The sequence below is a fragment of the Stenotrophomonas sp. 93052_Sma genome (assembly GCF_056481145.1).
This window is the reverse complement of record NZ_CM151134.1, coordinates 287,437-343,903: the sequence shown is the minus strand read 5'-3', so window position 1 is coordinate 343,903 and position 56,467 is coordinate 287,437. Positions and strand designations below refer to the sequence as shown.

The window sequence follows — 56,467 nt, the reverse complement described above, 5'->3', positions numbered from 1 at the left end:
TGGCATTCCAGCAGCAGGCGCGCCGATGCCAGCTCGCCAGCAAGGTCGCTGGCGCGGATGCCGGTCACTGCACTGCGCACCTGTGCCAGCGCTTCGCGTGCAATGTCCTCGGCCTCGCCGATCTCCTGCCGTGCACGCGCGTCATCGCGATCGTAGAGCTTGCGTGCCAGCTCCAGCTTCAGCGTGATCAGCGACAGCGTGTGCCCCAGCAGGTCGTGCAGGTCGCGGCCGATACGCTCGCGCTCGGCGGTGGTGGCCAGTCGCCGCACCTCGTCCTGGGACAGCTGCAGGGCAACGTCGCGCTGCTGGCTCAGGGCCTCCACGTTCACCACCAGCCCGACGATGAACGACACCGCCGGCATCCACACCATGGCCTGCCACGGATAGCCGAAGTACAGCGCGGTGCCGCAGAACAGCAGGTTCAGCGCGGTCAGCTGCAGCAGGTACGCCCACCAGCTGCTGCGCCCGCTCATGCGGATCATCACGCAGCCGAACACGAAGTAGCTCAGTCCCGAGGGGTACCAGGGCAGCAGTACCAGGGCCAGCACGATCATGCCCAGCGCATAGCGCCACCCATGGTGCCGTGGCGACAGCATCACCCTGGCATAGAGCAGCAGGAACAACGGATAGCTGAGCAGGGTCAGCAGCAGCCAGCGCAGCGTGAAGCCATTGCCCAGCACCGGGGTGAGGAAGATCCATACCGACCACAGCAGGTGGATCGCTCCGCTCCAGGGCGACTTGCCACGTCGCAGCAGTTCGGCCACGGCCGAATCCGGCGCAGGGCGCAGCAGGGACGCAAGCCAGCTCGACGACACGAGAGAATCCAGGCGGGGACGATCGCTGCCGATCATGCCAGTTCAGCCGATCCGGCGCAGGCGGCGGCGCGCCAGCAGCAGCGCGACCACGGTGACCGCCAGCAGCACCAGCAGGTGGCCGGCCACGCTGCCCACTGCCGGCAGCCCGACCACCGGCAGCGCCAGCTGCGCCAGATGCCAGGTCGGCCACAGTGGGGCCATCGTCGAGAACAGCGTGGGCAGCGCCGACAGCGGCAGCCACAGGCCCGACAGCAGGGCCAGCGGCAGGTAGACCAGGTTGACCATCGCCGGTGCCGCGCTGGCACTGACATGGCTGCCGATCAGCAGGCCAATCGCCCCCAGCGGCAGCGCCGCCAGGCCCGCCACCGCCAGCAGCTGCACCATCTGCAACGCCTGCAGCTGCACGCCACCGAGCACGCGCGCGACGCCGATCAGCAGCAACGCCACCAGCAGCGCGAACATCACCGCCATCGCCAGCCGTGCCAGCAGCGGTGCCGCCGCCGGCATCGGCAGCGCGCTTGAGAGTCAGCAGGCCGCCTTCACGATCCAGCGCCAACTGCACGCCGAAGCCGAACAGGGCCGGGGCCATCGCGCCGAACACGCAGTAGGTGGCCAACAGGTACAACGGCGCATGACCGCGCCCCAGCAGCACGCCGAACAGCAGATAGAACAGCACCGGGAACAGCAGCGAGGGCACCGCGAACGCCGGCGTGCGCCAGGCCCGGCGCAGTTCGGCCTGCAGCTCGGCGCGGTAGGGGCGCAGTACGCGGCGCCATGAGGCTGCTGGCGCGCTGGCGGTACGGATCAGGGTGTTCATGCGGCCTCCCGGGTCAGATCGAGGAAGGCGTCGGCCAGCGCCGCGCCCTGTACTTCCAGTTCGCGCAGCTGCGCATCGGCGGCCAGCAGGCGCGCCACCACAGGCTCGGCCGGGCTCGCCAGCAGCTGCAGGTGCTCGGCGTCGCGCTGCACCTCCTGCACGCCCGGCCACTGCTGCACGTCCGCAATGGGCAACCCGCTGCGGCAGCGGATGCGGCGCGGCCGATCGGCCAGGCGCAGCTCGCTCAGCGGCGCGTCGGCCAGCACCCGGCCCTGCTCCAGCACCACCACCTGCAGCGCCAGCGCTTCGGCTTCCTCCAGGTAATGGGTGGTCAGCAGCACACCACAGCCTTCGGCCACCAGCTGCCGGATCGCCTGCCACATCGCCTGCCGCGCCTGGATGTCCAGGCCGGTGGTGGGCTCGTCCAGGAACAGCACTCGCGGGCGGCCACACAGCGCGATGGCGAACTGCACGGCGCGCTGCTGGCCACCTGACAGCTGGCCGTAGCGGCGGCGCGCGAGCGCCTGCAGGCCAGCACGCTGCAGCACCTCCTGCAACGGCATCGGGTCGGGATAGCAGGCGCTGGCCTGCGCCACCAGTTCGTCCACCTGCAGCATCGGCGGCAGGCTGGTGCTCTGCAGCATCACGCCCAGGCCGATACGGCTGGCGCGCTGCTGCGGGTCAGCGCCAAGCAGCTCGACCTGTCCGGCGTCGGCGCGGCGCAGGCCCAACAACACGCTGATCGCGGTACTCTTGCCGGCACCGTTGCGGCCCAGCAGCGCCAGCACTTGGCCAGCGCGTACCTGCAGGTCGATGCCATGCAGGGCGGTACGGTCGCGGTAACGCACCTGTACCTGCTGCAGGCGGGCCAGCGACGGGGCGATCGGATCCATGGGCGGTACCGGTAGCGGGGACGTTGCCATCCTGTGCCGCCGTGGTCACATTTCGCAGTTGCCGCCGTCAGTGTCATCGGGTGACAGCTGTCACTGCCGTCATCGCTGTGCCTGCCTTCATGCTGTGCCGCACGCTCCACCGCCGGAACCGCCGCCGTCCGCTCTTCCGGCCACACCCGCCCGAACGTCTGTGATGGAACGAATGAACGCTTCTGCCGAGCTGTTGAAGGAACTCCGTATCGACCGCAAGTCCCCGCCGCCCGCCTCCGGAGGGAGTGGCAGTGGTGGTGGCCGCCGCTGGCTGTGGATCGCGATCATCGTGGTCGTGCTGCTGGTCGCCGCCGTCGTCGCCTTCCTGTTCGGGCGTGCGCCGGTGGTGGAGGTGGAAACCGCACCCGCCGTGGCCATCCAGCAGGGCAGCGCCAGCAGTTCGGTGCTCGATGCCAGCGGCTACGTGGTCGCCCGGCGCATGGCCACGGTCTCGGCCAAGATCACCGGCAAGGTGCGCGAGGTGATGATCGAGGAAGGCATGCGCGTGGAGCAGGGCCAGATCATGGCCACGCTGGACCCGATCGATGCCGACGCGCAGCGTAGCCTGTATGCCTCGCAGCTGCAGGCCGCACGCAGCCAGGTGGCCGGTCTGGAGGCACAGCAGAAGCAGGCCGCCGCCGAAGCCAGCCGCCTGCAGGCACTGGTCGGCCAGCAGCTGGTGTCGCGCTCGCAGTACGACCAGGCGGTGGCCCAGCGCGACAGCCTGCGGGCACAGCTGGACACCGCACAGCGCAACGTCAAGGTGGCCAACGACCAGCTGGCCATCGCCGACCTGGGCGTGGACAACAACATCGTGCGCGCCGTTCTCCGGCGTGGTCACCGCCAAGGCTGCGCAGCCCGGCGAAATCGTTTCGCCGCTGTCGGCCGGCGGCGGCTTCACCCGCACCGGCATCGGCACCATCGTCGACATGGACTCGCTGGAGATCGAAGTCGAGGTCGGCGAAGCCTTCATCGGCCGCGTGCAGCCGAAGATGCCGGTGGAAGCCACGCTCAATGCCTACCCGGAATGGAAGATTCCCGGCGAGGTCATCGCCATCATCCCCACCGCCGACCGCGGCAAGGCCACGGTGAAGGTGCGCGTGGCGCTGAAGGTGAAGGACCCGCGCATCGTGCCGGAGATGGGCGTGCGGGTCAGCTTCCTGGAGCAGGCGCAGCCGCAGGCGGCCGCCAAGCCGCAGGGCGTGCGCGTGCCGGCGGGCGCCGTGGTGCAGCGCGAGAGCGTCTCGGTGGCCTTCGTGCTGGGTGATGAGAACCGCGTACAGCAGCGCACGGTCGAGGCCGGCCAGGCGATGGGCAAAGACCGCCAGATCCTCAAGGGCGTGAGCGCGGGTGAATCGGTGGTGGTCAACCCGCCGGACACCCTGCGCGACGGCGCCAAGGTGCAACAGAAACAAGCGCAGTAACGGCCTGGCGCCTGCGGGCGCCGCCGGCAACACCGCTCGACGCATGCCTGCGGCCACCGCCGTGGTGCTTCCCCGTTTCCCGCCTTCCGTGGAGAACCACCCATGTCGACCCTGGTTTCATTGCGCAACATCACCAAGACCTACCAGCGCGGCCCCGAAAAGGTGCAGGTGCTGCACGGCATCGACCTGGACATCGCCAGCGGCGACTTCGTCGCACTGATGGGTCCGTCCGGCTCAGGCAAGACCACCCTGCTCAACCTGATCGGCGGCCTGGACAACCCCAGCGGCGGCGAGATCAGCATCGAAGGCGAGCGCATCGACCAGATGAGCGGCGGCCAGCTGTCGACCTGGCGCAGCCACCACGTCGGCTTCGTGTTCCAGTTCTACAACCTGATGCCGATGCTGACCGCGCAGAAGAACGTGGAGCTGCCGCTGCTGCTGACCCATCTCAATGCCGCGCAGCGCCGCCGCAATGCCGAGATCGCGCTGACCCTGGTCGGCCTGGCCGACCGCCGCAACCACCGACCGAATGAGCTGTCCGGCGGCCAGCAGCAGCGCGTGGCGATCGCGCGGGCGATCGTCTCCGACCCGACCTTCCTGATCTGCGACGAGCCCACCGGCGACCTCGACCGCCAGTCCGCCGAGGAGATCCTCGGCCTGCTGCAGCAGCTCAACCGCGAGCATGGCAAGACCATCATCATGGTCACCCATGACCCGAAGGCCGCCGAGTACGCCACGCACACGGTGCACCTGGACAAGGGCGAGCTGGCCGACGCGCCGCTGGCCCACTGACGGAGGCCACGGCGATGAAATACTTCTCGTTGGTGTGGGCGCAGCTGTTCCGCAGCCGCACCCGTACATTGCTGACCCTGCTTTCGGTGGTGGCCGCCTTTCTGCTGTTCGGCATGCTCGATTCGGTCCGCGTGGCGTTCAATTCCGGCGGCAGCGTGGAGGGCGCCAATCGGCTGGTGGTGGCCTCACGACTGTCGATCACCCAATCGCTGCCGATCCGCCTGGAAGCGCAGGTGCGGCAGGTGGCCGGCGTGCGCGACGTGGCCTACGGCATGTGGTTCGGCGGCATCTACCAGGACCCGAAGAACTTCTTCCCGAACTTCTCGGTGTCACCCAACTACTTCGACGTCTACCGTGAACTGCAGATCGATCCGGCGCAGCTGGAAGACTGGAAGCAGACCCGCACCGGCGCCATCGTCGGCGAAACGCTGGCCAAGCAGTTCGGCTGGAAGATCGGCGACACCATCCCGCTGCAGGCAACCATCTTCCCGCGTGGCGGCAGCAATGACTGGCCGTTGGAACTGAAGGGCATCTTCCGCTCGAAGGACCGCACACAAGCGGGCAACGAAGAACGCCAGTTGATGATGAACTGGAAGTACTTCGATGAATCCAACGACTACATCAAGAACCAGGTGAGCTACTACACGATCACCCTGGACAACCCTGACCAGTCCTCGCGGGTGGCGCAGGCCATCGATGCGATTTCTGCCAACTCCGACCACGAGACCAAGACACAGACCGAATCGGCGTTCCAGCAGGCCTTCGTCAAGCAGTTCGCGGACATCGGCATGATCGTTACGTCGATCATGGGTGCGGTGTTCTTCACCCTGCTGCTGTTGACCGGCAACACCATGGCGCAGGCGGTGCGCGAGCGCGTGCCCGAACTGGCCACGCTGAAGACGCTGGGCTTCAAGGATGGCACCGTGCTGTCGCTGGTGATGATCGAGTCGGTGCTGCTGGTGGGCCTTGGCGGCCTGCTCGGCATGGTGCTGGCCTCGCTGGTGCTGCCGGTGGTGGCCGCGAACTTCGGCGGCGTGCTGCCCGCGCATGTGCCGTGGAATACTTGGCTGCTGGGCGTCGCCCTGGTGCTGCTGATCGGCACCATTGTCGGCCTGCTGCCCGCGCTGCGTGCCAAGCGCCTGAAGATCGTCGACGCACTGGCCGGCCGCTGAGGAGAACGCAGACATGTTCAAGAGCAAACTCAAGAAGTGGCTGGGCAACGGCGTGACGGTGCTGCTGCTGGTGATCGGCCTGGTGCTGTGGATCAGCCTGCCGTGGATCGGCGTGCTGGCCGTGGCCGTGCTGGTGGCACTGTGGCTGCTGCTGACCCGCGGTGGGCGACTTGCACTGGCCGCCACCCGCATCGGCGTGGCCAGCCTGCCGCAGCGCTGGGGCGCGTCCTCGGTGATCGTGGTCGGCATCGCTGGCGTGGTCGGCGTGCTGGTGGCGATGCTGGCGATGGGCGAAGGCTTCCAGGCCACGCTCAACAACACCGGCGATGACACCACCGCCATCGTGCTGCGCGGCGGCTCGCAGGCCGAAATCAACTCGGTCATCACCCGCGAACAGGTGCCGACGCTGTCCACCCTGCCCGGCATCAGCCGCGATGCCGAAGGCCGGCCGCTGCTGTCACCGGAGCTGTCGCAGGTGGTCAACCTGGTATCGAAGTCTGATGGCACCGACGTCAACGCGCAGTTCCGCGGCGTCGGCCCGCAGGCGTGGGCGTTGCATGACAAGGTCAAGATCGTCGAAGGCCGCACGTTCGCCACCGGCCTGCGCGAGATCGTGGTCGGCCAGGGCGCCAAGGGCCAGTTCCGCGATCTGGACGTTGGCAAGACGCTGACGCTGGGCAACCAGACCTGGACCGTGGTGGGTGTGTTCGCCACCGGCGATGCGCATGATTCGGAACTGTGGACCGACGCCGATACGCTGGCCACCACCTACCAGCGCAGTGCGTGGCAGTCGATCAGCGTGCGCACCGATGGCAAGGCCGGCTTCGAGCAGTTCAAGGCCGCCGTCGCCGCCGACCCGCGCCTGAAACTGGACGTGGAAACCACCCGCGTCTACTACAGCAAGCAGGGCGGCGGGCTGACCAAGCTGATCGACATCCTCGGCAAGGTGATCGGCACCATCATGGCGGTCGGTGCGGTGTTCGGCGCGCTCAACACCATGTACGCGGCGGTCGCCACGCGTGCGCGCGAGATCGCCACCATGCGCGCGATCGGCTTCCGCGGCCTGCCGGTGGTGACGGCGGTAATGCTGGAGACGATGCTGCTGGCACTGCTCGGCGGCCTGCTGGGGTGTGCGGTGGCATGGCTGCTGTTCAATGGCTACAGCGTGTCCACCATCGGCAGCAACTTCAGCGCAGTGGTGTTCAAGTTCCATGTGTCGCCGGAACTGCTGTGGACCGGCCTGAAATGGGCGCTGGGCATCGGCCTGGTCGGCGGCCTGTTCCCGGCGCTGCGCGCGGCGCGTTTGCCGATCACCACGGCGTTGCGCGAAACCTGAGCATCACGCAGCGACAGACTGCGCATCCTGCAGAGGGACGGAGCGAAAGCTCCGTCCCTTTTTCGTTGCCGAACTCAGAAATCCGCCGCCGCGGCATCAGACGGCAGGGCGCGCAGTGCCAGATGCTGACGCAGGGCTTCTTCAGGCGCATATGCCGTGCCCAGCGCGTGCTGCTCGCCCGTCTGCCTGTCGAAGAAGATCGGCCCATTGCCGGCCAGCGCGTCTGAGATCTCGCCGGATTGCAGGTAGCGCAACGACTGGAAGCAGAACAGCCAGCCTTCGACCACCTCATGCTCGTTCGTGATGACAACCGGTTCTTCGTCGTCGACAAGTGCAGCCTCCACGCGACGGCGTGCCTCTTCAAGATGAATCACTCCTTCATCTCCTTCGTTCGGTGACAACGAGACGAGCATTCCATGCAGGTGGGCGCGTCGCAACTGAAGAGCGCCTGGGCATGGTTGTGCACTGCGACGTGTTGTCGCAACCGCTCAAGCATGCCGGGTTTGTGCCGCTATCGATGCCTCTGCCCATCGCAAACGCAGCGCGCGTGACGCAGCGCACAGCGCATCTGTGGATTGTTGGTTGCGATTCATTTTCGCGCACTTCTATCGGCGTCGAGACAAACAGTTACGAATGGAAACATTCTAGAATCGCGCCCCCCACGTTGGTTTGCAGCACCCCACGCGCCCATAGAACGGGCGCATGTTTTTCCTGAAACACGAGATTTCACGGATGTCCCTGAAAACCACTCCGCTGCGCAACGCGATCGTCATCGCGCTGGCCGCCAGCTGCACCACCCCCGCCTTCGCACAGAGCACCGGCGACGCCACCACCACTCTCGACCGCATCGAAATCACCGGCTCGCGCATCCGCCAGGCCAGTGTCGAGACCGCACAGCCGGTGATCGCGCTCAACCGCGCCGAGATCGAGAAGAAGGGCTACGTCAACGTCGCCGACATCCTGCAGGACATTCCCGCCGCAGGTTCGCCGAGCATGGGCCGCGCGTCTTCGCTGACCTCCTCGCGCGACTTCGGCGGCATGTACGTCAGCCTGCGCAACCTCGGCCCGGAACGCAGCCTGGTGCTGATCGACGGCCGCCGCATGGGCGTCAGCGCCGGAGGCTACTCCGACCTGGCCTCGATTCCGTCGGCCATCGTCGAGCGCGTGGAAGTGCTGACCGATGGCGCGTCCGCGCTGTACGGCTCGGACGCCATCGCCGGCGTGGTCAACATCATCACCCGCAAGAACTTCGACGGTGGCCAAGCCAGCGTCTATGTCGGCCAGTACGGCCAGGGTGACGGCCAGAAGCGCTCCTACAGCGCCACCTTCGGCAAGACCTTCGACCGCGGCTGGTTCACCGTGGGTGCTGAGCGCACCAAGGAAGACGAAGTGCTGGGCAAGGATCGCGAGTTCAGCCGCTATCCCAACGGCCCGCGCCACCCGACCGACAACCTGAACGGCAACACCCCGTGGGGCTACGTCACCGTCGGTGGCAAGAACCTGACCGTGGGCCCGGGCGGCGATCCGAGCCAGAAGGGCAACTTCCACGCGCCGGATCCGGCCGATGGTGCCAACAGCAAGACCAACATGAGCCTGCTGACCGGCCTGGAGCGCACCTCGGTGTTCGCCAACGGCGGCTTCTCGATCACCGACGACCTGCGCATCGTCGCCGACGCGCTGTACAGCAAGCGCGAATCGACCAAGCAGCTGGCCGGCTACCCGTACTCGGTCAGCGCCGCCCAGGCGCGCAACGGCAGCCGTGCCGCCCTGTCCAAGGACAGCACGTTCAACCTGTGGGGCCAGGATGTGCTGTTCGCGCACCGCTCCGAGGAGCTGCCGCGCGGCACCGAGAACAATCTGGAGACCAAGCGCGCCAGCATCGGCCTGGAAGGCAGCTTCGAAACCGGTTCGCGGTACTGGGACTGGAACGTCAGCTACATGTACAACCGCAATGAAGGCGAGCGCATCGGTACCGGCAGCATGTACCAGCCGCACGTCAACCAGGCCGTCGGCCCGTCCTTCATGGATGGCAACGTGGCCCGCTGCGGCTCACCGGGTGCGGTGATCGCCGGCTGCGTGCCGTGGAACCCGGCTGCGCCGATGGGTTATACCGGCCCTGGCTCGCTGAGCAACCAGGACGTACAGGACTACCTGTTCGCCCGCTTCGTCGACAAGATGAAGAGCACCACCAAGGTGGCCAGCGCCAACATCTCCGGTTCGCTGTTCACCCTGCCGGCCGGCGACATCATGGGCGCGATGGGCTTCGAGCACCGCAGCGAAGAAGCCAGCTACACCCCGGACATGCGGGTGCAGAAGGGTGAGATTACCGGCACCACCGGCCAGCCGACCCGTGGCGACTACTCGCTCAACGAGGTCTACCTGGAGCTGCAGGTGCCACTGCTGGCCGATCTGCCGTTCGCGCGCGAACTGTCGCTGGACGTGGCCGGTCGCTACTCGGATTACAACAACTTCGGCTCGACCACCAACAGCAAGTTCGGCCTGAAGTGGAAGCCGATCGACAGCCTGCTGGTACGCGCCACCTACGGCACCGGCTTCCGTGCACCGACCGTGGATGACCTGTACGGTGGCACCGTCAGTACCCGCGATTCGTTCACCGATCCGTGCGATACCTCGTTCGGTACCGCGGCCACCAGCCCGACCGTTGCTGCCCGTTGCCAGGCGCTGAAGGTGCCGGCCAACTTCCGCCAGCTCAACAGCGATGGCACCGTTGCCACCAAGCCGGGCCAGCAGTCGACCGTCGACTTCAACTCGGGTTCCAACGCGGCGCTGAAGCCGGAAACCGCCAAGACCTGGACCGTGGGCCTGGTGTACAGCCCGGACTTCGTGGCCGGCCTGGATGTCAGCCTCGACTGGTGGAAGATCCGCATCAACAACGCCATCGTCTCCGAGACCACCAACAGCATTCTCGAGCAGTGCTATGTGCAGGGTTCGGACGCCGCCTGTGGCCGCTTCACCCGTGGCAGCAACGGCCAGGTCAACAGCCTGGACCGCTCGCTGGTCAATGCCGGTTTCCGCGAAACCGCCGGCTATGACATCAACGTGCGTTACCGCCTGCCGGAAACCACGTTCGGCCAGTTCGCCGTCAACTGGAACACCACCTACACCGACTACCTGAAGCAGCGCAACGACAACGCCGCGACCACGCCGGTGGAGCAGCGCACCAGCTGGGGCGGCGACTTCCGCGTCCGCTCGACCTTCAACCTGGATTGGCAGTACGGCGACCTCGGCATCGGCTGGACCGCGCGCTACTACTCCAGCATGAAGGAGAAGTGCTCGTACATGGACGAGTGCAACCTGCCGGGCTTCAGTTCGTCGTACACCAGTGCATCGCCGACCAACAAGGTGGGCTCCAACACCTTCCACGACCTGCAGGTGCGCTACAGCCTGCCGTGGGACGGCACCGTGTCGCTGGGCGTGAACAACGTCTTCGACCACCAGGGTCCGATCATGTACAGCCAGCCGAACAGCAGCTTCACCTACTACGGTGGCTTCGACATCGGCCGCTTCATGTACATGAAGTACCAGCAGCGCTTCTAAGCCTGCAACCGCGTTCCCGTCACAGCCAACTCTCTCCTGGCTGTGGATGGAAGCAGAGCGGCGCCCCTCGGGGCGCCGCTCTTTTTTGTGCACACGTGTCAGCCGAGCGGACGCGGCGCTAGCGCTTGGCGCGCATCGTGCGGATGTTGTCGCCGACGAACAGCACCAGGCCGGCCCAGATCGCGGCAAAGCCGATCGCCTTGGCGGTGTCGAACGCTTCGTGGAAGAAGAACACACCCAGCAGCAGCTGCAGGCTCGGCGCGATGTACTGCAGGATGCCGACCAGCGACAGCGGAATGCGCTTCACGCCGTAGGCGAAGCCGATCAGCGGCACGGCGGTGACTGCGCCGCCGAAGATCAGCAGCAGGTCGTTGCGCCAGCCCCAGCCATGGAAGAACGCGCCGCCATGGCCGTTCTCGGCCCAGATCGCGAAGGCCAGCGCCGGCAGGAACAGGTACATGCTTTCCACGCCCAGGCCGGCCACCGGGTCGACCGAAACCAGCTTGCGCAACAGGCCATACAGGCCGAACGAACAGGCCAGGCCCAGCGCGATCCACGGCGGTGTACCGGCGTCGATGGTCAGCCAGGCCACGCCCACCGCCGCCATTGCCACCGCCACCCACTGCAGGCGGCGCAGGCGTTCCTTCAGCACCAGCACGCCCAGCAGCACGTTCACCAGCGGGTTGATGAAGTAGCCCAGGCTGGTCTCGATGACATGGCCGGCGTTGACCGCCCAGATGTACAGGCCCCAGTTGAAGGCGATGGTCAGGCTCGACACCAGCAGGATCGGCAGCGCACGCGGCTGCGCGGCGATCTTCTGCCACCAGCCCAGGCGCGAGCTGATCAGCAGCCAGCCCAGCACCAGCACGGTGCTCCAGATGATGCGGTGGGCGATGATCTGGAACGAGGGCACCTCGTTGAGCAGGTGCCAGTACACCGGCACCAGGCCCCAGATCACGAAGGTGGACGCGGTGACCAGCAGGCCCCGGCGTTGTTCTTTCTCATCCATGCTCATTTCTTTCTCGTCCTTGCCATCGTCAGCACCACCACACCCAGAAGAATCACCACCATCGCCAACAGGTCGCGCCAGCCGAAACGCTCACCGTTGAGCAGTGCGCCCAGCAGCACCGCGATCACCGGATTGACGTACGCGTAGCTGCCCGCCAGCGCGGGGCGCACGTTCTGCAGCAGCCACACGTAGGCGGTGAACGCGACGATGGAGCCGAACACGCACAGGTAGGCCATCGCCAGCAGGCCACCGGTATCGGGCAGCGTGGTCGGGCGCTCGCCTACCGCCAGGCCGATCAGCACCAGCAGCACGCCGCCGCAGAGCATCTGCCCGGCAGCGGTCATGAACGGGCCCGGCAGGTCCAGCCCACGCGCCCACACCGAACCGAAGGCCCAGCCGATCGGCGCGATCAGCAGCAGCACCAGCCCGGTCGGCGAGGCCGTCAGGCTGCTGCCGGCGTTGAGCCAGACCACGCCCAGGAAGCCGATGGCGATGCCCAGCCATTCGCCACGGCTGGCGTGCTGGCCGCGCAGCGCCGAGAACAGCGCCATCCACAGCGGCACCGAGGCCACTGCGGTGGCGGCCAGGCCCGAGGACACCTCACGCTCGGCCAGCACCACCATGCCGTTGCCCAGCACCAGCATGGTCACGCCCATGATGACCAGGTTGCGCCACTGCCGCAGGGTCGGGTTCGGCATCTTCCAGAACAGGCGCAAGGCCAGGAACATCAGGCCACCGGCAATGATGAAGCGGCTGCCGGAGACCATCGTCAGCGGTAGCGCGCCGCCGTGCAGGGCCTTGGCGATGCCCAGGTAGGTCGAGCCCCAGACCACGTAGACCAGCAGCAGAGCCAGCGCGACAAGGCCACCCCGGGGGGCAGCCGCAGACGAAGAGGGGGGAGCCGACATGACACACCAGGGAGCCGGGGGAAGGCGGATTCTAGGACGTTTTGAGTATGGTCCGGGACCCCATACGGTGGCACGCTGTCATCCATCCATGCACCCTGCTCTGGTCTGCTACCCCGTGTTGACGGCCGATGCAGTACCAAGAGGGCTGCCCGGCCGCGCCGCCCCAAGGCCGTGCGCCGTTTTCCCTGCGCACGGACGCGCCGCATCGAGGATTCCCACCCAGATGAGCACCACGTCCCAACCTGCCGTACCCGCGAACGACCGCGCTGCCCTGCGCAGGTCGATCTCCAACACCCTCAAAGGCTCCGCCGGCAACCTGGTGGAGTGGTATGACGTCTACGTGTACTCGGTGTTCGCCGTGTACTTCGAATCGCAGTTCTTCTCGCCGGACGACAAGAACTCCACGATGTACGTGTGGGCGATCTTCGCCGCCACGTTCCTGATGCGCCCGATCGGTGCCTGGTTCTTCGGCCGCTTCGCCGACCGCCATGGCCGCCGCCTGGCACTGACCGTCTCGGTCACGCTGATGGCGCTGTGCTCGTTCCTGATCGCCATCACCCCCACCGCCGCCAGCATCGGCATCTGGGCCGCAGTCATCCTGCTGTTCGCGCGCCTGCTGCAGGGCTTTGCCACCGGCGGCGAGTACGGCGCCAGCGCCACCTACATGTCCGAGGCCGCCATTCCCGGCCGTCGCGGCTTCCTGTCCTCCTTCCACTACGTCACCCTGGTCGGCGGCCACGTGCTGGCCCAGCTGACCCTGCTGCTGATGCTGACCTTCTGGGGCAAGCCGGAGATCTCCGAGTGGGGCTGGCGCATCGCCTTCGGCATCGGCGGCATCGCCGCGGTGGTGGTGTTCTGGCTGCGCCGTGGCATGGACGAGTCGCTGTCGGAGTCGTCCATCGAGGCCGCGCGCGAGGGCAAGGCAAAGAAGTCCGGTTCGATGTACGAGTTGTTCGTGCACCAGTGGCGGCCGCTGCTGCTCTGTTTCTTATCACCGCTGGCGGCACCGTGGCCTTCTACACCTACTCGGTGAACGGCCCGAAGATGATCCAGAGCGCCTTCGCCGGCAACGATCCGATGACCGGCACGCTGATCAACCTGGGCGTGCTGGCGTTCCTGATGGTGCTGCAGCCGGTCGGCGGCTGGCTGTCGGACATCATCGGCCGCAAGACCCTGCTGGTGTTCTTCGGCGTCGGCGGCGTGCTGTACAGCTGGTACCTGATCACCCAGCTGCCGCACCAGCATGACGCCACCCTGGCCTTCCTGACCCTGGCGCTGGCGTTCGTCATCCTCACCGGCTACACCTCGATCAACGCGGTGGTGAAGGCCGAGCTGTTCCCCACCCACGTGCGTGCACTGGGCGTGGGCCTGGGCTATGCGCTGGCCAACTCGCTGTTCGGCGGCACCGCCCCGCTGCTGTACCAGGGCGCGCTGAAGACCGGCCACGTCGACTGGTTCGCCATCTACGTGACCGCGACGATCGCGGTATCGTTGGTGGTCTATGTGTTCTTCCTTACCAACAAGGGCCCGAACTGGCTCGACGGCACCCGCAAGTAAGCGCGTTGCCCTGATCGCGGCCACCGGTGCACTGCCGGTGGCCGCTGCGTCTCCCGCCACGCCATTGATGTGGATCGCGGCGACGCTGGCCGCAGCCACGGCATTGGCCTGGCTGCTGCGCCGCCCCAACGCGCAGGCCGCGTGGCCGCGCATCGGATTCGGGATTGCCCTGCTGGTGTTCTGCGCCGCGCTGGCGCTGCAGCTGGCGGTGGACCTGGGCAGCGGCCACAGCTCGCTGCAACTGCGCCTGCATCGCGGCATCAATGCAGGGTCGCCGGTTGGACTGCGCACGATGGTGGCGTGCTATCTGGCAGCGCTCGCCGCCAGTGGCTGGGGCGCGTGGAAGCTGCTGCGCCGGCGCAGGTAGTGCCGGCCGCTGGCCGGCAACGCCACCTCTTTCGGTAGTGCCGGCCGCTGGCCGGCAACCTCATGAACCTCCGGAAAGAGCAGGGAGTTGCCGGCCAGCGGCCGGCACTACCTCAACGGCGGGCCGCTTCGCTCTTGTCGCGCGCCGCGGAACTCCGATTCCTTTTCCCACGTCGGCCAGCGGCGGCTGTTGGCCAGCTCGGCGCCCAGGTCGTAGACCAGCAGGGTGTCGGCGGCATGGCCGCTCGGGTCCCAGCTCGGGGTCCACGCATCGCAGGCCTGGTGGTAGCAGTCGGCGAAGTACTTCTCGCGCAGCGCGGCCGGCTTCAACGCCGCCGTCCAGCTTGTCCAGGCCCGGGCCGATGGTGATCGCCGGCACGCCCAGGCGGGCGAAGGCGAAGTGGTCGGCACGGTAGAAGAAGCCGGCTTCCAGATTCGGGTCCGGGCTGTAGCTGCGGCCGCGGGCCTTGGCCACGCGTTCCAGGTCACCTTCCAGCGAGACCCGGCCCTTGCCCCACGACGCGATGTCACGGGTCGCACCATCCGGGCTGAACATCTCGATGTTCAGTACTGCGGCGGTCTTGTCCAGTGGCGCCAGCGGGTGCGCGGCGTAGTAGCTGGCACCCAGCAGGCCCTTCTCTTCGGCGGTGAGAGCCACGAAGTACAGCGTGCGCTGCGGCTGCGGGCCGGCGGCGAACACCCGGCCCAGTTCCAGCACGGTGGCCACACCGGTGGCGTTGTCGATCGCACCGCGGCGGATGCGGTCACCCTTGGCGTCGGCCTGGCCGATACCAAAGGCATCCCAGTGCGCCGAGAAGATCACCGCCTCGTCGGCATGCTCGCCACCGGGCAGCTTGGCCACCACGTTGCGGGTCACCACCTGCTCGCGCTTGAGCGCGAAATCAACGCTCAGCTTCGCGTTGTCCAGCGCCACCGGACGGAAGTCGGCGCGCATCGACTTGCGCTTCTCGGCATCGAAGTCGAGGCCGGCGTCGGCGAAGATCGCCTCGGCCAGTTCGCGCTGCATCCAGCCACGCAGCGGGGTGTGCTGGGCCATCGCCTCGGCCTGGCCGCGCTCGATGTCGAACAGCGGCGAAGTGCCCGAGCTCTTCACCGTGGCCCAGCCATAGGCGGCCGGTGCGGTCTCGTGCACGATCAACACGCCCTCGGCGCCACGGCGCGCGGCTTCCTCGAACTTGTAGGTCCAGCGGCCGTAGTAGGTCACCGCCTTGCCGTCGAACGCGCCCGGCGCATCGGCTTCGAAATCGGCGTCGTTGATCAGCACGACGGCGATCTTGCCGTGCAGGTCCACGTCCTTGTAGTCGTTCCACTGGCGTTCCGGCGCGTCGATGCCGTAGCCGACGAACACCAGCGGCGCATCCTTGATCTGCACGCGCTTACGCGGCTGCAGGCTCTGCAGGGTCACGTCCACGCCGTTGGCCAGCGCGCTTGCCCTGCTTCAGCGACAGGCTGGCCTTGGCCGCGCCCTCCAGCTGTGCGCGCACCAGCGGCACCGGCTGCACCCAGCTGCCATCCACGCCACCCGGCTGCAGGCCGTAGCTGCGGAACTGCTCGATCAGGTACTGCACCGTGCGCTCTTCGCCCTCGGTGGCCGGCGCGCGGCCCTCGAATTCATCCGATGCCAGCACATGCACGTGGCGCGATAGTGCCTGCGGATCGATACCGCCGCCGGGCAGGTCGTTGGCCGCATGGGCCAGGCCACCGACAAACAGGCAGGACGACAGCAGCAACACGCGCATCGGATTCACGGCAGTACCACGGCTAGCTTGGAAGTCACCAGAGTGTAACGTGGTCGTGACATCACGGCGCAGCCTGGGTCCACGTCATCCACGCATGACGTGGATCTACCTGCTGATGCGGTCCAGCCAGCAGGCCAGGCCCTGCGCGTTGAGTTCGATGTCCATCGCCAGCACCGCAGTCACCGCCGCATCGTCCAGCGCACAGCCATGCAGCTGTGCACGTTCCAGGTACAGCGCCTGCAGTGCGGCCAGCAGGCAGCGGTGGCGGTCCGGTCGGCCATCGCACTGGCGGCCGATGGCGGCCATCGCATCGATCTGCTCGAACAGGTCATCGGCCAGTTTCTCCACCTGTTCCACACGACCGTAGTGGGTCAGGTACATCGCCTGCGGCGCGTAATCGAGCATGCGCCGGATCGAGGCCTTCATCGCCTCCGGATCGAACTGCACCGGCGATGAGGTGGGGAAGATGAAAGCACCCTGCGCACTATCCAGCTCGCGGTAGGAGATGCCGAACGTATCGCCGGTGAACCAGCTGCGGCTGCGCGCATCCCACACGCAGTAGTGGTGCAGCGCGTGGCCCGGGGTATGTAGCAGCACCAGCTCGCGGCCGGCCAGATCGATGCGGTGGCCGTCTTCGGCCGCCACCACACGGTGCTCCGGAATCGCCTCGATGCGACCATAGCTGCGCGCGATCTCTTCGGCGCCATACACCGCCGTGGCACCCGCGATCAGGCGGGTCGGATCGATCATGTGCGGCGCACCGCGCGGGTGCAGCACCGCCTTCGCATTCGGCAACTGCTGCATCAGCAGGCCTGCACCGCCTGCATGATCCAGATGCACGTGGGTGAGCAGCAGCCAGTCCACCGCCTCCACGCCCAGGCCGGCATCCGCCAGCGCCTGCAGCATCGCCGGCACCGACAGGCCGGTGCCGCAGTCGACGAACGCAGCGCGGCCGTTCTCAACGATCAGGTAAGCCGCGTCGAAATCCGGGCGCTGGAAACCGGTATCGATGGTGTGGATGCTGGGGTCGGCGGTCATCGGCACGCACCTGGCAGGATCGGGAACAGACCCCCATGGTAGGCGCGCAGGCGGCCCGGGTTCGATGCGGCTTTGGTCGGGTAGTGCCGGCCGCTGGCCGGCAACCTCGGGATAGCCAGGAGAATGCATGTGCCGGCCAGCGGCCGGCACTACCGATCAGCCGGAGCGCAATGCGAACCGCGGCCGCAGCAACAGGGCCAACACCAGCACCGCCAGGAACGCGCCGTAGGCGTACAGCACCGCCAGCACCTGCGGCCAGATCGGGCCCGCGCCCGGCTGCACCACGCCAATGCGGTAGCCCCACAGCATCGACACGATGCTCAGCGCGAATGCGAGCACCAGGGTGGTGCTGTCGAACAGGCGCCGCCGCGCGGTGCGCGGCTGGCGCGGGAACAGCCAGTACAGGCTGCCCAGCAGCAGGAACCAGGGCAGGAACAGCAGCAGCGACAACCAGGCCATCGCAGACTCCATGTCATCGCGCCGGAGGCGCGCGGACATCATGCCATGACCTTCGTTCACGGGTAGTGCCGGCCGCTGGCCGGCATTTCCGGGAGCCTGGGGAACGTGCAGTTGCCGGCCAGCGGCCGGCACTACCCTACGCTTCGCGCAGCACGGCCAGGGCAGCCAGCACGGCGTCTACCTCGGCGTCCAGCTTGAACAGCTCGCTCTGCAGCTGGTCGCCCTGCTCGGCCTGCTTGATCACCGCGATCAGCTGGCCCGCATCGCGCGGCGAATCGAAGCCTTCGCTCTGGATCAGCAGCGTGCCGTCACCAGCGGTCAGCTTGAAGTAGAAGCGGCCATCCTTTTCACGGTACTGCTTGAACAGCGGCGGTGCCACGCGGGCCACGCCGGCATCCTCGCTGGCGATATCGCCCGCGCTGGACAGATCACGCAGGCCGACCGCATGGCGCAGCTCGTCCAGCAGCGGTGCCGCCAGCTGCTCGCGCAGCTGCTGGCCACGGCGCTTGAGCAGCGCCTCGATCTTCTCCGGCTCGGCCATCAGCGCGTTGTAGCGCTCGCGCAGCGGCGACAGCTCGCTGTCGATGCGCTCGAACAGCTGCTGCTTGGCATCGCCCCAGCTGATGCCCGCGGCGAACGCGTTGGCGAATTCCGCGGTCTGTTCCGGGGTGGCGAACGCCTGGTACATCTGGAACAGCGCCGAGCCCTCGGTGTCCTTCGGCTCGCCTGGTGCACGCGAGTCGGTCAGGATCGAGAACACCAGCTTCTTCAGCTCCTCGCGCGGCACGAACAGCGGAATGGTGTTGTGGTAGCTCTTGCTCATCTTGCGGCCATCCAGGCCCGCCAGCGTCGCCACCTGCTCGTCGATCACCACGTCCGGCAGCGGGAAGTACTCCTTGCCGTACACGTGGTTGAAGCGCTGGGCGAAATCACGCGCCATCTCGATGTGCTGGATCTGGTCACGGCCCACCGGCACCTGGTTGGCCTTGAAGATCAGGATGTCGGCGGCCATCAGCACCGGGTACATGAACAGGCCGGCGCTGACGCCTGCGTCCTCGTCCACGCCTTCCTCGCGGTTCTTGTCCACGGCCGCCTTGTAGGCGTGCGCGCGGTTGAGGATGCCCTTGCTGGCGATGGCGGTCAGGAACCACATCAGCTCGGTGGTCTCGCGGATGTCGCTCTGGCGGTAGAACCACACGTGTTCCGGGTCCAGGCCGCAGGCCAGCCAGCTGGCCGCGATCTCCAGGGTCGCGCGCTGGGTGCGCTGCGGGTCCTGCGACTTGATCAGGCTGTGCAGGTCGGCCAGGAAGAAGAAGCTCTCGATCCCCGGCGCGCGGCTGGCCGCGATGGCCGGACGGATGGCGCCAACGTAGTTGCCCAGGTGGGGCGTGCCGGAGGGGGTGATGCCGGTAAGGACTCGGGTCGTCATGACTGCGTGGGGTAACCTTCGATGAACGGGGCCAGTTTACCTTGCACGCCACCAACCCCGTCAGGGCCTGCGGCGCGTTCATTCACGCAACCCCGCTGGAGACGCCCGATGAAACGCCTGCTGCCCCTGCTGCTGATCCTGCCCTTGGCCGGCTTCCGCCCGGCCCCGATGCCGCCGCCGGTGTACGACGGCGGCCCCGTGCGCATGGCCCTGGTCGACCGCGACCGCGGCACCGAACTGCGCAGCTACCCCGCCGAGGGCCAGCGCTGGGTGGCCGGCGAGCGCGGCCACCGCTACGCCGTGCGCCTGTACAACGACAGCCCGCGCCGGGTGCTGGTGGTGCTGTCGGTAGACGGCGTCAACGCCATCTCCGGCGAAGATGCCGATCCTTCGCAGACCGGCTACGTGCTCAATCCCGGCCAGCGCGCCGACATCACCGGCTGGCGCAAGAGCCAGGACGAAGTGGCGCAGTTCGTGTTCAGCAGCCCCAGCGGCAGTTATGCCAGCCGCACCGGCCGCCCGGACAACATCGGCGTGGTGGGCGTAGCGGTGTTCGAGGAAGCGCGCCGCTGGCGTCCGGATCCGATCCTGCGCCGTGGCCTGCCGCTGCCAGCCCCGGCGGCGGAAGCATCGGCCGATGCCAGCGCCAGCAGCAGCCGCATCGAGGGCTACGCCAGCAAGTCGCAGGCGCCAGCGCTGGGCACCGGCCACGGTGCACGCGAGCAGTCTTCGGTGCGCGATACCGACTTCGAACGCGCCAGCCGCAGCCCCGCACAGGTACTGCAGCTGCGTTACGACAGCGCCCGCAACCTGCGCGCACGCGGCATCCTGGTGGATTCGCCGTCGCGCCTGCCGCGCGAACCACAGGCCTTCCCCAACCGCTACGTGCCGGACCCGCCGGCGAGCTGATCGTCCCGCCCAGACAACACAACGCCCGCAACCTCTCGGTGCGGGCGTTGTGTTGTGGGGGAAACCGAAGTGCTTACTTGTAGTCCGGGTAGTCCTTGCTCACGGCGTCCTGGAACTCACGCACTTCCTTCTCCGCGCGGTCCTTGGCCCAGCCATAACGTTCCTGCAGGCGACCGGCCAGATACTCGGCATTGCCCTCGGCCACATCGAAATCGTCGTTGGTCAGATCGCCCCACTTGGCCTGGGCCTTGCCCTTCAGCTGCGACCACTTGCCGGAAATGATGTCTTTGTTCATTGCTGGGAGTCCTTGGTTGCAACGGCGTTCTTACCGTGGCTCCAGCTTCGCGCAGCAGCTGTTGAATACCGGTCAACCGGCAATGAAATAGATGCTCACCTGCTTGAATGGTTCACTCCGCTTCGACAGCACGCAGCGAAAAGCACGCGCAAAAAAAGGCCGGGGAAATCCCCGGCCTTTTCTCTTTCCGTTGACCCGTCCTGAATTGGGTTGACACCTTTTCCCTCTGGAAAAGGAATGTTCAATGAAATCAACAATCAGGCGCAGTCAGCGGGATTACTCGCTGGCCTTCAAGTTGTCCGTGGTCGATCAGGTCGAGCGTGGAGAACTGACCTATAAGAAGGCTCAGGAGCGATACGGTATCCAAGGTAGCAGCACGGTTCTGAAGTGGCTTCGCCGCCATGGTCGGCAGGATTGGTCAGGTGGTGCATCATCTGCCCCCATGACGACTTCTCCCAAAAGTGGACCGGCCACGCCGCTGACGCCGGAACAACAGATCAAGGCCCTGCAGGTCCAGTTGCGGGAGGCCAACGAGAAAGCACAGCTTTTCGAAGCCATCGTGGATGTCCTCAAAGAGGATTACGGGGTGCGCATCGTAAAAAAGCCTTCAGGCAAGTCCTCACGCAAGGGCGCCTCAAAGGCGTAAGCGTGGCAAGGGCTTGCCGCCATTTCGGCATCAGTCGACAGGCGTTCTATCAAGCGGGGTGCCGGCATCAACGACGACGCGCCAGCGAGACCAAAGCACTGGCGCTGGTGAGCGATTGCCGCGTGCGGCAGCCACGGATCGGGACGCGCAAGTTGCACCATTTGATCGGACCGAAGCTGCAGGCGGCGGGAATCACCATGGGACGTGACCGGTTGTTTGACGTACTTCGGGAAGCGCGCCTGCTGGTACCGAAACGTCGGGCTTATCACAAGACTACCGACAGCCATCATCGCTTTCGCAGGCATCCGAATCTGCTCAAACCTGGCCAAGGATGCGTAATACCAACCGGTAGCGAGCAGGTGTGGGTGGCGGACATCACCTATCTGCCGACGCAGGGGAAGTTCGTGTATCTGAGCCTGGTCACCGATGCCTGGTCGCGCAAGATCGTGGGCTGGAGCGTGCATGAAACGCTACAGACAGAGCAGGTAGCTCAGGCGCTGGAGATGGCGCTGAAAGGGAGAAAGACACCGCAGAAGCTGATCCATCACTCTGATCGTGGAATCCAGTACTGCTCGGATTACTACCAGAAGATCCATGCGCGGCACGGCCTGACCTGCTCGATGACCGACGGCTACGACTGCTATCAGAACGCTCTGGCAGAGCGAGTCAACGGGATCCTCAAGTGCGAGTTCCTGCTTCATCGCCCACGGGACCTGGGGCAAGCCCGCCAGATGGTGGCTGAGGCCGTAGACATCTACAACGCTGAGCGCCCCCACCTGTCCCTTAAAATGCAGACGCCCGATGCGATGCATCGGGCGTCTTTGGCCGCCTGACGGCGGCCGGACCATCCACCCATCGGTGTCAACCTATGGCAGGACGAGTCACGTTCCGTGCAGGGCTCAACGGCCCTTCGCGGTGTCCTCGACCTTCTCGCCCGCCTTCTGCACGTCCTTGCCGGCACCGGCAATGGTGTTGCAGCCGGCCAGCAGGGCCACCGAGAACATCGACAACAGCATCAGGGCAACTACGCGCTTCATGGGCTTCTCCTTGGGTTTGCCGCTACACCGCTTCATTCGCGGATGGGATTCTTTCGCTCGGCGGGAGAAGGCCAATGCCCACCACCGCCGCGTGAAGTGCAATCTGGCGGCAGTGGCGTGGAGCGGGCGTGAACGGATCACAGATCCGTTCAGGCGGCGCCGTCAGTCACGCATCAGGGTGGACTTGCCGAACAGGCTTTCGACCAGGTCCACGGCCAGTTCGGCGGTGGCATTCTGCTTGTCCAGCAAGGGGTTGAGCTCGACGATGTCCAGCGAACCCATGCGCCCGGTGTCGGCGATCATCTCCATCACCAGCTGCGCCTCGCGGTAGTTCACCCCGCCCGGCACAGTGGTGCCCACGCCCGGCGCGATGCTGGGGTCGAGGAAGTCCACATCGAAGCTGACATGCAGATGGGTGTTCTCGTCGATGCCTGCCAGCGCTGCTTCTACGGTGCGCTTCATGCCGTTCTCGTCGATGTAGCGCATGTCATAGACATCCACCTTGTGGGTCTTGATCAGGCGCTTCTCGTCCGGGTCCACCGAACGGATGCCGATCTGGTGCATCTGCGCCGGGGTGATCGCCGGCACGGTGCCGCCGAGGCGGGTCAACGCATCCGGGCCGAGGCCGCACAGGCAGGCCACCGGCATGCCGTGGATGTTGCCCGACGGGGTCACGTCGCTGGTGTTGAAATCCGAATGGGCATCCAGCCACAGCACGCGCAGGGTCTTGCCCTGCTCGCGGCACCAGCGGGCAACGGCGGTGATCGAACCGATGCCCAGGCAGTGGTCGCCGCCGAGCATGATCGGCATGCGGCCGGCCTGCAGTTCGGCATAGCTGGCTTCCATCAGCGCATGGTTCCACGCCACCACTTCATCCAGGTGGCGGTAGCCTTCCACCGGCGCGGTCCACGGGTTGCGCGGGCCATCCAGGTTGCCCAGGTCGCGCACGTCTACGCCGCGCGCCTCCAGCGCCTCCGGCAGGCCCGCCACGCGCAGCGCTTCCGGGCCAAGCCGGGCACCACGATGGCCCGCACCCACATCGGTGGGAACGCCAATCAGGGATACGGAAATGGGATGGGCCATGGGTGCCTCCTGCGGGGGAAAAAGAAGCACAGTCTAGCCAGAGCTGTGTGACACCACTCGCGGCGGTGCAGCAGTCGGTGATCCAGAACACCGGGGCCACGCTGACGTTCCTGGTCAGGCATCCCGGCACTTGTTCGTAAGGAATCCGGCCTTCCTTGACACGCCTCACATCCAGGTCGGTATCGCCTCTTATCCAAGGCCGCCATTGCCTGCACCCTGCATCGGCACCCCAAACGGTGCCTCTTCAATTCCCCGATAAAGGAAATCGACGCGTATGAAACATGTACTGAATGGATTGGCGGTGCTGGCAATTGCCCTGGGCGGACTGGTTGCGGCAGATGCCAGCGCGTCCTCGCAGCGCATCACCCATACGGTGACCTCCGATGCGTTTGCAATGCACACGCAAGGCGCACGCCAGGTGCTCGACTGGGTGGCGCAGCGTGTAAAGCCGACGTTCGCCCCGCAGGGCTACGGCAACGTACACGTGGAACGGCGGGCGTTCTCCGTCGGGGGCGCATCTGCACGCTCGGACGGATCGATTCCCGGCAAGCTGCCGGAGCAGGGCATTCCCGGTGAGATCTACCGGGTGGAAAACCTGCTTCCCGATGGCTCCCTGCAGACATGGGAGTTCACCTGGGTGGAACCCTCCTCCGGCCATGGCGGCAGCTGGGAAGTCACTGGGTACACCTACAAGAAGGGCAATGACCCGGTAAACCAGCAGTAACGAAACAGGGGCAACGCACGCCGCATTGCCCCCTTCGAACACGCGGCCGACGGCGGGTTCGTCCCCGCGGCATCTCAACCGCCGCGGCGGCGAACCGGCGTCAGGCTCTGCACCTGGCCGTTGTTGCGCATCATGCACAGGAAACGACCATCGGGATAATCAATGATCAGTTCCTGGTAATCGCTGCCTACCGGCATCTGTGTCACCAGCGTGCCCTGCGCGCCCTTGCGCATATTGCAGGAGCCCAGTGCGGTATCACCCGCCGGTGCGCTGTACGCCACCTTGGACACATTGCGGAACACCGCACGGCACCCGCCGTTCACCCATACCGAGTGCCGCGACAGGCCCCAGTTCCTGCCCTCTTCGCAGCGGGTGTGGCTCAGCTGGCGCACCACCTCCACGTTGCCGCGCGTATCCATGTCGCACGACACCTGCTGCTGGTCGGTGGATTCGCAGGTCACCTCGCGCGGCAACGCCGCATCGTTGTCGTCATCGTGGCGACGGCGGTCGCGATGCTCTTCCCGCGCGGGCGTTCCGCTGGCACTGACCTGGCAGATGCCATTGGCGCCGCCACGGCCGGTGTAGCTGATCTGCGGCGTGCCGTCGTCGCTGCTGCTGATCGACAATGTGATGCCACTGTTGGCATCGCGTGCTTCGAAATAGCGGTCGTTGAAACGTTTCAGCGTGGCCTCGCGGCCCTGCACGTAGACCGGGCCGCCTTCGTCGGCGTGCACGTCGATGCCGCCCGGGCAGCTGGCGTTGAAGAACGGCACCGCGGCCATGGCCGGGGCCACGAAAACGGTGGACAACAGTGCGGCGGTGAGCGGCAGGGCGTGGCGACGCATGATCGGATCCCGAAGGGGCCCGGGGTGGGCCTGTGGTGGCAGTATGCGATGGGGCGTGGGGGGCTTTCCGTGAGGAATATCAAGAACCGGGTGCCGCGCATGGGGATTCAGGTCTGGTAGGGTGGTCCTGAAGCGCCGCCGGGCTGGTTAAGCCAGCTTTACACCGTGGCCCGCCATGGCCAGTGCGAGAGCGATGGCACGGCCTGATTTATCGTGGATCACGGCAATGCGCGATATGTCGCCTCTGGCATTGCGCTGCTCGAAACGGGCCAAACGCGATAATTCATTTTTCCTCTCAGATCATCCGATGTCATCGAAACAAACGACTGGCAGGCGGTGATTTCGCGTGCACATGATGAATTGCCACCTTCAGCGGGGTGGCCGGGATTTCCAACCCGAAGACTGAAAGCTGTATACGCTTGCCAGCCGGCGCCGTCTTCTCAAGAGCGGCGCCGGCTGGCAATCCGTTCGCCGATCGACGGCGGGCGGTGCGTGGGGGCCTCGTGCCCACCGGCTCATTCAGTCCCGGGATTGGAAACCACGTATCGCCCGCCACCCTTCTCCGGTGGCACCTCTGTTCCGCACGAGGATGCCCGCATGCCCAAGCCCCACCACCCATACCTGACCGCCACACTGGGCGAGGCCGCCCTGCGCCTGCCGCCCGAACTGGCGCAGCCGTTGGAAGCCGCTTTCGCCGCTGCAAACGAGGCACCCGCGCCGATCAATCTTCCCGGCTGCCTGCAGCGTATCCGCGCCGGTGATGCCGCCGACGGACAGCCGTGGCAAGGGCCGGCCAGCACACCCGGCCAGGCCGTGGCCGCCGCTCGCCGGGATCGCGCCGCGGTGGGCCTGGTGTCGCTGCTGGAGCTGTATCACGCCGCCGAGCGTGTGCGCGTGGACGGGGAAGAGAAAGACGACATCGGCGATGGCTCGCGCGAAGGGCTGATGCTGGCCTGCCGGGGGCTGGCGGAGTATGTGGCGTTGCAGGTGGGCGGGGCTCAGTAAATGCGGAACGTTGAGATCCCCAGCGTGCAGCCTTATAACGCCACGCCCCCAGCCATCGAATCAGGCAGACCCACTGCTGGGTAGTAAACAGCAGAGGATGCGGGTGCGCTTTGAGCACCCGCACTTTTGGGAGAAGCGATGAAAGGCGAGCTATTACCTCGAGTGTGAGGTGCGCGATCGCGTCAATCACTCAGCGCCACACTTGCGCATGCCAATTTGCTACTGGTTAACTCACCGGAGCGGGGGCATCCATCCCGCTTCTACACGGGGGCGGGATGTACAGAGTCGCGATGTTCCTTTTCGGTGTCTGCACCGTTTTGCTTTCAGGCTGCACTACTACTGCCGTTCCCAAAGGGGTTGCCTCAGCTGGATACACCGAAGTTGTTTCTGTTCCTCTGGGCCCTCTCCGCTACTTCCACACTGCTTCCCTGCTTCCCGGGCGAACCGCCGTAGGCACCACGCACGTCCACCGCTGTGCAAACACTGAGCGGAGTATCAGCCTGCAGATCGCGGATGGGCTTGTGATCGTTGCTGAAGATGTCTGTTCACGGATCGATGCGGCGGCGGACCTGGCCGAGTCATGGATACCGGCAGCATCCAACAGCTATCGGATCCTGCTAGTGCCGGAAGGCACTGCGGGGGCAATACGGACAAGATCGCTTGGCCGCTTTGCGACAGGCAGGACGCTTGCACTTGCATCGCACGTCTACGGCGATCAACGACAAGCCTTCGCGGATCTCGTTGACCTGGTTGCGCACGAGAGCCTTCACGCATTAGGGCACGCTACCAGGCATCCGCGAGCGCGCGACGAAAGAAGCGCCTACTACGCAGGGCTGTGTGCCCAGCTCAAGATCAACGGGCTCATCAAGGAAGATAGCTTGCCCGGAGCCCCGCTTGCTTCAGGTGATCGGGCAGTACGCATCTCGTCCCAGCAGGCCTATCGTGTGCGGCTTGAGACCTATCCGTTGCTGGTGGACGGCACCATCCGGCTTGGAACGCCATCCGGCGAGTCGATGCTGCAACGGTGCCAGCAGATTGGAAACGAGTTGATTCGTCTGCAGTAGGCCTGAACGCGAAAAGGTCAGCGCACTGCGCTGGCCTTTCTCGCTGAACCCCTGGCTCCGGGGCGTAGCGGAGATCCCAAGTGGTGCCGCTTATCCGAATCGAACGGATGACCTACTGTTTACAAGACAGTTGCTCTACCAACTGAGCTAAAGCGGCATGGGTGGATCACCGGCGGCAATGCCGCGGTCCGGGGATTCTAGCGCAACCGCGCGCATTCCAGCGACCGGCTCTGTGCCGCCCCGCTGCGCTGCTGGGCCTGGGCCGGCTGCCTGCCCGCCGCCAGCTGCCCTTCCAGCCACCACTGGCCGGCGTCGCCGCTGGCGACCAGGCGCGGCTGGAAGCCGGCGGCCTGCACCGCCGCCATGCGCCGCTCGGCGCCTTCGCGGTTGCGGTACTGGCCCAGCGCCACGGCGTTGGCTTCCTCGCCCTGGCTGATGATGTAGTAGTCGCTCAGGCCGGCGGCGACGATGCGCTTCACGGTGGCCTGCGCTTCGTCGCGGTTGGCGGCGGCCGGCAGCATCACCCGGTAACGGGCACTGCCGCTGGCAGCGGGTTGTTCGCGCAGGCGCACCTGGCTGATCAGCGTGCCGGCCTTGCCCTGCGCGCTGCTCGCGGCGGCGCGGTCGGCGAACGGGCCCAGTGCGACGCAGCGCGGCGGCTCGCTGGCCGCAGGCGGGGTTACGGGTTTTTCCGGTGCCGGTACGGGTGCTGGCGGTGCTACCGGCTTGGCAGCGGCAGCAACCGCCGCAGCGTCAGCCGTCTGCGGCTTGGGAATTTCCGGCTTGGCTGGCACGGCCGGCGCCGGCGCAGGCGTCGCAGCCACGGCCGTCTTCGCGGCCGGTTCGCGCTCCACCAGCGGTGCGGTCGGGGCAGCGGCAGTCGCTTCGGCTGCGGCATTGGCATCCACACCACCGGGCACCCAGCGCAGCTCGGCCACACCGGCCGGTTGCGGCGGCGGCGCGGGCGGTTGCGGTGCATCGCGCAGCAGCCACCAGCAGGCGACGCCAAGATTGAGGATGGCCAGTACGACGATCAGGGCACGGGTCAGCATGCGCGGATACTAGCCTGCCGGCTGGTGCACCGCCCAGCGGGCGAGGCCATCCAGCACCAGCGAGGGGTGGTAGTCGGCGCCGGGCAGCAACGGCATCAGCGCCGGTGCGCCGCCACCGTGCACCAGCAGCGACGGTGCCACGCCCAGCAGCGCATGCGCCTGCTGCGCGCTGCGTTCGATCAGCGCCACGGCGGCGCCATCGCAGCCGGAGGCCAGCGCATCGGCGGTGTCGTTGGCGAACTCGCTGTAGTCACCCCCGGTTGCCGGCAACTGCACGGCACGCGCGTGCAGCGCTTCGCGCATGGTGGTGGGCGATGCGGAAATGCGCCCGCCGTGATGCTGGCCATTGGCGTCGAGCAGATCAATCGTCAGTGCGGTGCCCACGCCAACCACCAGCACCGGGCGCTGCGCCTTGGCAGCGGCCAGCAGGGCCAGGAAGCGATCGACACCGAATTTTTCCGGCTTGGCATAGGCAATGCGCACGCCCGCGCATTCGGCGCTGGTGCGCACCACATGCACGTGTTCGAAGCGGCGCTGCAGCTGGTCCAGCATGGCGCTGGTCAGCGACGGTGCGGCCACGCTGGCCACGAACGCGGTGGTGCCGCTGGGCAGGCTGTGCGGCGGCTGTCCGGCCATGCCTTCGGCGCCGTGCGCCCAGGCCTGCACGTCGCCGGCACGGTCACCCTGCAACGGCGCGAACTTGAAGCGCGAGTTGCCGAGGTCGAACAACCAATCGCTCATGCCGCCCTCACGCTGACTTCGCCGGCGTGCAGCAGGCGTTCCTGGCCATCAATGCGCACGCGCAATGCGCCGTCATCGGCCAGGCCAAGTGCGGTGCCGTGCTGCCACTGCCCGTCCAGTTCCACGCGCACTTCGCGGCCGGCCAGCATGTCGAACGCGGCGTAGCGCGGCAGGAACGGCGCCAGACCTTCGCGATCGAATTCTTCCAGCGCCGGCAGCAGGCGTGCCAGCACCGCGGCGACAACCACGTTGCGGTCCACCGGCTTGCCAGCCAGCGTATCCAGGTCTACCCACGGCTGGGTGATCTGCTCGGCGAACGACGGCGGCATGTGCGTGTTGATGCCGATGCCGATCACCGCGCGCCGGGCCGGCGTACTCGCCACCGCCTTCTGCGAGCAGGCCGACCAGCTTGCGCTTGCCGTCGACGATCAGGTCATTCGGCCACTTCAGCTGGGCCTGGGTGTAGCCCAGGTCGTGCAGCGCTTCGGCGACGGCGATGCCGGCTACCAGGCTCAGCCCGGCGAGGCGGCCGAGGCCACCGGAGTACAGGCGCAGCACCGACAGGTAGATGTGCGCGGCCAGCGGCGAGGCCCAGGCACGCCCACGACGGCCACGGCCACCGGTCTGGCGTTCGGCCAGCAGGACGCTGACCCCGCGCTGGGGCGCGCTGCAACGCAGCAATTCAGCGTTGGTCGAGTCCACCGTCCAGGCCACCTGCAGGTCGTGCAGCAGGGCCTGGACGTCGGCAGGCAGGCCGGCGCGGATCGCGTCCGGGTCCAGCAGGTCGACCGGGCGGGTCAGGCCATAGCCTTCGCCAGCACGGCCCTCGATGTCCACACCGGCGGCCCTAAGTCCTTGAATACGCTTCCAAATGGCCGCCCGGGTCTGACCCAGCTCACGGGCCAGGGCGTCGCCGGACAGGCGACCGGCAGCGAGTTTGGCCAGCAATTGGCGATCGTCCACGGCAGCTTCCACGAAGTCAGGAAGGAATTATGCGGGAAAGCCGCCAGCGACGCCCGCCACGCTGGGTTTCGCGGGGGCTTCCAACGGGGCGCCGGGTTCGGGCTAGAATCGGGAACTCACCCTCCCTTAACGTGGATGTCGTCAATGCGCCGTTATGCCCATTGCCTGATCCTGCTGCTGATGCCCTTCGCGGCGTCTGCGACGGCAGCGCTGGACGACAGCCGTGGGGCCTGCGTGTCCTCCAATGGCGATGCCGCCTCACAGCGCCGCCCACCGCCAGCGCATCGGCCGCCAGCACCAAGGCGGCACCGGTACGCCCGGCGGCCAGCACCACCACCGGTGGCGGTGGCAGCGACGACGACATGCTGCAGCGCATCCGCGCGCCGAAGTGGCACAGCTACCTGCCGGGAATGTTCCGCTGATCAAGTCGTTGCTGCAGTGGCTGCGGCCTGCGCCGCGGCCGATCGACGATGCACTTTGGGAAGACGCCTGCCGCCGCGCGGCGTGGCTGCACGGACTGGACGACGAACGCCGCGCGCCTGCGTGTGCTGACCACGCGCTTCCTGCATGAGAAGACCATTACCCCGATTGGCGAGCTGCAGCTGCAGGCCGGCGATGGCGTGCTGCTGGCCGCGCTGTGCTGCCTGCCGCTGCTGGAATTCGGCGAGGTGGGACTGGAAGGCTGGTCGCAGCTGATCATCTACCCCGACGCATTCCGCGTGCACCGCAGCCACATGGATGCGGCCGGGGTGCTGCATGAGTGGGATGACGAACTGATTGGCGAATCGTGGGACAGCGGTCCGTTGATCCTGTCCTGGGCCGACGTGCAGGCCGACCTGGCGGCGCCGCACGAGGGCTACTGCGTGGCGGTGCACGAGATGGTGCACAAGCTGGATGCACTGGATGGTGCGATGGACGGCACGCCGCCGCTGCCGCGCGCATGGCAGCGCGAGTGGGCGGCCACGTTCCAGCGCGCCTACGACGCCTTCTGTGCCCAGGTCGATGCGGGCGAAGAAACGCTGATCGATCCGTATGCGGCCGAGGCACCGGAAGAGTTCTTCGCGGTGACCAGCGAGTACCACTTCTCCGCGCCGGATCTGCTGCAGCAGGCGTTGCCGGACGTCGCTGCGCAGCTGCGGCGGTTCTATGGCGAGCCGCCGGCGATCGAAACACGTTAGTGCCGGCCGCTGGCCGGCACCTTGGCAATGCCACCGAAGTTCATGAGGTTGCCGGCCAGCGGCCGGCACTACCGGAACACCACGCGTTGTTGCGCCAGGCGATGCCAGGCGGACGGGAGCGCGCAGCTGCGGCGGTTCTATGGCAAGCCGCCGGCGATCGAAATACGGTAGTGCCGGCCGCTGGCCGGCACCTTGGCAATGCCACCGAAGATCATGGGGTTGCCGGCCAGCGGCCGGCACTACCGGAGCACTACGCGCTGTTGCGCCAGGCGATGCCCGGCGGACGGGAACGCGCAACTGCGGCGGTTCTATGGCGAGCCGCCTGCGATCGAAGTACGGTAGTGCCGGCCGCTGGCCGGCACCTTGGCAATGCCACCGAAGTTCATGAGGTTGCCGGCCAGCGGCCGGCACTACCGGAACACCACGCGCTGTTGCGCCAGGCGATGCCCGGCGGACGGGAACGCGCAGCTGCCGCGGTTCTATGGCGAGCCGCCGGCGATCGAAGTACGGTACTGCCGGCCGCTGGCCGGCAACCTGGCAATGCCACCGAAGCTCATGGGGTTGCCGGCCAGCGGCCGGCACTACCGGAACACCACGCGCTGTTGCGCCAGGCGATGCCCGGCGGACGGGAACGCGCAGCTGCGGCGGTTCTATGGCAAGCCGCCGGCGATCGAAATACGGTAGTGCCGGCCGCTGGCCGGCACCTTGGCAATGCCACCGAATATCATGAGGTTGCCGGCCAGCGGCCGGCACTACCGGAACACCCGCGCTGTTACGCCAGGCGATGCCCGGCGGACGGGAACGCGCAACTGCGGCGGTTCTATGGCGAGCCGCCGACGATCGAAACACGGTAGTGCCGGCCGCTGGCCGGCACCTTGGCAATGCCACCGAAGTTCATGAGGTTGCCGGCCAGCGGCCGGCACTACCGGAACACCACGCGTTGTTGCGCCAGGCGATGCCAGGCGGACGGGAGCGCACGGATTACGGCCCCGGCGGCAGGCGCACTTCGAAGCGGGCGCCGCCCAGTTCCTCGGAGCGGCCTACAGCCAGTTCACCGCGATAATCCTTGATCAGGTCCTGCACGATCGACAGGCCGATGCCGTGGCCCTGCACGCGCTCGTCGCCACGCACGCCACGCTGCAACACCTTGCCGATGTCGTCCGGGGCGATGCCCGGGCCATCGTCGTCCACCGCCAGCAGCAGGCCGGCGCGGCGCGCGTTCGGTGCCGGCAGCGGCTGTGCGGTCAGCAGCACGCGGCGGTTGGCCCACTTGAAGGCATTCTCCAGCAGGTTGCCCAGCAGTTCCTGCAGGTCACCCGGTTCGCCGTGGAAGCGCGCGGCCGGGTCGATATCGAATTCGCACAGCACGCCCTTCGAGGCATAGACCTTTTCCAGGCCACGCACGATTTCCTCGGCGTTGGATTCGATCGGCAGCGGCGCGGAGAACAGCTTGTGGCCCGACGACGCAGCACGTGCCAGCTGGTAGGAGACCAGGTTGTTCATGCGCTGCAGCTGCACGTCCAGCTCCTCGCGCAGCGCACCATCGCCCGCCCCGCTGTCCATCTGCGTGCGCAGCACTGCGATCGGTGTCTTCAGGCTGTGCGCCAGGTCGGCCAGGGTATTGCGCTGACGCTCGAGGTTCTCGCGCTCGCTTTCAATGAAGGCGTTGATGCTGTCGGTCAGCGGTTCCAGCTCGCGCGGGTGGCGCTCGCTCATGCGCTCGGTTTCGCCGCGCTGCACCTTGGTCAGCTCGGTAATCACGCGACGCAGGGGCCGCAGGCTCCACTGCAGAATGACGGTCTGCAGCAGCAGCAGGATCAGGCCGATGCCACCGAGGTAGAACCAGACCCGGCTGCGGAACACCCGCAGCTGTGCACCCAGCGCGCGAGTCTTCCATCACATAGATGGTGTACGGGAATTCGGTGGCGGGGTCGGCGTCGGCATCCCACACCAGGCCCAGGCCATAGCGGTACACCGAGCCCTGGCTGCCGTCGATCTGGATCATCGGCAGCGGGCCTTCGAACACTTCCTGGCGAGGTGCCAGCAGGCCGCCGCCGACGGTGGGCAGCATCGGGCCTTCGGCGGACATCGAATTGCCCTTGCCGTGCGGCATCACCACCTGCAGGTACAGGCCGCTGCCGGGCACGTCGAAGCGCGAATCTGGCGGCTGCTCGCGGATGTACAGCGAGCGGTCGCGGGTGAAGTCGATGCCGGCCGCATAGGCGGTGGCGTAGTTCTTCAGGCGCTCACGCAGGTTCGCCTTCGCCGTATCGGCGAAGGCGGCGTCGAGCGCGTAACCGGCCAGCGCCAGGAACGCGACCAGACCCACGGACGCGGCGAACATCTGGCGCGCCTGCAGTGAGCGCGGCCGCCAGCGTCGGAAGAACCACAGACGGCCGGACATCGTGTTATCGCCAGGGTGAGCCGGCTCAGCCCTCGTTGCGCGGGATCGCGAAACGGTAGCCGCGACCGCGCACGGTCTCGATCGGCTTCAGTTCGCCATCCGGGTCCAGCTTCTTGCGCAGGCGGCCGATGAACACTTCCAGCACGTTCGAGTCGCGGTCGAAGTCCTGCTGGTAGATGTGCTCGGTGAGGTCGGCCTTGGAGACCAGTTCACCGGCATGCATCATCAGGTACTCCAGCACCTTGTACTCGTAGCTGGTGAGGTCGACATTGCTGCCAGCCACGCTGACGGTCTGGGCAGCCAGGTCCAGGGCAACCGGGCCGCATTCCAGGGTCGGCTTGCTCCAGCCAGCGGCGCGGCGCAGCAGCGCGTTGACGCGGGCCAGCAGTTCTTCGACGTGGAACGGCTTGACCAGGTAGTCGTCGGCGCCCTGCTTCAGGCCCTCGACCTTGTCCTGCCAGCTCGAACGCGCGGTCAGGATCAGCACCGGGAACTTCTTGCCTTCGTCACGCAGGGCCTTGATCAGCTCCATGCCCGACATCTTGGGCAGGCCGAGGTCGATGATGCCGACATCGAACGGGACTTCGCGCCCCATGTAGAGGCCTTCCTCGCCGTCCTGCGCAGCATCGACGGCAAAGCCTTCGCGCTTGAGCCGGGCTGCCAGGGTCTCACGCAGCGGGGCTTCGTCTTCGACCAGAAGGATACGCATGAACTCTCCCTAGTGTCCTGGGTATGGCCCGGAGGCCTGTGGGGTACGGGTTGATAGCGACGACTATCCCTGTTCAGGGGTTATCGCCGCGTAGTGATGACATATCCGACCGCGGCGTGCGCGGCTGTGAACGCGACGGCGCGGGGTCGTCCATGTAGCGGACCCGGCCCCGATCGTCCATGTACTTCACCCGGTTGATATCGCGACCATCGAACGGCACGCGCTCGGCGCCGAGGATGTGGCCGCCGGTGGTGCGCTGCACGCGGCGCACGGCATCGGACAGCGAACGCTCGTCGCCACGGCCACCGCGCTCACCCCGCTCCATCATCTCCGCCCGCCCCTGGTCGCCGCGCGGCGGCTGTTGCGCCAGCGCCGAAGACAGCGGCACAGCCGACAGGACCACGCAGGTGGCCAGGGCAATGCGGCGATGGAAGGGAGCGGAAGACATCGATGCGATCCTAGCCGAGCACGGCGATTCGTTCAAAAGTCGTAAATCCGGCGCCGGGTTCGAAACCCAGCGTTTTACAAATCTTTTGCAAATTCTTGGTTTACAGCAGTGAATCCGGTCTGAACTTTTCCGGCCCTACGCCCGAGTCGTTCAGCTAAGTGAACATTCGGGACGAATCGCCGTCCCTTGTCAAGTCAGGAATGTGACTGCGGTCACGCTGCGGCGCGATCAGCTTCGCGGTCGGTGACCGCCAGGGCCTGTTCGATCAGGCTCCAGCCGGCGCCCGGACGGTGTGCGCCCTCGCTCAGCACCTGGCGGAATGCGCGCCCACCGGGCTGGCCGTGGAAGAGGCCGAGCAGGTGGCGGGTGATGTGCTTCAGCGCCAGGCCTTCGCCCAGCTGCGCCTCGATGTAGGGGCGCATCGCGCGCAGCAGGTCGCCACGGGCCTGCAGCGGGGCGCCGGTGTGCAGCGCCTCCAGCTGATGCAGCAGGTAGGGGTCGTGGTAGGCCGCGCGGCCCAGCATCACGCCATCGACGTGCGCGGCCTGCGCCTGCACCGCCTCGATGCTGGCCAGGCCGCCGTTGATCACCACCGGCAGTGCCGGGCGCTCCTGCTTCAGGCGGTAGGCCCAGTCGTACTTCAGCGGCGGAACCTCGCGGTTCTCCTTCGGCGACAGGCCCTTCAGCCACGCGTTGCGCGCGTGCACCACCACCATCGCCGCACCGGCGGCGACCTGGCGGTCGACGAAGCTGGCAAACACGTCGTAGTCGTTGTCCTCGTCCACGCCCAGGCGGCACTTCACCGTCACCGGGATATCAACCGCATCGACCATGGCCGCAACGCACTCGGCCACCAGCGCCGGCTCGCGCATCAGGCACGCGCCAAAACGCCCGGCCTGCACGCGATCAGACGGGCAGCCGCAGTTGAGGTTGACCTCGTCATAGCCCCACTCGGCGGCGATGCGCGCGGCCTGCGCCAGCAGCACCGGATCACTGCCACCCAATTGCAGGGCCAGCGGCTGCTCGCTGCGGTCGAAGCCGAGCAGGCGCTCGCGGTCGCCGTGGATGACCGCGTTGGCGTGCACCATCTCCGTGTACAGGCGTACGCCCGGTGCCAGCACGCGGTGGAAAACGCGGCAATGGCGATCGGTCCAGTCCATCATCGGGGCAACGGACAGGCGCAGGGAATCGGCGTAACGGGCGGTGGCGGACGTCATCGGGGCATTGATCGTGGAGACTGGCATTGCCAGTGAGATCAATAGTTTACACCGGGCGGCTGAATGCGCCCGGTCAGCCGCGCGGCGGGCGCCGGTTGGGCCCTGCTCCGGCTGGCGGCCGGGGCGGGCTGGGCGGTGGCGGCGGACGCTTCCTGCCCTCGGGGAGCTTGGGGTTCGCGTTCTCCATGGATACGACCAACTGGTCCAGTGGTGGGTTGGAACCCTTCCTCAACTTAGCCATCGTCTGTCTCCTGGAGAATCTCGACCCACTGCACATCCGCTGCGTGAATCAGTATGCCATCGAGCTGCGGAAGCTCGACCACGGCGGGGCTGGCCACGTGATCCGCTGCTGGATCGGCACCTTCATCGGGTGGATCCGCATCCACCAGCCAGGCCGGCATCTGCATGTAGAACTGTCCCGCAGCGGGGCTGATCGGCCACTCCTTGGGATAGCCGGTCAATCGACGGCCATCCTTCAATTGCAGCACCACGAAGGCAGGACGCGTACCCAGCACGCAGTACCACTCGCTCGGGTGGGATGTCCTCGTGGTGAAGCCTGCACGACGGAGAACCCTGTGGAGGGAATCCTTGTTCGCAGCGAGGGCCAATCCTGCCCCCAGCAGTGCGGCGAGGACAAAACCCCATAGCAGGCTGCTGGTCTCGGTCCAGGTCCCCAGCACAAAGCAGCGACCAGCCAGCAGGAGCATCAGTTCGGTGAACTTGACCAGCACCTGGACCGCGAAGGTGAACACCAACGCTTCCACGGTCCGTTCGAACTGCGGCGGCTTGGGATGGGATGTCAGCCCATAGAACACCCATGCAGACAGGAAACCCGGCAGCAGAAAGGTCAGCAGCGTGGTGGCGTTGTTGAAGAGCGAATCCATTCCGGCAGAAGTACTCCGTCGTGAGGATCACAACGGAGCACGATCACAGCGATTCTTCCACCTTGGGTGGGGTTCACAGGCTGAAGATGCAGCAACCGCAACAGCGGCCATGGCGTTGCAGTTGCTCCACGAGAGCCGATAGCGTCAATGCGCGCTGCCAGCAGCGCCTTTGCCACCCACCTGCTCAATGAGGGTCTGGCTGGCCGCATTGAGCCCCACCACCGTCACCTCCGCACCATGCGTGGCCAACTTTTCCTGCGCCCGCTCCAGCGCGGCCACGGCAGTCAGGTCCCACAGGTGGGCATCGCGCAGATCGATCTGCACCTTCGGCGCCACGTGCTGGTAATCGAACGCCGCACCCAGCTGCCCTGCCGAGGCAAAGAACACCTGCCCACGCACGCGGTAGACCTGCGTGTCATCGGCATCGTCGCGCTGCACGTCCAGCATGCGGCCAACCTTGCGCGCGAAGAACAGGGCCGACAGCAGCACACCGCTGAGCACGCCCTTGGCCAGATCGTGGGTAGCCACGGTGACCACCACCGTCAGCAGCATCACCGCAGAGGAACTGCGCGGATGTGTGCGCAGGTCGCGCAGCGAGCGCCAGCTGAAGGTGCCGATGCTGACCATGATCATCACCGCCACCAGCGCCGCCATTGGGATCTGCCGTACCAGATCGCTGCCGTACACCACCAGTACCAGCAGGAACACGCCAGCCACCAGGCAGGACAGGCGGCCGCGGCCACCGGAGGTCACGTTGATCACCGACTGGCCGATCATCGCGCAACCGGCCATGCCACCGAGGAAGCCGGTGACCGTGTTCGCCACGCCCTGGCCGACACATTCGCGGTTGCGCTCGCTGGGCGTCTCGGTGATGTCCTCGACGATCTGCAGGGTCATCATCGATTCGAGCAGGCCGACCACGGCCAGCGTGGCCGACACCGGCAGCAGGATGCGCAGCGTCTCCCAGGTGAGCGGCACATCGGGCAGCAGGAAATGCGGCAGGCTGTCGGGCAGCTGGCCCATGTCGCCGACGCTGCGTACGTCCACGCCGAAGCCGATCACCACGGCGGTCAGCACCACAATGGCCACCAGAGGCGACGGCACCGCGCGGGTAATGCGTGGCAGCAGGTAGATGATCGCCAACGCGGCGGCGCACAGCACGTAGACCGTAGGACCGCGACCGATCAGCTCGGGCATCTGCGCCAGGAAGATCAGGATCGCCAGCGCGTTGACGAAGCCGGTGATGACCGAGCGCGAGACGAAGCGCATCAACGAGCCGAGCTTGAACACACCGGCCAGCACCTGCAGCAGGCCGGCCAGGATGCTGGCGGCGAACAGGTACTGCAGGCCGTGGTCCTTGACCAGGTCGACCATCACCAGCGCCATCGCACCGGTGGCTGCGGAGATCATGCCGGGGCGGCCGCCAGCGATGGCGGTGATGACGGCAATCGAGAACGCGGCGTACAGGCCGACCTTGGGGTCGACGCCGGCGATGAGCGAGAACGCGATGGCCTCGGGAATCAGGGCCAGGGCGACGACGATGCCGGACAGCAGGTCGCCACGGATGTTGCCGAGCCATTGCTGGCGCAGGGGGTAGGACGTTTGCATGGGAAAGCTCCGCGCGCAGGCGGGCGTGGCCGCATGGCGCTGCAGTGGAAAGACACGGGTTCCTGAGCCGGGCAGGCCGGCTGCCGATGTGCGGCAAGGGTCAGGGTGGCGTGATCACTGCAGGCGGGCGTCGGTACGTGGGAGGGACGCAGTCTACGGGAAGCGACCCCACGGGGGTAGCGCGGATGGCCGGCGAGGCAGCGAAACGCAGCGGAGCATGGCTCCGCTCTACAATCACAGCATGGCCGCCGACCACCCGCATTTCTTCGACCCCGCCACCGAACAGGGCGTGCTGCGCCTGTCGATCGCCGCCTCGCTGCTGCTGGCCGCCGCCGCAGTGGTGTTCGGCCTGCTGGCCAATTCCTCGCTGATCATCTTCGACGGCATCTACGGCCTGATCGACGTGGTGATGACCTGGCTGTCGCTGCTGGTGGCGCGGCTGATCGCGCTGTCCACACAGACCGATGCGCTGCAATCGCGTCTCAACCAGCGCTTCACCATGGGCTTCTGGCACCTGGAGCCGATCGTGCTGGGGGTGAGCGGCACACTGATGATCGGTGCGGCGCTGTATGCGCTGGTCAATGCGGTGGACGCGTTGATGTCCGGGGGCCGCCACATCGCCCTCGGCCCGGCCATTGCCTTCGCCGGGCTGTCGATCGTGGGCGAAGGCGCGCTGGCCTGGTTCATCCTGCGCGCCAACCGCCGCATCGGCTCGGAGTTCATCGCATTGGACGCGAAGAACTGGGTGATCGCGGCCAGCATGTCGGCCTGCTACCTGCTGGCTTTCCTCGGCGGCGTACTGGTGCAGGGCACGTCGCTGGCGTGGGTCGGGCCGTACATCGACCCGGCCATCCTCGCCTTCGTCTGCGTGCTGGTGATGATCGCCCCGCTCGGCACGGTGCGCCGGGCGCTGGCCGGCATCCTGCTGGTCACCCCGCCGGAACTGCAGGCCCATGTGGATGCAGTGGCACGCGGGATCGTGGCCAAGCACGGCTTCGTCGAGCACCGCAGCTACGTGGCCCAGGTGGGGCGTGGCGAGCAGATCGAGCTGTTCTTCGTGGTACCGGAAAACGACCCGCCGCGGCCCCTGGTGGAATGGGACCAGCTGCGCGACGAGATCGGCGATGCACTGGGCGAGGCCTCGCCGGACCGCTGGCTGACCATCATGTTCACCACCGACCGCGAATGGACGATCTAGGCTGGCAGGACGATCGATCAAATTTTTCGTACGCATTGCAACCCAACGTACGCGGAAACCGGGCAAAGTAGGCTCCAACGCAACACCCACCCACCGACCAGGAGCATCCCGATGTCCATCGAAAAGGTTCTGTACACCGCCCAGGCCACCTCCACCGGCGGCCGTGAAGGCCGTTCCGTCTCCTCCGACAACGTGCTGGATATCCAGCTGTCGACCCCGCGCGAGCTGGGCGGCGCCGGCGGCCCGGGCACCAACCCGGAACAGCTGTTCGCGGCCGGCTACTCGGCCTGCTTCCTGGGCGCGCTGAAGTTCGTGGCCGGCCAGGCCAAGGTCGCGCTGCCGGCCGACACCACCGTGACCGGCAAGGTCGGCATCGGCCAGATCCCGACCGGTTTCGGCATCGAAGCCGAGCTGACCATCAGCGCTCCCGGCGTGCCGCGCGAGCAGCTGGAAGAGCTGGTGCAGAAGGCGCACATCGTGTGCCCGTACTCGAATGCCACGCGCGGCAACATCGACGTGACGCTGGTCGTTGCCTGATGGGGTGATGCCGGCCAGCGGCCGGCACTACCCGCGCCAAAGCAAAAAAATGGGCGGATGCCGGTCGAAACCGAACATCCGCCCATCCCACCTTCGTTGTCCCGCACGGGGGCATGAGGTTGCCGGCCAGCGGCCGGCACTACCAGGTCACTTCTCGCTGGTGATCAGCTGCACGACGCTGGAGAAGTCCAGCTTGCCGCGGCCGGCCTGGTGGTTCATCGAGTACAGGTTGCGGGCCACTTCGCCCAGCGGGATCGAGGCGCCGACACTCATCGCCGCTTCCACCGCCAAGCCCATGTCCTTCAGCATCAGATCGCTGCCGAAGCCGCCGCTGTAGCCGCGCGAGGCCGGGGCGTTTTCCAGCACGCCCGGCCACGGGTTGCACACTTCGGTGGCCCAGCTGCGGCCGGTGCTGACCGCCATCATCTGCGACAGCACCTTCGGGTCCAGCCCGTGCGCCACGCCGAGGGCGATGGCTTCGCCGGTGACGGCCATGATCACGCCCAGCGCCATGTTGTTGCACAGCTTGGCCACCTGGCCGGCACCGCTGGCGCCGACATGGAAGATGTTCTTGCCCATCGCCTGCAGCACCGGGCGGGCGCGCTCCAGCGCATCCTCCTCGCCACCGACGATGAAGGTCAGGGTGCCGGCCTGGGCACCGGCGGTACCGCCGGACACCGGTGCGTCGATCATCTGCAGGCCCCGTGCGGCAGCGGCTTCAGAGACCTTGCGGGCGCTGGCCGGTGCGATCGTGCTGCAGTCGATGACCAGTGCGCCGGCCGGAATCGCGGCAAGAATGCCGTCATCGCCCAGGTACACGCCTTCGACGTGGCGGCTGGCCGGCAGCATCGAGATCACCACCTCGGCATCGGCCAGGGTTTCGCGCCGATGCGGCCGCGCTGGCGCCGGCATCGACGGCGGCCTGCACCGCGGCCGGGACCAGATCGAACACGCGCACGGTATGGCCGTTCTTGACCAGATTGGCGGCCATCGGGCCACCCATGTTGCCCAACCCGATGAATGCAATGCGGCTCATGCAAGGCTCCTTTCAACAAGGGGAGTGCCCAGGTCGGCCAGCGGATGCGCGGCATCGGCCCAGGGGGAAGCGAAGAAGGTGTCGGCCCACGCGCCGGTGGCCTCGGCCAGAGTGGCCGGGTTCCACTGTGGATTGCGGTCCTTGTCGATCAGCAGCGCGCGGATGCCTTCAGCGAAATCACCGTGGGCGGCGCAATGCAGGGCGACGATGTACTCCAGGCGATAGATCGCGGCCAGGCCCTGGCCGGCACTGCGGCGCTGCAGTTCGTACGACAACCGTGCCGAGCCTGGCGCACCGGCGGCAAGGGTCTTCTGTGCCGCCTGCAGCCAGGCATCGTCGGTCTGCAGAGTGGAGATGCGGCCGATGATCGCGGAGAGGTCATCGCCTTCGCACAGCGCATCGACCTGCGCCGCATTGGCCAGCAGCGGACCGGTCGCGGCGTCACTGGCATGCGACTGCAGCAGATGGCTGAGCCGTTCGTGGTTGTGTGCGGCATCGCTGGACCACGCGACCTGCAGCAGCGCATCGAACACCGCGCTGCGGCGTTCTTCGGCCACGTGCACGTCGGCCAGGCCGGCGTAGATGGCGTCGCCCGGATTGAGCAGCGCACCGGTCAGCGCCAGGAACAGGCCGCCCTTGCCCGGTACGCGCGGCAGCAGCCAGCTACCACCCACATCCGGGAACAGACCGACGGTGATTTCCGGGAAGGCCAGCTTGGAGCGCTCGCTGACCACGCGGTGGCTGGCACCGGACATCAGGCCGATGCCACCGCCCATCACGATGCCGTGGCCCCAGCACAGGATCGGCTTGGCGTAGGTGTGGATGAGATAATCGACGCGGTACTCAACGTCGAAGAACTCAGCGGCGTAGTCGTTCTCGCGGATGTCGCTGCGGCCGGCCTCGCGGAAGGCGACCATGCTCTTGTACAGGCTGTGCAGGTCACCGCCGGCGCAGAACGCCTTTTCGCCGGCACCCTGCAGCACCACCATGGCGATGCCATCGTCGTCGGCCCAGGCATTCAACTGCTTCAGCAGCAGGTGTGCCATCGGCAGCGAGAAACCGTTGAGCGTACGCGGCGCATTGAGCGTGGCGATGCCGATGCGCGTGCCGTTGCCAGCCACGCGCTCTTCGAACAGCACCGGTGCGTCGTCGGCAGCGGTGTCGGTGCTCATGCGTTCTTCCACTGCGCGGCGCGCTTTTCCAGGAAGGCGGTCACGCCCTCGACCTGGTCGGCGGTGTCGAACAGATCGACGAAGGCTTCGCGTTCGGCCACCAGCGCCGAAGCGTGAGTGCCGGTGCGGGTGGCCTGCACCAGGGTCTTGCAGGCGGCGATGCTGGTCGGGCTCTGCTTGCCGGCCTTCTTCGCCCATTCCAGCGCCAGCGCCTTGGCTTCGCCCTTGCCGACCTTTTCTTCGGCCAGGCCAATGCGCAGCGCGGTCTCGGCGTTGATGCGCTCGCCCAGCAGGATCATGCGCTTGGCCCAGCCCTCGCCGACCAGGCGCGGCAGGTTCTGGGTGCCACCGGCGCACGGCAGCAGGCCGACGGTGGCCTCCGGCAGCGCGACCTGGGCGTGGTCTTCGATGATGCGCAGGTCACAGGCCAGCGCGCATTCCAGGCCACCGCCCATGGCGTAGCCGTTGATCGCGGCGATCGACACGCCACGGAAACCGGACAGCGCTTCGAAGGCTTCACCGAAGCGGCGCGCGGCTTCACGTGCAGCGGCCTTGTCGCCGGAGGCGAACTGGTTGAGATCGGCACCGGCGGAGAAGAACTTCTCGCCGCCACCGGTGATCACCAGCGCGTAGATGTCGCGGTCTGCGTTGAGCGCGCCGACCAGATCACGCAGCGCCGACAGGCTGTGCACGGTCCAGGTATGCGCCGGCGGGTTGTTCAGGGTGACCACGGCGGTGTGGCCATCCACCTCCACCTTCAGGCCCACGTGCTCCTGGGTACGCCAATCCTTCATCGCAGTTCCTCTTCGGTGTTGAGCAGGTGACGGGCAACGATCACCCGCATGATCTCGTTGGTGCCTTCCAGGATCTGGTGCACGCGGCAGTCACGCAGCAGGCGCTCGATCGGGTATTCGCGGATGTAGCCGTAGCCACCGTGGATCTGCAGTGCTTCGTTGCAGACGTTGAAACCGGCATCGGTGGCGAAGCGCTTGGCCATCGCGCACCAGACGTTGGCATCGCTGGCACCGGCATCGAGCTTGCGCGCGGCGGTGTGCACCATCTGCCGTGCAGCCACCAGCTGGGTGACCATGTCGGCCAGCTTGAACTGCAGCGCCTGGAACTCGGCCAGCGCCTTGCCGAACTGGCGGCGCTCGCCCATGTAGCGGCGCGCGGCATCCAGCGCGCCCTGCGCGGCACCCAGCGAACAGGCGGCGATGTTGATGCGGCCGCCGTCCAGCCCCTTCATCGCCAGCTTGAAGCCGCCGCCTTCCTCGCCCAGAAGGTGGCTGACCGGCACGCGGACGTTTTCGAAGGTGATGCCACGGGTGGGCTGGCTGTTCCAGCCCATCTTCTCTTCCTTGCGGCCGAAGCTGATGCCCGGCAGGTCGGCCGGCACCGCAATGGCGCTGACACCACCGGCACCGGCACCACCGGTACGCGCCATCACCACCAGCAGCTCGGTGGCACCGGCGCCGGAAATGAAGGCCTTCGAGCCGTTCAGCACATAGAAGTCACCATCGCGCACGGCGGTGGTCTTCAACGACGCCGCATCGGAACCGGCACCGGGTTCGGTCAGGCAGTACGAGGCCAGCTTGTTGCCCGAAGACAGATCGGTGCCCCACGCATCGCGCAGCGCCGGCTGGCCCCACTTGGACACCATCCACGAGGCCATGTTATGGATGCTGATGTACGCTGCGGTCGACGGATCGACGTTGGCGAGCTCCTCGATGACGACGGCGGCGTCCAGTCGGCTCAGGCCGCTGCCGCCCACTTCCGGGTCCATGTACAGGCCGCAGAAACCCAGTTCACCGGCCTTGGCGATCGCCTCGCGCGGAAAGATGCCCTCCGCATCCCATCGCGCGGCGTGCGGCGCCAGTTCGGCCTGTGCGAAGTCGCGCGCCGCCTCGCGGTACGCCTGCTGCGCTTCTTCCAGTTCCGTCGTCATCGAGTGGCTCATGGCTGCTCCTGCCGTTACTTCAGGCTGATCGTGGTGTTGACGCCATGGCTGAGCGTCTCGTCATCGAACCAGCGCGCGGTGACCGTCTTGGTCTGGGTGTAGAACAGCACCACCTGCTTGCCGTACGGGCCCAGGTCGCCCAGCTTGGAGGCGCGCGAACCGGTGAACGAGAACAGCGGCACCGGCACCGGAATCGGCACGTTGATGCCGACCTGGCCGACGTCGATGTCTTCCTGGAACTTGCGCGCGGCGGCGCCGGACTGGGTGAACAGTGCGGTGCCGTTGCCGTTCGGGTTGCTGTTGACCATCGCGATGGCCTCTTCCAGCGTCTCCGCTTCGAGGATGACCAGCACCGGCCCGAAAATTTCTTCCTGGTAGATGCGCATGTCGGTGGTGACACCGGCAAAGATGGTCGGGCCAACGAAGTTGCCCTTCTCGAAACCATCGACCTGCGGCTTGCGGCCATCCAGCACCAGCTTGGCGCCCTGCTCCACACCCGATGCGATCAGGCCTTCCACGCGCTCGCGGGCGCTGCAGGAAATGACCGGGCCCACATCGGTGCCGGCGACGGTGCCGCCGCTGACCTTCAGGGTCTTGGCCTTGGTGACCAGGTCCTGCACCCAGTTGCGTGCTTCACCGACCAGCACCAGAGTGGAGGCGGCCATGCAGCGCTGGCCCGCGGCACCGAAGGCGGCGCCGACCATCGCGTTGAGGGTCTGTTCCTTGTTGGCGTCCGGCAGCACCACGGCGTGGTTCTTGGCGCCCATCATGCACTGCACGCGCTTGCCGGCCAGCGAGGCACGGTTGTAGACGTGGGTGCCGACGCGGGTGGAACCGACGAACGACACGGCCTTGATGTCCGGGTGGTCGCAGATCGCGTTGACCACTTCCTCGCCGCCGTGGACGACGTTCAGCACGCCCTTCGGAATGCCTGCTTCCAGCGCAAGCTCGACCAGGCGCATGGTGACCATCGGGTCCTGCTCGGACGGCTTGAGGATGAAGGTGTTGCCCGTTGCAATCGCCATCGGGAACATCCACAGCGGGATCATCGCCGGGAAGTTGAACGGGGTGATGCCGGCGCACACGCCCAGCGGCTGCATGATCGTGTAGGTGTCCACGCCATTGGCCACGTTGTTGGCCAGTTCGCCCAGCTGCAGGTTGCCGATGGCGGCGGCGTGCTCGACCACTTCCAAGCCACGGAACACATCGCCTTCGGCGTCCGGCAGGGTCTTGCCCTGTTCGGCGGTGAGGATGTGGGCCAGCTCGCTCATGTTCTCGCGGATCAGCTGCTGGTACTTCAGGAAGATGCGCGCGCGGGTGCCGATCGGGGTCTTGCGCCAGGTCTTGAAGGCTTCCTTGGCGGCGGCGACGGCGGCGTCCACTTCGCCGGTGGTGGCGAACGGCACCTTGGCCAGCACGTCCTGGGTGGCCGGATTGATCACGTCCTGCCAGTGGGAGGTGGCCGATTCAACGAACTGGCCATCGATCAGCATGCGGATACGGGGCGCTGCAACAGTCATGACGACAATCCCACAGGGTGCGAAAGATGCTTGGCATTATTCACAGCACCCACCTCGATTTCCGGGCTGAATCCGCTTAATCTGGCCAACACGCCAGACGATTCATGTTAATTCTGTGAATTATTCAGCCCCCCAGCGACAACTTGGCCTGCGCCTACTACGGCTGCGCGAGCAGCGCGGCTACAGCCAAGTGGACCTGGCCCGCGCCTTGGGCCTGTCGGCCAGTTACCTGAACCAGATCGAGCGCAACAAGCGCCCACTCACCCCGGCCGTGCAGAAGAAGCTGGGCGAGGTACTGGGCGATGTTTCCTCACTGTTCGACGAAGATGAGCCCGCTGCCCTGCAGGAAGCGCTGGGCGAGACCCTGCGCGACCTCGGCTTGGCCGAAGTCAGCGCGACCGAGCTGCGCGCCCTGGCTGGCAACCTGCCGCAGGTCAGCCGCGCGCTGCTGGACCTGCACCGCCGCCACCTGGCGCTGCGCGAGCATGCCGCCGCGCTGGAGTTCCAGCTGGGCGAGCCCGGTGCCGGCAGCACCCTGCCCGCCGGTGACCAGGTGCGCGAGTTCTTCAACCGCATGCACAACCACATCCCCGAACTGGACGAGCTGGCCGAGCAGCTGTTCGCCGAATGGGGGCTGTCGCCCGGGCATGTGGCACCGCGGCTGCGCCAGCTGCTGGCCGACCGCCATGGTGTGCAGGTGGAAGTGGCCGCACTGCAGGCCGGGCGCGAGAAACGGCAATACGATGCCGGTGCGCGGCGGCTGTGGCTGCCCGATTACCTTGAGCCCGGCCAGCAGGCGTTCCAGATGGCGGCCGAGCTGGCCCTTCACGGCTACCTGCCGCAGATCGATGCGGTAGTGGCGCGCTGGCTTTACCGATGAGGCACGCATCGCGCAGGCGCGGATTGGCTTGTCGAATTACTTCGCCGGTGCGTTGGTGATGCCGTACATGCGTTTCCTGCGTGCGGCCGAGGCCAGCAGTTACGACATCGAGCTGCTGGCGCACCAGTTCGGCGTGGGCTTTGAAGCGGTCTGTCATCGGCTGAGCACGTTGGCGCGGCGCAGCGCGCCCGGCCTGCCGTTCTTCTTCATCCGCGTGGACCGTGCCGGCAACGTGTCCAAACGCCATTCGGCCACCGATTTCCATTTCTCGCAGGTGGGAGGGTCGTGCCCGCTGTGGATCGTCTACGAGGCGTTCAACCAGCCGGGGCGCATCCTTACGCAGACCGCGCGCATGCCCGATGGGCGTCGTCATTTCTGGCTGGCGCGGCAGGTCAGCAGTGGTCCGGTCGGCCATGGCCAGCCGCGCAAGACGTTCGCGGTGGCGCTGGGCTGCGATCTGCAGCACGCCGAGCGGCTGGTGTATTCACTGGGGCTGGATGTGCAGAGTCCGGGTAATTCGGTGTCGATCGGACCGGGGTGCCGGGTGTGTCCGCGTGAGGACTGCATGCAGCGCGCGTTCGCGCAGTTGCCGGGGCGGTAGGGTTGGTTCGGCAGGGCTGCGCCCTGCACCTGCGGTAGTGCCGGCCGCTGGCCGGCAACCTCAAAAGCAACAGCTGGCATTCCATGGGTTGGCGGGGCGGGTCCGGACAACCGATTTGGTAGGTGCCAACCTTGGTTGGCACAACCTTGCCGTGCGCGAAGTGCATCCACGCGTGGCGTGGCTCTACTAGTCCCAGAACACGGTCAACACGCGGTGACCTGTGGAGGGCGCAGGCGCGTCGATGTGTTGCCCGTACGGCCAGCCTTCGCCGACGCCGTCGCATTCCAGGCCCTGCAGCCAGCCTTCCACGGTTGCGGCATCGGCGCTGGTCAAGACGTGCACGTTCTCTGCAGCTGGCCATTCGCTGTCGTCTTCCAATGCACTGCCCCAGTCTTGGTGCAGGCCCACGTAGACACCTTCCACTTCAGGCTTTGCCGCAATCGCAACCAAGCGTGCGTATACCTCGGCAATCGGTGGGCGCCCATAGCCCCACTGGTTCGGTGCGATGCACTCCTCGAAATCGTTGCCTTCGAAATACGCGGCCAGCGGCACCACCGGCAGGTGCTCCGGATCGCGTTGATCGAGGCGTTCAAGCACGTCCAGCAGCTTCTGGCGAGGGGACATGGGGCATTCCTTGCAATGGGGAGCCGCGATTGTATCCATCGCGATCAATAGATCGGCGTCACCTTCATCTGCGGCAGCGGGCGCGGTGCGCCGTCGGTGAGGTCCGGGCCGAGGTCCTCCCAGGTACGTCCCTGCTCGACCATCAGCCCCCACAACTGCTGCGATGCCAGCCGCTTGTCTTCCGAGCCCAGCTTGTACGACGGTGGCGCCGGCTGGCCACTGGCAACCATCGAGTACGCCGCGCGGTAGGCCAGTACCTGCTGCGCCGGGTCGTCGGTGCGCGCCACTTCCAGCGTGTAGCGCTGGTAGGCCGAGGCCAGGTTGCGCCAGCGGATCCAATAGTGGTTCTCGAACGAGAACGAACAGAAGCGCGCACCGGCCAGGCTGCCCTTGTCGGCGATGCGGGTCAGCACCTCCTGTGGCATGTCCAGGTTCATGCCGCCTTCGTCGCCCTGCAGGCTGACGTGCACGATGCGATCGCGGTAGCCCGGTGCGCGCGCCTGCAGCAGGTCGCGCCAGTTCTGCATGGTCGCCACCACCGCGAACAGGAAACGGCCCAGTTCTGCGGCCGCCAGCGGCGTAGCGATCGACTGGTAGGTACGCTGCCAGCCGTGGCGGTTCTCGGTGGGCAGGAACACGGCGTGTTCCAGCGCCTGACGGCCACTGCTGCCGTGGCACACGTCTTCGGCGTGCTGCGGGTAGACCAGATTGATGGCGAAGGTTGGCCAGCGCGGCAACGCGGCATCGAACAGGTGGATCGGGAAGTTGCTGCTGATGCCACCATCGGAGAACCAGCAGATGCGGAACGCGGTGATCACCGGTCCGCAGGTCTGCCCGGCACTGGTCAGCCCTTCCATGCTGTCGGCGACGTTGTGCTCCTGGTCGGCCGCAGGTGCGGTCGGTTCACAGCGACGCTCGCGGCGTGAGGGCTCATGCAACGGCACCGCGCTGATCAGCAGCGGGAAGCTCAGGCTCATGCGCGTGGCCACCAGCACCGGCAGCTTCGGGCCCTGCGGCAGGTGGTAGTACCGGCGCCCTTCCACCTCCAGTGGCGGGCCGGCCTGCGTCACCAGCCACTGCACCACGCTGGCCGGAAACAGCTGCTCGAACTCCTCGCGCAGGAACCAGAACTGCGCGCCGCCCAGCGGCAGCGTGCGCGGCTCGTTGTGCGACACACAGGTGGTGATCATCTGCAGGCTGATCGCATGCGGGCTGTCCGGCTCGCCGGCATAGCGCGGCGCATCGTGCAGGTCGGCGAACGTGAGCGGTGCATCCAGCGGCTTGCCGGACAGCTGCTGCAGGCATTCATGCAGCCACTCGGTCAACGCCGGCGTGCGTGCATCGCGGCCGAGGCCGCTGCACAGGCCCAGCAGGTTACGGCGCGCCACCCGCGCTACCCGCAGCGCGGCACCGGCCACGCCGGCACCATACGCGCACAGCAGTGATGGCAGCAGCGTGGCGGCCACACCGCTCCAACCGCCGCCCCACCAGCCCAGGCCGAGCAGCAACGCCAGCGACACCAGCACCTCCAGTGGCGCAATCTCGAACACCGCGATGGCCAGGCACAGCAGCTTGTGTGGCAGGCCGGCATTGCCGGTCAGCACCACCAGCAACCGATAGGCGGCGCGCGCGCCGTGCCGGCTGGAACAGGCTGTAGATGAAGCCGCGCCGCGACAGCTGCGCCGACACCGCCGACAGCCCGCCGTAGCCGGCATCGCCGGGCAGGTGCTCGCCGGCCTGCTGGCGACGATCACCGCACGCCGCCGCGGCCGCCACCGCCGCGGCAATGGCGCCGGCCGAGGTGCCGCCGATGCTCTTGAAGCGATACTCGCGCGCCAGCGCCAGTACCGCATTGGGGTACACGATGCCGCTGGTGATGCCGCCTTTCATGACCAGATCGCAGTACTTCGCCGCCACGAGCCACCTCCCGTCTGTCGGTGCCCAGTATGGCAAGAGGCGCTCTCACAGCCTGAGAAGCGAGCCACAGCCCTGCGCTTTCATTGGCCCTTGACCATTGGCCTCGACGCGTCCACCGTGGGCACGCCGAAGGTATCCTTGCCGTGGCATTGATGGCGGCAGGGATTTAAACGGGAATCCGGTGAAGGCGCCTTGCGCGCCCATTCCGGAGCTGCCCCGCAGCGGTGAATGGAAACGAATCCTGCCAACAGCACTGGGCTCACGCCTGGGAAGCGGCAGGTAGTAGGTGGGCTGCGGCCCGTGTCCATCAGCCCGAATACCGGCCCCGGCCGGGGGACACGACCGTCCCCTGACTCGACCTGGAATCTCCGCGGGGAGGTTGCCGGGGCCGTCGTTGTCCTGCGCCTGCAGGCGGTGCGGCCGCGTGCGTCCTGTTCACGGTTTCCGGCCAGACTGTTCACCCACGCGCTGATGCATGGGCCACCGCCGTTGCCGGCGGTCCATGCGGTACCTGACGATGACCGAGCTCCAACGCCCCACCCTGTCCCTGCCCGAAAACGGCCAGCGCCTGCTGCTGCACTCGTGCTGCGCCCCCTGCTCCGGCGAAGTGATGGAGGCGATCACCGCCTCCGGGATCGACTACGCGATCTTCTTCTACAACCCCAACATCCACCCGGTGAAGGAATACGAGCTGCGCAAGCAGGAGAACATCCGCTTCGCCGAACAGCACGACATCCCGTTCATCGACTGCGACTACGACACCGACAACTGGTTCAGCCGTGCACGCGGCATGGAAAACGAGCCCGAGCGCGGCATCCGCTGCACGATGTGCTTCGACATGCGCTTCGAGCGCACTGCGCTGTACGCGCACGAGCACGGCTACGACACCATCAGTTCGTCGCTGGGCATCTCGCGCTGGAAGAACATGGCGCAGATCAACGACTGCGGCATCCGTGCCGCGTCGCGCTATGAAGGCCTGCAGTACTGGGACTACAACTGGCGCAAGGGCGGCGGTGCCAGCCGCATGATCGAGATCAGCAAGCGCGAGCAGTTCTACCAGCAGGAATACTGCGGCTGCGTGTACTCGCTGCGCGATGCCAACCGTCACCGCCGCGAGAATGGCCGCGAACGGATCAAGATCGGCCTGCTGTACTACGGGCAGGACGCTGAGACGCCGCAGGGCGATTGACGTGTGGGCATGGGGCGGCCACGCTGGTCGCCCCTTCTGCTGTACCGGAACTGCCATGACCGCCCTGCCCGCCGATGTCGCCCTGCTGGTGATCGACCTGCAGCCGGACTTCATGCCCGGCGGCGCGCTGGCCTGCGACCAAGGCGATGCGCTGGTGGCACCGATCGCCGATCTGCTGGCACAGCGCCGCTACCGCACCGTGGTGGCAACACAGGACTGGCACCCGGCCGACCATGCCTCGTTCGCCAGCCAGCACCCCGGCCAACGCCCCTTCGAGACCATCCTGCTGCACGCGCAGCCGCAGACCCTGTGGCCGGACCACTGCGTGCAGGGCAGCGCCGGTGCCGCGCTGCATCCGGGCGTGGACTGGACCGTGGCCGACCTGATCCTGCGCAAGGGCACGCGCCAACAGGTGGATTCATACAGCGCCTTCCGCGAGAACCATGGCCCCGATGGCGAGCGCCCGGCCACCGGCCTGGCCGGCTGGCTGCACGAACGCCGCATCCGCGAAGTGCACGTGTGCGGCCTGGCCCGCGACTACTGCGTGCTGTGGAGCGCGCAGGACGCGGTGAAGTCCGGCTTCCGGGTGAAATTCCTGTGGGAGCTGACCAAGCCGGTGACCGACGCCAACGACGCGATGGTGCGCGAGGCGCTGGGCAAGGCGGGGATCGCGATCGTCTGACCCAGAGCGGTAGTGCCGGCCGCTGGCCGGCAACCTCGGGATCTCTGCAGTTGCCGGCCAGCGGCCGGCACTACCGGATAGCACCCGTGGTAGCGCCGGGCCATGCCCGGCGGACGCGGGATGGGCGATTACCGGAACACCACCGTTCGGTGCCCGTTGAGCAGGATGCGGTGCTCCACATGGCGGCGCACGGCGCGCCAGCACCAGCGATTCGGTATCGCTGCCCAGCCGCACCAGCTCGCGCGGCGCCATCGCGTGGTCCACGCGGGCCACGTCCTGTTCGATGATCGGGCCTTCGTCCAGATCCTCGGTGACGTAGTGCGCGGTGGCGCCGATGATCTTGACCCCGCGCGCGTGTGCCTGGTGGTACGGCTGCGCGCCCTTGAAGCTGGGCAGGAAGCTGTGGTGGATGTTGATCGCACGGCCGGCCAGCGCGCGGCACAGCGTGGGTGACAGGATCTGCATGTAGCGCGCCAGCACCACCAGATCGATGCGTTCGCGCTCGACCAGGTCGATGATCTGCTGCTCCTGCACCACGCGCGTATCAGCGGTCACCGGCAGGTGGTGGAACGGCACCTGGTAGGACGCCGCCAGCGGCGCGAAGTCGGCGTGGTTGGACGCTACTGCGGCAATGTCCACCTTCAGCTGGCCGCTGTGGGCACGGAACAGCAGGTCGTTGAGGCAGTGCCCCTGCTTGCTGACCAGCACCAGCAGGCGTGCACGGCGGCGGCCATCATGCAGCTGCCAGTCCATGCCGAAGCCGGCGGCGAGCGTGGCCATGGCGGCGTGCACGGTCTCCAGCGGCAGGCCGGCATCGCGATCGAAATGCACGCGCAGGAAGAAGCGGCCACTTTCCTCATCACCGAACTGCTGGGCGTCGAGGATGTTGCAGCCGTGGTCGAACAGCAGGCCGGATACGCGGTAGACGATGCCGGTACGGTCGGGACAGGACAGGGTGAGGATGGAATCGGGGCGCATCGCCCGAGTGTAGGGCAGCAGCCTGTCCTCGGGATCGATGGTCACCGATGCAACCGACCTGCTTGGTTCAGTCCCAAGCGATACTTGGGTTTCTCCATGGCAAGCTGGTCGGTCATGAACCTGTTGCAACTGATCCGCAGCTTCACCCGCACCGCAGAGACCGGCAGCATTGCCGCAGCGGCCCGCATCCTTGGCATCAGCGCCACCGCAGTCGGCCAGAACATCAACCGGCTGGAGGCGCATCTGGGCGTACGGTTGCTGAACCGAAGTACGCGCCAGCTGGCCCTCAGCGAGGCCGGCGCGCTGTACCTGGCGCAGGTGCGCCACATCGAAGCCGACCTGGCGCGGCGCAGGCGATGGTCACCTCTGGTGACATCGAACCGGCCGGACCACTACGCATCGCCAGCAGCAGCGCGTTCGGTCGCCACGTACTTGCCCCCTTGCTGCCTTCGCTGCAGCAGCGCTACCCGCAACTGCAGCTGGAGCTGCGCCTGACTGACCGCGCCGTGCAGCACGGCCCGGAAGCGGTGGATGCCAGCATCCGCATCGGTGCACAGCTGGAGGACGGTGTCGTCGCACGGCAGCTGGCGCGCGTGCCGTTCGTGTTCTGCGCCTCGCCGGCCTATCTGAAGGCACACGGCACCCCGCAGCAACCCTCCGAGCTGAGCGGCCATCGCGGGCTGCTGCACCGCTTCCCCACCGATGGCCGGCCGCTGCGATGGGGCCTGTTGAAGGATGGCCAGCGCGTGGACGCCGCACTGCCGCCGAGCATGGTCTGCGATGACATCGATGCGCTGGCGACGCTGGCCGCAGCCGGTGCCGGCATCACCCGGCTGGCCGCATTCGTGGCCGAGCCGTACCTGCGCGATGGCCGCCTGCAGGCAGTGTTCGGCGCCGACACTGCATGGCGCCCCGAACCGATGGAAGTCTATTTCTGCGTCAGCGACCGCCGCGATTTCACTGCCAAGATCCGCGCGCTGTTCGAGCACCTGCAGGCCGGCATGGCGCCGGCCTGGCGGGTGTGAGCCTCAGCGCGTCTTGAACACGCCGCGCGCATCGCGCGGCTCGCAGCGCAGGTACTGCGGCGCCGGTTCCACGCTGTCGCGCAATGCGGCGGCGGCATGCCACGGCCAGCGCGGGTCGTAGAGGATGCCGCGCGCCAGGGCTACCGCATCGGCGTGGCGATGGCGCAGGATCGATTCGGCCTGCTCCGGTTCGGTGATCATGCCCACGGCGATGACCGGCATGCGCACCTTGGCCTTGATCGCCGCCGCGAACGGCACCTGATAGCCCGGGCCGACGGTGATCTTCTGGCGCTCGTCCAGGCCGCCGCTGGAGACATGCAGGAAGTTGCAGTCGCGCGTCCAGCACCTGGGCCAGCGCCTCGCTCTGCACCAGGTCCCAGCCGCCATCGACCCAGTCGCTGGCAGAGATGCGCACGCCCACGGCGACCTTGTCGGACACTGCCGCACGCACCGCATCGAACACCTCCACCAGCAGGCGCAGGCGGTTCGGCAGCGAGCCACCGTAGCCATCGGTGCGGCGGTTGCTCAGCGGCGACAGGAACTGGTGCAGCAGATAACCGTGCGCGGCATGCAGCTCGATCAGCTCGAAGCCCAGGCGCTCGGCGCGCACCGCACTGGCGGCGAAGGCGGCGATGACCTCGGCGATGCCGGCCTCGTCCAGTTCCTGCGGTGCCGGATCGGCGGCATGGAACGGCAGCGGCGACGGCGCCACGGTGGCCCAGCCACGCGCATCGTCGGCCGGCAACTGGCCACCACCGTCCCACGGACGCCTCACCGAGGCCTTGCGGCCGGCATGGCCCAGCTGGACGCCCAGCGGCATCGGCGACCAGCGGCGGACGCTGGCCAGCACCTGCGCCAGTGCGGCCTCGGTGCCGTCATCCCACAGGCCCAGGTCGGCCCAGCTGATGCGGCCGCGCGGTTCGACCGCGGTGGCTTCCAGGATCAGCAGGCCGGCACCGGACTGCGCCAGGTTGCCCAGATGCATGGCGTGCCAATCGCTGGCGCGACCGTCTTCGGCGGAGTACTGGCACATCGGCGCGATGACGATGCGGTTGGACAGGGTCAGGGGGCCGAACGAGATCGGCGAAAACAGCTGGCTCAAGACGGTGATGAACGACGTAGGGGGTGCGTATTGCACCGCCGCACGGCCTGCGAATCAACCGTCTGGATGGATCGCTGTTTCGCGGTGGGCGTGCAGCCGAGCGTGTGCTCGGCTCAGGATGAGGCCCACGCGGCCAGCGCCTCGGCGCAGTCCCGTTCATCCTTGAACTGCAGCAGGTCGTCGGCGCGGGTGCGGCCACGGTTCAACGCCGCCACCGGCAGCCCTGCCCTGGCCGCCGCCTGCACGAAGCGGAAGCCGGAATAGACCATCAGCGATGAACCCACCACCAGCACGGCGTCGGCCTGCTGCAGGTGCTCCTGCACCGCCTGCACGCGCTCCCGCGGCACGTTTTCGCCGAAGAACACCACATCCGGCTTCAACACGCTGCCGCAATGCGGGCACTCGGGCACCACGAACGCGGAGAAATCGGTCTCCAGATCGGCATCACCATCGGGCGCGATGCCTGCCTCCAGCGCGTCCCAGCCGGGATTGGCGTCCAGCAGGCGCTGCTGGAAGTCTTCACGATCGCTGCGACGCTCACAGCCCATGCAGCGCACCAGATCCAGGCGGCCATGCAGGTCGATCACGTTGTGGCTGCCGGCACGCTGGTGCAGGCCGTCCACGTTCTGGGTCAGCAGCACCTGCAGCTTGCCTCGGCTTTCCAGCGCGGCCAGGGCCTGGTGGGTGCCGTTGGGCCGGGCCAGGCCGAAGCGCGGCCAGCCGAGCAGGCTGCGCGCCCAGTAGCGCTGGCGGGTGGCCGCCTCGCCCATGAAGGCCTGGTAGGTCACCGGCGGCGTGCGTTTCCACTGGCCGTCGGCATCCCGGTAATCGGGAATGCCCGAGGCGGTGCTGCAGCCGGCGCCGGTCAGCACGAACAGGCGCTGGGCACGGTCGATGAAGTCGGTCAGTGGCAGGGTCATGGCTGCCAGATGGGGGCGCGGTGGCGCCCCCGCAAGCGCCGGTCCGTTGGCCGGGTCAGGCCGCCGGCAGCGGCGGTACCGCGATCGGGTGGCCTTCCTCGTCCAGCGCGATCATCACGAAGTGACCGCGGGTGCACAGCTTGCGCTCGCCGCTGTGCAGATCTTCGGCGACAAGTTCCACCTCCACCTTCATCGAGCTGCGGCCGACTTCGACGATGCGGCCGATGGTTTCCACCATCTGGCCGATGCGGATCGGCAGCTTGAAGTCGACCTGGTCGCTGCGCGCGGTCACCACGGTGCGGCGCGAGTAACGGGCGGCGGCCAGGAAGGCGGCCTTGTCCATCCACGCCAGCGCCTGGCCACCGAACAGGGTGCCAAGGTGGTTGGTGTGGTTGGGAAAGACGATTTCGGCCATGCGCACTTCGGTGGGCGGCACGGTCTCGGGGATGGGGGTCATGGGGGGGCTTCGGTGTGGGGTGCTGCGGATTCTAAGCGACCGGCGTGATGGCCATCGGAATGCACGTGCAACGGTCACCCGGCAGCGGTGCCTGCGCAGGCCGCGCCTGCGGCAGGCGTTACACTGCGCCACGCCCACTGCCAGGACCGCCCATGCCCGCCACTTCCGACCTGCTGGCCTTCGCGCTGGTTTCACTGGCCATGGTGCTCACGCCCGGGCCGAACATGATCTACCTGATCTCACGCTCGATCTGCCAGGGGCCGATGGCAGGCCTGATCTCGCTGGGCGGGGTGGCGCTGGGCTTCGTGTTCTACATGCTGTGTGCGGCACTGGGCATCACCGCCCTGCTGATGACCGTGCCGTTCGCCTACGACGCGCTGCGCATCGGCGGCGCGCTGTACCTGCTGTACCTGGCCTGGCAGGCGCTCAAGCCCGGCGGCCGTTCGCCGTTCGCGGTGCGCGAACTGCCGCAGGACAGCCCGCGCAAGCTGTTCACG

Annotated in this window: 41 protein-coding genes, 1 tRNA gene, 14 pseudogenes and 1 riboswitch (2 of these 57 running past the window's edge); of the genes and pseudogenes, 21 read left to right on the top strand and 35 right to left on the bottom strand. The window is 67.0% G+C overall.

What is annotated here, in order from left to right; genetic code table 11:
• From ACZK2V_RS01530 to ACZK2V_RS01520, 3 genes and pseudogenes are all read right to left on the bottom strand, one after another.
• A protein-coding gene (locus ACZK2V_RS01530; RefSeq protein WP_071229383.1) for a sensor histidine kinase crosses the window boundary here: on the bottom strand, positions 1-851 show its 5' portion. It extends 364 nt beyond the left edge of the window; only the first 851 of its 1,215 coding nucleotides appear in the window; the start codon lies at positions 849-851; its stop codon lies beyond the left edge, outside the window.
• A 6-nt stretch (positions 852-857) separates the two neighbouring features.
• Positions 858-1,632, bottom strand: a pseudogene (locus ACZK2V_RS01525) (ABC transporter permease).
• Entirely contained in the window at positions 1,629-2,525 is an 897-nt protein-coding gene (locus ACZK2V_RS01520) for an ABC transporter ATP-binding protein (protein ID WP_071229385.1), read from the bottom strand. The pseudogene ACZK2V_RS01525 and the gene ACZK2V_RS01520 overlap by 4 nt, the downstream one beginning before the upstream one ends.
• Before the next feature lie 202 nt (positions 2,526-2,727).
• Here ACZK2V_RS01520 and ACZK2V_RS01515 point away from each other — a divergent pair.
• From ACZK2V_RS01515 to ACZK2V_RS01500, 4 genes and pseudogenes are all read left to right on the top strand, one after another.
• Positions 2,728-3,979: pseudogene (locus tag ACZK2V_RS01515) on the top strand (efflux RND transporter periplasmic adaptor subunit).
• A gap of 102 nt (positions 3,980-4,081) precedes the next feature.
• A complete protein-coding gene (locus ACZK2V_RS01510) occupies positions 4,082-4,771 on the top strand; it encodes an ABC transporter ATP-binding protein (RefSeq protein WP_071229387.1) in 690 nt (229 codons plus the stop codon).
• A gap of 14 nt (positions 4,772-4,785) precedes the next feature.
• A complete protein-coding gene (locus ACZK2V_RS01505) occupies positions 4,786-5,943 on the top strand; it encodes an ABC transporter permease (RefSeq protein ID WP_071229388.1) in 1,158 nt (385 codons plus the stop codon).
• Positions 5,944-5,956: 13 nt separating this feature from the next.
• Positions 5,957-7,279, top strand: a complete 1,323-nt coding sequence (locus tag ACZK2V_RS01500) for an ABC transporter permease (RefSeq protein ID WP_071229389.1) — start codon at positions 5,957-5,959, stop codon at positions 7,277-7,279.
• Between the two features lie 74 nt (positions 7,280-7,353).
• Here ACZK2V_RS01500 and ACZK2V_RS01495 read toward each other — a convergent pair whose 3' ends face one another.
• Positions 7,354-7,653 carry a YrhB domain-containing protein gene (locus tag ACZK2V_RS01495; RefSeq protein WP_071229390.1) on the bottom strand — a complete coding sequence of 100 codons (300 nt, stop codon included), beginning with the start codon at positions 7,651-7,653 and terminating at the stop codon, positions 7,354-7,356.
• Between the two features lie 358 nt (positions 7,654-8,011).
• On the opposite strand from ACZK2V_RS01495, the gene ACZK2V_RS01490 reads away from it, so the two are divergent.
• Positions 8,012-10,837, top strand: a complete 2,826-nt coding sequence (locus tag ACZK2V_RS01490; RefSeq protein ID WP_071229391.1) for a TonB-dependent receptor — start codon at positions 8,012-8,014, stop codon at positions 10,835-10,837.
• A gap of 118 nt (positions 10,838-10,955) precedes the next feature.
• On the opposite strand, the gene rarD is transcribed toward ACZK2V_RS01490, so the two are convergent.
• Both rarD and yedA read right to left on the bottom strand, forming a co-directional pair.
• Positions 10,956-11,852 (bottom strand): EamA family transporter RarD, encoded by an 897-nt coding sequence (gene rarD / locus ACZK2V_RS01485; protein ID WP_032128173.1) that lies wholly within the window; start codon positions 11,850-11,852, stop codon positions 10,956-10,958.
• Positions 11,849-12,754: a drug/metabolite exporter YedA gene (gene yedA / locus ACZK2V_RS01480; RefSeq protein ID WP_032128174.1), complete on the bottom strand. Its 906-nt coding sequence runs from the start codon at positions 12,752-12,754 to the stop codon at positions 11,849-11,851. The genes rarD and yedA overlap by 4 nt, the downstream gene beginning before the upstream one ends.
• 223 nt (positions 12,755-12,977) lie before the next feature.
• Between yedA and ACZK2V_RS01475 the strand changes: the two are divergent.
• Both ACZK2V_RS01475 and ACZK2V_RS01470 read left to right on the top strand, forming a co-directional pair.
• A pseudogene (locus ACZK2V_RS01475) lies at positions 12,978-14,311 on the top strand (MFS transporter).
• A gap of 67 nt (positions 14,312-14,378) precedes the next feature.
• A complete protein-coding gene (locus tag ACZK2V_RS01470; RefSeq protein WP_071229393.1) occupies positions 14,379-14,678 on the top strand; it encodes a hypothetical protein in 300 nt (99 codons plus the stop codon).
• A gap of 112 nt (positions 14,679-14,790) precedes the next feature.
• On the opposite strand, the pseudogene ACZK2V_RS01465 reads toward ACZK2V_RS01470, so the two are convergent.
• The 4 genes and pseudogenes from ACZK2V_RS01465 to ACZK2V_RS01450 all read right to left on the bottom strand — a co-directional run bounded on the left by ACZK2V_RS01465 (position 14,791) and on the right by ACZK2V_RS01450 (position 19,363).
• Positions 14,791-16,437 (bottom strand): annotated as a pseudogene (locus ACZK2V_RS01465) (M28 family metallopeptidase).
• A 105-nt stretch (positions 16,438-16,542) separates the two neighbouring features.
• Positions 16,543-17,475, bottom strand: coding sequence for an MBL fold metallo-hydrolase (locus ACZK2V_RS01460; protein ID WP_071229395.1), 933 nt, complete (start codon positions 17,473-17,475; stop codon positions 16,543-16,545).
• Positions 17,476-17,631: 156 nt separating this feature from the next.
• Complete coding sequence (locus tag ACZK2V_RS01455; RefSeq protein WP_065724234.1) at positions 17,632-17,934, bottom strand: hypothetical protein; 303 nt, start codon at positions 17,932-17,934, stop codon at positions 17,632-17,634.
• 136 nt (positions 17,935-18,070) lie between these two features.
• On the bottom strand, positions 18,071-19,363 hold the full coding sequence (locus tag ACZK2V_RS01450) for a tryptophan--tRNA ligase (RefSeq protein WP_180845023.1): 1,293 nt from the start codon (positions 19,361-19,363) through the stop codon (positions 18,071-18,073).
• Between the two features lie 108 nt (positions 19,364-19,471).
• Here ACZK2V_RS01450 and ACZK2V_RS01445 point away from each other — a divergent pair, with 108 nt between their 5' ends.
• Complete coding sequence (locus tag ACZK2V_RS01445) at positions 19,472-20,272, top strand: hypothetical protein (protein ID WP_180845022.1); 801 nt, start codon at positions 19,472-19,474, stop codon at positions 20,270-20,272.
• A 73-nt stretch (positions 20,273-20,345) separates the two neighbouring features.
• Here ACZK2V_RS01445 and ACZK2V_RS01440 read toward each other — a convergent pair whose 3' ends face one another.
• Positions 20,346-20,567, bottom strand: coding sequence for a CsbD family protein (locus tag ACZK2V_RS01440; protein WP_004153772.1), 222 nt, complete (start codon positions 20,565-20,567; stop codon positions 20,346-20,348).
• Positions 20,568-20,811: 244 nt separating this feature from the next.
• Here ACZK2V_RS01440 and ACZK2V_RS01435 point away from each other — a divergent pair.
• Positions 20,812-22,046 (top strand): IS3 family transposase gene (locus ACZK2V_RS01435; protein WP_223224739.1). Its coding sequence is split into 2 segments (ribosomal slippage): positions 20,812-21,163 and positions 21,163-22,046, totalling 1,236 coding nucleotides; the frame shifts between segments, so codons are not numbered across the junction.
• 66 nt (positions 22,047-22,112) lie between these two features.
• On the opposite strand, the gene ACZK2V_RS01430 is transcribed toward ACZK2V_RS01435, so the two are convergent.
• Both ACZK2V_RS01430 and rocF read right to left on the bottom strand, forming a co-directional pair.
• On the bottom strand, positions 22,113-22,250 hold the full coding sequence (locus tag ACZK2V_RS01430; protein ID WP_008266021.1) for an entericidin A/B family lipoprotein: 138 nt from the start codon (positions 22,248-22,250) through the stop codon (positions 22,113-22,115).
• Between the two features lie 162 nt (positions 22,251-22,412).
• On the bottom strand, positions 22,413-23,333 hold the full coding sequence (rocF, locus tag ACZK2V_RS01425) for an arginase (RefSeq protein WP_094001609.1): 921 nt from the start codon (positions 23,331-23,333) through the stop codon (positions 22,413-22,415).
• 274 nt (positions 23,334-23,607) lie between these two features.
• Between rocF and ACZK2V_RS01420 the strand changes: the two genes are divergently transcribed.
• Complete coding sequence (locus tag ACZK2V_RS01420) at positions 23,608-24,057, top strand: hypothetical protein (protein WP_180845021.1); 450 nt, start codon at positions 23,608-23,610, stop codon at positions 24,055-24,057.
• Between the two features lie 74 nt (positions 24,058-24,131).
• Here the strand turns inward: ACZK2V_RS01420 and ACZK2V_RS01415 are convergent, their stop codons facing one another.
• On the bottom strand, positions 24,132-24,902 hold the full coding sequence (locus ACZK2V_RS01415; RefSeq protein ID WP_180845020.1) for a DUF3011 domain-containing protein: 771 nt from the start codon (positions 24,900-24,902) through the stop codon (positions 24,132-24,134).
• 597 nt (positions 24,903-25,499) lie between these two features.
• Here ACZK2V_RS01415 and ACZK2V_RS01410 point away from each other — a divergent pair.
• Together ACZK2V_RS01410 and ACZK2V_RS01405 are read left to right on the top strand one after the other, a co-directional pair.
• Positions 25,500-25,907, top strand: coding sequence for a hypothetical protein (locus tag ACZK2V_RS01410; protein WP_180845019.1), 408 nt, complete (start codon positions 25,500-25,502; stop codon positions 25,905-25,907).
• A gap of 521 nt (positions 25,908-26,428) precedes the next feature.
• Entirely contained in the window at positions 26,429-26,971 is a 543-nt protein-coding gene (locus ACZK2V_RS01405; protein ID WP_180845018.1) for a hypothetical protein, read from the top strand.
• Between the two features lie 81 nt (positions 26,972-27,052).
• Here the strand turns inward: ACZK2V_RS01405 and ACZK2V_RS01400 are convergent.
• The 4 genes and pseudogenes from ACZK2V_RS01400 to birA all read right to left on the bottom strand — a co-directional run bounded on the left by ACZK2V_RS01400 (position 27,053) and on the right by birA (position 29,727).
• A tRNA-Thr gene (locus tag ACZK2V_RS01400) sits at positions 27,053-27,128 on the bottom strand.
• A gap of 40 nt (positions 27,129-27,168) precedes the next feature.
• On the bottom strand, positions 27,169-28,023 hold the full coding sequence (locus tag ACZK2V_RS01395) for an SPOR domain-containing protein (protein WP_180845017.1): 855 nt from the start codon (positions 28,021-28,023) through the stop codon (positions 27,169-27,171).
• A 9-nt stretch (positions 28,024-28,032) separates the two neighbouring features.
• Positions 28,033-28,764, bottom strand: coding sequence for a type III pantothenate kinase (locus tag ACZK2V_RS01390; RefSeq protein WP_012509777.1), 732 nt, complete (start codon positions 28,762-28,764; stop codon positions 28,033-28,035).
• Positions 28,761-29,727, bottom strand: a pseudogene (birA, locus tag ACZK2V_RS01385) (bifunctional biotin--[acetyl-CoA-carboxylase] ligase/biotin operon repressor BirA). The gene ACZK2V_RS01390 and the pseudogene birA overlap by 4 nt, the downstream one beginning before the upstream one ends.
• Positions 29,728-29,871: 144 nt before the next feature.
• Here birA and ACZK2V_RS01380 point away from each other — a divergent pair.
• Both ACZK2V_RS01380 and ACZK2V_RS01375 read left to right on the top strand, forming a co-directional pair.
• Positions 29,872-30,149 (top strand): annotated as a pseudogene (locus tag ACZK2V_RS01380) (hypothetical protein).
• A pseudogene (locus ACZK2V_RS01375) lies at positions 30,116-30,905 on the top strand (M90 family metallopeptidase). The pseudogenes ACZK2V_RS01380 and ACZK2V_RS01375 overlap by 34 nt, the downstream one beginning before the upstream one ends.
• Positions 30,906-31,886: 981 nt before the next feature.
• Here the strand turns inward: ACZK2V_RS01375 and ACZK2V_RS01370 are convergent.
• From ACZK2V_RS01370 to ACZK2V_RS01345, 6 genes and pseudogenes are all read right to left on the bottom strand, one after another.
• Positions 31,887-33,309: pseudogene (locus ACZK2V_RS01370) on the bottom strand (ATP-binding protein).
• A 25-nt stretch (positions 33,310-33,334) separates the two neighbouring features.
• Complete coding sequence (locus tag ACZK2V_RS01365) at positions 33,335-34,018, bottom strand: response regulator transcription factor (RefSeq protein ID WP_004136763.1); 684 nt, start codon at positions 34,016-34,018, stop codon at positions 33,335-33,337.
• A gap of 73 nt (positions 34,019-34,091) precedes the next feature.
• Positions 34,092-34,466 carry a hypothetical protein gene (locus ACZK2V_RS01360; RefSeq protein WP_032128191.1) on the bottom strand — a complete coding sequence of 125 codons (375 nt, stop codon included), beginning with the start codon at positions 34,464-34,466 and terminating at the stop codon, positions 34,092-34,094.
• 212 nt (positions 34,467-34,678) lie between these two features.
• Positions 34,679-35,710 carry a tRNA dihydrouridine(20/20a) synthase DusA gene (dusA, locus tag ACZK2V_RS01355; RefSeq protein ID WP_180845014.1) on the bottom strand — a complete coding sequence of 344 codons (1,032 nt, stop codon included), beginning with the start codon at positions 35,708-35,710 and terminating at the stop codon, positions 34,679-34,681.
• A 206-nt stretch (positions 35,711-35,916) separates the two neighbouring features.
• Positions 35,917-36,567, bottom strand: a complete 651-nt coding sequence (locus tag ACZK2V_RS01350; RefSeq protein WP_180845013.1) for a DUF6338 family protein — start codon at positions 36,565-36,567, stop codon at positions 35,917-35,919.
• A gap of 144 nt (positions 36,568-36,711) precedes the next feature.
• Entirely contained in the window at positions 36,712-38,175 is a 1,464-nt protein-coding gene (locus ACZK2V_RS01345) for a SulP family inorganic anion transporter (RefSeq protein ID WP_180845012.1), read from the bottom strand.
• Between the two features lie 217 nt (positions 38,176-38,392).
• Between ACZK2V_RS01345 and ACZK2V_RS01340 the strand changes: the two genes are divergently transcribed.
• Both ACZK2V_RS01340 and ACZK2V_RS01335 read left to right on the top strand, forming a co-directional pair.
• A complete protein-coding gene (locus ACZK2V_RS01340; protein ID WP_180845011.1) occupies positions 38,393-39,373 on the top strand; it encodes a cation diffusion facilitator family transporter in 981 nt (326 codons plus the stop codon).
• A gap of 111 nt (positions 39,374-39,484) precedes the next feature.
• Complete coding sequence (locus ACZK2V_RS01335) at positions 39,485-39,910, top strand: organic hydroperoxide resistance protein (RefSeq protein ID WP_049399846.1); 426 nt, start codon at positions 39,485-39,487, stop codon at positions 39,908-39,910.
• Positions 39,911-40,057: 147 nt separating this feature from the next.
• On the opposite strand, the pseudogene mmsB reads toward ACZK2V_RS01335, so the two are convergent.
• From mmsB to ACZK2V_RS01310, 5 genes and pseudogenes are all read right to left on the bottom strand, one after another.
• Positions 40,058-40,946, bottom strand: a pseudogene (mmsB, locus tag ACZK2V_RS01330) (3-hydroxyisobutyrate dehydrogenase).
• A complete protein-coding gene (locus ACZK2V_RS01325; protein WP_180845010.1) occupies positions 40,943-42,118 on the bottom strand; it encodes an enoyl-CoA hydratase/isomerase family protein in 1,176 nt (391 codons plus the stop codon). Before ACZK2V_RS01325 ends, mmsB begins: the two are co-directional and overlap by 4 nt.
• The gene (locus ACZK2V_RS01320) at positions 42,115-42,912 is read right to left on the bottom strand and encodes an enoyl-CoA hydratase (RefSeq protein WP_180845009.1); all 798 of its coding nucleotides are present in this window, start codon (positions 42,910-42,912) and stop codon (positions 42,115-42,117) included. The genes ACZK2V_RS01325 and ACZK2V_RS01320 overlap by 4 nt, the downstream gene beginning before the upstream one ends.
• Positions 42,909-44,075 (bottom strand): acyl-CoA dehydrogenase family protein, encoded by a 1,167-nt coding sequence (locus ACZK2V_RS01315; protein ID WP_071229412.1) that lies wholly within the window; start codon positions 44,073-44,075, stop codon positions 42,909-42,911. Before ACZK2V_RS01315 ends, ACZK2V_RS01320 begins: the two co-directional genes overlap by 4 nt.
• A gap of 14 nt (positions 44,076-44,089) precedes the next feature.
• Positions 44,090-45,595, bottom strand: coding sequence for a CoA-acylating methylmalonate-semialdehyde dehydrogenase (locus ACZK2V_RS01310; protein ID WP_049399840.1), 1,506 nt, complete (start codon positions 45,593-45,595; stop codon positions 44,090-44,092).
• Between the two features lie 115 nt (positions 45,596-45,710).
• Between ACZK2V_RS01310 and ACZK2V_RS01305 the strand changes: the two are divergent.
• Positions 45,711-47,076 (top strand): annotated as a pseudogene (locus ACZK2V_RS01305) (helix-turn-helix domain-containing protein).
• 186 nt (positions 47,077-47,262) lie between these two features.
• Here the strand turns inward: ACZK2V_RS01305 and ACZK2V_RS01300 are convergent.
• Together ACZK2V_RS01300 and ACZK2V_RS01295 are read right to left on the bottom strand one after the other, a co-directional pair.
• On the bottom strand, positions 47,263-47,700 hold the full coding sequence (locus ACZK2V_RS01300) for a hypothetical protein (RefSeq protein WP_071229413.1): 438 nt from the start codon (positions 47,698-47,700) through the stop codon (positions 47,263-47,265).
• 44 nt (positions 47,701-47,744) lie between these two features.
• A pseudogene (locus ACZK2V_RS01295) lies at positions 47,745-49,617 on the bottom strand (patatin-like phospholipase family protein).
• A gap of 127 nt (positions 49,618-49,744) precedes the next feature.
• A riboswitch (cobalamin riboswitch) is annotated at positions 49,745-49,959 on the top strand.
• A 160-nt stretch (positions 49,960-50,119) separates the two neighbouring features.
• Between ACZK2V_RS01295 and ACZK2V_RS01290 the strand changes: the two are divergent.
• A complete protein-coding gene (locus tag ACZK2V_RS01290; RefSeq protein ID WP_080291760.1) occupies positions 50,120-50,806 on the top strand; it encodes an epoxyqueuosine reductase QueH in 687 nt (228 codons plus the stop codon).
• A gap of 55 nt (positions 50,807-50,861) precedes the next feature.
• Positions 50,862-51,488, top strand: a complete 627-nt coding sequence (pncA, locus tag ACZK2V_RS01285) for a bifunctional nicotinamidase/pyrazinamidase (RefSeq protein ID WP_180845007.1) — start codon at positions 50,862-50,864, stop codon at positions 51,486-51,488.
• A gap of 128 nt (positions 51,489-51,616) precedes the next feature.
• Here pncA and purU read toward each other — a convergent pair.
• Positions 51,617-52,466, bottom strand: a pseudogene (gene purU / locus ACZK2V_RS01280) (formyltetrahydrofolate deformylase).
• Between the two features lie 114 nt (positions 52,467-52,580).
• Between purU and ACZK2V_RS01275 the strand changes: the two are divergent.
• Positions 52,581-53,491: pseudogene (locus ACZK2V_RS01275) on the top strand (LysR family transcriptional regulator).
• A 3-nt stretch (positions 53,492-53,494) separates the two neighbouring features.
• Here ACZK2V_RS01275 and ACZK2V_RS01270 read toward each other — a convergent pair.
• From ACZK2V_RS01270 to ACZK2V_RS01260, 3 genes and pseudogenes are all read right to left on the bottom strand, one after another.
• Positions 53,495-54,593, bottom strand: a pseudogene (locus ACZK2V_RS01270) (NADH:flavin oxidoreductase/NADH oxidase).
• Positions 54,594-54,706: 113 nt separating this feature from the next.
• Entirely contained in the window at positions 54,707-55,513 is an 807-nt protein-coding gene (locus ACZK2V_RS01265) for an NAD-dependent protein deacetylase (protein WP_149909494.1), read from the bottom strand.
• A gap of 55 nt (positions 55,514-55,568) precedes the next feature.
• Positions 55,569-55,970: an acyl-CoA thioesterase gene (locus ACZK2V_RS01260; RefSeq protein ID WP_004153688.1), complete on the bottom strand. Its 402-nt coding sequence runs from the start codon at positions 55,968-55,970 to the stop codon at positions 55,569-55,571.
• A gap of 152 nt (positions 55,971-56,122) precedes the next feature.
• Here ACZK2V_RS01260 and ACZK2V_RS01255 point away from each other — a divergent pair, with 152 nt between their 5' ends.
• Positions 56,123-56,467, top strand: partial view of a LysE family translocator gene (locus ACZK2V_RS01255; protein WP_032128209.1) — the 5' portion only. It continues 291 nt past the right edge of the window; only the first 345 of its 636 coding nucleotides appear in the window; its start codon is at positions 56,123-56,125; the stop codon falls past the right edge of the window.

What these genes read in the sequence shown, in the direction of transcription:
- ACZK2V_RS01365 (WP_004136763.1), bottom strand. Translation starts at nt 34,018, where the DNA reads ATGCGTATCCTTCTGGTCGAAGACGAAGCCCCGCTGCGTGAGACCCTG.
- ACZK2V_RS01460 (WP_071229395.1), bottom strand. Translation starts at nt 17,475, where the DNA reads ATGACCGCCGACCCCAGCATCCACACCATCGATACCGGTTTCCAGCGC.
- ACZK2V_RS01430 (WP_008266021.1), bottom strand. Translation starts at nt 22,250, where the DNA reads ATGAAGCGCGTAGTTGCCCTGATGCTGTTGTCGATGTTCTCGGTGGCC.
- ACZK2V_RS01265 (WP_149909494.1), bottom strand. Translation starts at nt 55,513, where the DNA reads ATGACCCTGCCACTGACCGACTTCATCGACCGTGCCCAGCGCCTGTTC.
- ACZK2V_RS01260 (WP_004153688.1), bottom strand. Translation starts at nt 55,970, where the DNA reads ATGACCCCCATCCCCGAGACCGTGCCGCCCACCGAAGTGCGCATGGCC.
- ACZK2V_RS01450 (WP_180845023.1), bottom strand. Translation starts at nt 19,363, where the DNA reads ATGACGACCCGAGTCCTTACCGGCATCACCCCCTCCGGCACGCCCCAC.
- ACZK2V_RS01320 (WP_180845009.1), bottom strand. Translation starts at nt 42,912, where the DNA reads ATGAAGGATTGGCGTACCCAGGAGCACGTGGGCCTGAAGGTGGAGGTG.
- ACZK2V_RS01340 (WP_180845011.1), top strand. Translation starts at nt 38,393, where the DNA reads ATGGCTCCGCTCTACAATCACAGCATGGCCGCCGACCACCCGCATTTC.
- pncA (WP_180845007.1), top strand. Translation starts at nt 50,862, where the DNA reads ATGACCGCCCTGCCCGCCGATGTCGCCCTGCTGGTGATCGACCTGCAG.
- ACZK2V_RS01310 (WP_049399840.1), bottom strand. Translation starts at nt 45,595, where the DNA reads ATGACTGTTGCAGCGCCCCGTATCCGCATGCTGATCGATGGCCAGTTC.
- ACZK2V_RS01395 (WP_180845017.1), bottom strand. Translation starts at nt 28,023, where the DNA reads ATGCTGACCCGTGCCCTGATCGTCGTACTGGCCATCCTCAATCTTGGC.
- ACZK2V_RS01505 (WP_071229388.1), top strand. Translation starts at nt 4,786, where the DNA reads ATGAAATACTTCTCGTTGGTGTGGGCGCAGCTGTTCCGCAGCCGCACC.
- ACZK2V_RS01470 (WP_071229393.1), top strand. Translation starts at nt 14,379, where the DNA reads ATGTGGATCGCGGCGACGCTGGCCGCAGCCACGGCATTGGCCTGGCTG.
- ACZK2V_RS01440 (WP_004153772.1), bottom strand. Translation starts at nt 20,567, where the DNA reads ATGAACAAAGACATCATTTCCGGCAAGTGGTCGCAGCTGAAGGGCAAG.
- ACZK2V_RS01455 (WP_065724234.1), bottom strand. Translation starts at nt 17,934, where the DNA reads ATGGCCTGGTTGTCGCTGCTGCTGTTCCTGCCCTGGTTCCTGCTGCTG.
- ACZK2V_RS01415 (WP_180845020.1), bottom strand. Translation starts at nt 24,902, where the DNA reads ATGCGTCGCCACGCCCTGCCGCTCACCGCCGCACTGTTGTCCACCGTT.
- rarD (WP_032128173.1), bottom strand. Translation starts at nt 11,852, where the DNA reads ATGAGCATGGATGAGAAAGAACAACGCCGGGGCCTGCTGGTCACCGCG.
- ACZK2V_RS01350 (WP_180845013.1), bottom strand. Translation starts at nt 36,567, where the DNA reads ATGGATTCGCTCTTCAACAACGCCACCACGCTGCTGACCTTTCTGCTG.
- ACZK2V_RS01325 (WP_180845010.1), bottom strand. Translation starts at nt 42,118, where the DNA reads ATGAGCACCGACACCGCTGCCGACGACGCACCGGTGCTGTTCGAAGAG.
- ACZK2V_RS01520 (WP_071229385.1), bottom strand. Translation starts at nt 2,525, where the DNA reads ATGGATCCGATCGCCCCGTCGCTGGCCCGCCTGCAGCAGGTACAGGTG.
- ACZK2V_RS01345 (WP_180845012.1), bottom strand. Translation starts at nt 38,175, where the DNA reads ATGCAAACGTCCTACCCCCTGCGCCAGCAATGGCTCGGCAACATCCGT.
- ACZK2V_RS01510 (WP_071229387.1), top strand. Translation starts at nt 4,082, where the DNA reads ATGTCGACCCTGGTTTCATTGCGCAACATCACCAAGACCTACCAGCGC.
- dusA (WP_180845014.1), bottom strand. Translation starts at nt 35,710, where the DNA reads ATGCCAGTCTCCACGATCAATGCCCCGATGACGTCCGCCACCGCCCGT.
- ACZK2V_RS01500 (WP_071229389.1), top strand. Translation starts at nt 5,957, where the DNA reads ATGTTCAAGAGCAAACTCAAGAAGTGGCTGGGCAACGGCGTGACGGTG.
- ACZK2V_RS01315 (WP_071229412.1), bottom strand. Translation starts at nt 44,075, where the DNA reads ATGAGCCACTCGATGACGACGGAACTGGAAGAAGCGCAGCAGGCGTAC.
- ACZK2V_RS01360 (WP_032128191.1), bottom strand. Translation starts at nt 34,466, where the DNA reads ATGTCTTCCGCTCCCTTCCATCGCCGCATTGCCCTGGCCACCTGCGTG.
- ACZK2V_RS01445 (WP_180845022.1), top strand. Translation starts at nt 19,472, where the DNA reads ATGAAACGCCTGCTGCCCCTGCTGCTGATCCTGCCCTTGGCCGGCTTC.
- ACZK2V_RS01300 (WP_071229413.1), bottom strand. Translation starts at nt 47,700, where the DNA reads ATGTCCCCTCGCCAGAAGCTGCTGGACGTGCTTGAACGCCTCGATCAA.
- ACZK2V_RS01390 (WP_012509777.1), bottom strand. Translation starts at nt 28,764, where the DNA reads ATGAGCGATTGGTTGTTCGACCTCGGCAACTCGCGCTTCAAGTTCGCG.
- ACZK2V_RS01335 (WP_049399846.1), top strand. Translation starts at nt 39,485, where the DNA reads ATGTCCATCGAAAAGGTTCTGTACACCGCCCAGGCCACCTCCACCGGC.
- rocF (WP_094001609.1), bottom strand. Translation starts at nt 23,333, where the DNA reads ATGGCCCATCCCATTTCCGTATCCCTGATTGGCGTTCCCACCGATGTG.
- ACZK2V_RS01290 (WP_080291760.1), top strand. Translation starts at nt 50,120, where the DNA reads ATGCGGTACCTGACGATGACCGAGCTCCAACGCCCCACCCTGTCCCTG.
- ACZK2V_RS01490 (WP_071229391.1), top strand. Translation starts at nt 8,012, where the DNA reads ATGTCCCTGAAAACCACTCCGCTGCGCAACGCGATCGTCATCGCGCTG.
- ACZK2V_RS01420 (WP_180845021.1), top strand. Translation starts at nt 23,608, where the DNA reads ATGAAACATGTACTGAATGGATTGGCGGTGCTGGCAATTGCCCTGGGC.
- yedA (WP_032128174.1), bottom strand. Translation starts at nt 12,754, where the DNA reads ATGTCGGCTCCCCCCTCTTCGTCTGCGGCTGCCCCCCGGGGTGGCCTT.
- ACZK2V_RS01410 (WP_180845019.1), top strand. Translation starts at nt 25,500, where the DNA reads ATGCCCAAGCCCCACCACCCATACCTGACCGCCACACTGGGCGAGGCC.